This window comes from Oceanihabitans sp. 2_MG-2023, assembly GCF_030547245.1.
Classification (GTDB): domain Bacteria; phylum Bacteroidota; class Bacteroidia; order Flavobacteriales; family Flavobacteriaceae; genus Oceanihabitans.
On record NZ_JAUOQT010000005.1, the window covers coordinates 1 to 57,671 of the forward strand.

The 57,671-nt window shown below is 31.9% G+C and carries 51 protein-coding genes and 2 tRNA genes; 25 read left to right on the plus strand and 28 right to left on the minus strand.

All coding sequences use genetic code 11. The features are described from left to right. The 3 genes from Q4512_RS11580 to Q4512_RS11590 all read left to right on the plus strand — a co-directional run. Positions 1 to 1,725: T9SS type B sorting domain-containing protein (locus Q4512_RS11580; RefSeq protein ID WP_303424687.1), on the plus strand; the 1,725-nt coding region annotated here is incomplete at its 5' end. A 225-nt stretch (positions 1,726 to 1,950) separates the two neighbouring features. Next, positions 1,951 to 8,409, plus strand: coding sequence for a T9SS type B sorting domain-containing protein (locus tag Q4512_RS11585; protein WP_303424689.1), 6,459 nt, complete (start codon positions 1,951 to 1,953; stop codon positions 8,407 to 8,409). Positions 8,410 to 8,418: 9 nt separating this feature from the next. Then, positions 8,419 to 10,296 carry a T9SS type B sorting domain-containing protein gene (locus Q4512_RS11590; protein WP_303424691.1) on the plus strand — a complete coding sequence of 626 codons (1,878 nt, stop codon included), beginning with the start codon at positions 8,419 to 8,421 and terminating at the stop codon, positions 10,294 to 10,296. A 70-nt stretch (positions 10,297 to 10,366) separates the two neighbouring features. On the opposite strand, the gene Q4512_RS11595 is transcribed toward Q4512_RS11590, so the two are convergent. Both Q4512_RS11595 and Q4512_RS11600 read right to left on the minus strand, forming a co-directional pair. After that, positions 10,367 to 11,866, minus strand: a complete 1,500-nt coding sequence (locus Q4512_RS11595; protein WP_303424694.1) for an OmpP1/FadL family transporter — start codon at positions 11,864 to 11,866, stop codon at positions 10,367 to 10,369. A gap of 142 nt (positions 11,867 to 12,008) precedes the next feature. Next, the gene (locus tag Q4512_RS11600) at positions 12,009 to 12,962 is read right to left on the minus strand and encodes a hypothetical protein (protein ID WP_303424698.1); all 954 of its coding nucleotides are present in this window, start codon (positions 12,960 to 12,962) and stop codon (positions 12,009 to 12,011) included. A 101-nt stretch (positions 12,963 to 13,063) separates the two neighbouring features. Here Q4512_RS11600 and proS point away from each other — a divergent pair, with 101 nt between their 5' ends. The 3 genes from proS (at position 13,064) to rpsT (ending at position 15,048) form a co-directional block, all read left to right on the plus strand. After that, a complete protein-coding gene (gene proS / locus Q4512_RS11605) occupies positions 13,064 to 14,542 on the plus strand; it encodes a proline--tRNA ligase (protein WP_303424701.1) in 1,479 nt (492 codons plus the stop codon). A gap of 151 nt (positions 14,543 to 14,693) precedes the next feature. Then, positions 14,694 to 14,765: transfer RNA gene (locus Q4512_RS11610), tRNA-Glu, on the plus strand. A gap of 31 nt (positions 14,766 to 14,796) precedes the next feature. Next, entirely contained in the window at positions 14,797 to 15,048 is a 252-nt protein-coding gene (gene rpsT, locus Q4512_RS11615; protein WP_303424704.1) for a 30S ribosomal protein S20, read from the plus strand. A 262-nt stretch (positions 15,049 to 15,310) separates the two neighbouring features. On the opposite strand, the gene rho is transcribed toward rpsT, so the two are convergent. Then, complete coding sequence (rho, locus tag Q4512_RS11620; protein ID WP_303424707.1) at positions 15,311 to 16,978, minus strand: transcription termination factor Rho; 1,668 nt, start codon at positions 16,976 to 16,978, stop codon at positions 15,311 to 15,313. Positions 16,979 to 17,176: 198 nt separating this feature from the next. On the opposite strand from rho, the gene Q4512_RS11625 reads away from it, so the two are divergent. After that, positions 17,177 to 17,587: a DUF4293 domain-containing protein gene (locus tag Q4512_RS11625; RefSeq protein WP_303424708.1), complete on the plus strand. Its 411-nt coding sequence runs from the start codon at positions 17,177 to 17,179 to the stop codon at positions 17,585 to 17,587. A 56-nt stretch (positions 17,588 to 17,643) separates the two neighbouring features. Here Q4512_RS11625 and Q4512_RS11630 read toward each other — a convergent pair whose 3' ends face one another. Continuing rightward, positions 17,644 to 18,135, minus strand: coding sequence for a metallophosphoesterase (locus Q4512_RS11630; RefSeq protein ID WP_303424710.1), 492 nt, complete (start codon positions 18,133 to 18,135; stop codon positions 17,644 to 17,646). A gap of 108 nt (positions 18,136 to 18,243) precedes the next feature. Here Q4512_RS11630 and truA point away from each other — a divergent pair, with 108 nt between their 5' ends. Then, on the plus strand, positions 18,244 to 18,993 hold the full coding sequence (gene truA / locus Q4512_RS11635; protein WP_303424712.1) for a tRNA pseudouridine(38-40) synthase TruA: 750 nt from the start codon (positions 18,244 to 18,246) through the stop codon (positions 18,991 to 18,993). Further along, positions 18,983 to 20,752 (plus strand): ABC transporter ATP-binding protein, encoded by a 1,770-nt coding sequence (locus tag Q4512_RS11640; RefSeq protein WP_303424714.1) that lies wholly within the window; start codon positions 18,983 to 18,985, stop codon positions 20,750 to 20,752. Before truA ends, Q4512_RS11640 begins: the two co-directional genes overlap by 11 nt. On the opposite strand, the gene Q4512_RS11645 is transcribed toward Q4512_RS11640, so the two are convergent. Genes Q4512_RS11645 through folP form a run of 4 tightly spaced genes read right to left on the minus strand, consistent with a single transcriptional unit; the run spans position 20,749 to position 23,888 of the window. Continuing rightward, positions 20,749 to 21,543 (minus strand): DUF3667 domain-containing protein, encoded by a 795-nt coding sequence (locus Q4512_RS11645; RefSeq protein ID WP_303424716.1) that lies wholly within the window; start codon positions 21,541 to 21,543, stop codon positions 20,749 to 20,751. The genes Q4512_RS11640 and Q4512_RS11645 overlap by 4 nt on opposite strands. Before the next feature lie 4 nt (positions 21,544 to 21,547). Next, positions 21,548 to 22,333: a diadenylate cyclase gene (locus Q4512_RS11650; RefSeq protein ID WP_303424718.1), complete on the minus strand. Its 786-nt coding sequence runs from the start codon at positions 22,331 to 22,333 to the stop codon at positions 21,548 to 21,550. Between the two features lie 35 nt (positions 22,334 to 22,368). Beyond that, positions 22,369 to 23,064 carry a hypothetical protein gene (locus Q4512_RS11655; RefSeq protein ID WP_303424720.1) on the minus strand — a complete coding sequence of 232 codons (696 nt, stop codon included), beginning with the start codon at positions 23,062 to 23,064 and terminating at the stop codon, positions 22,369 to 22,371. Next, entirely contained in the window at positions 23,064 to 23,888 is an 825-nt protein-coding gene (folP, locus tag Q4512_RS11660) for a dihydropteroate synthase (protein ID WP_303424722.1), read from the minus strand. The genes Q4512_RS11655 and folP overlap by 1 nt, the downstream gene beginning before the upstream one ends. A gap of 106 nt (positions 23,889 to 23,994) precedes the next feature. Between folP and Q4512_RS11665 the strand changes: the two genes are divergently transcribed. The 13 genes from Q4512_RS11665 to Q4512_RS11725 all read left to right on the plus strand — a co-directional run bounded on the left by Q4512_RS11665 (position 23,995) and on the right by Q4512_RS11725 (position 32,843). Further along, a complete protein-coding gene (locus tag Q4512_RS11665) occupies positions 23,995 to 24,531 on the plus strand; it encodes a DUF1599 domain-containing protein (RefSeq protein WP_303424725.1) in 537 nt (178 codons plus the stop codon). Positions 24,532 to 24,622: 91 nt separating this feature from the next. Beyond that, positions 24,623 to 25,942, plus strand: coding sequence for a BT_3928 family protein (locus tag Q4512_RS11670; RefSeq protein WP_303424728.1), 1,320 nt, complete (start codon positions 24,623 to 24,625; stop codon positions 25,940 to 25,942). Between the two features lie 79 nt (positions 25,943 to 26,021). Next, complete coding sequence (locus tag Q4512_RS11675) at positions 26,022 to 27,098, plus strand: ABC transporter permease (RefSeq protein ID WP_303424730.1); 1,077 nt, start codon at positions 26,022 to 26,024, stop codon at positions 27,096 to 27,098. A gap of 47 nt (positions 27,099 to 27,145) precedes the next feature. Further along, positions 27,146 to 27,637 carry a TlpA disulfide reductase family protein gene (locus Q4512_RS11680; RefSeq protein ID WP_303424732.1) on the plus strand — a complete coding sequence of 164 codons (492 nt, stop codon included), beginning with the start codon at positions 27,146 to 27,148 and terminating at the stop codon, positions 27,635 to 27,637. Positions 27,638 to 27,670: 33 nt separating this feature from the next. Further along, a complete protein-coding gene (tpiA, locus tag Q4512_RS11685; protein WP_303424734.1) occupies positions 27,671 to 28,420 on the plus strand; it encodes a triose-phosphate isomerase in 750 nt (249 codons plus the stop codon). Continuing rightward, the gene (locus tag Q4512_RS11690; RefSeq protein WP_303424736.1) at positions 28,421 to 29,221 is read left to right on the plus strand and encodes a class I SAM-dependent methyltransferase; all 801 of its coding nucleotides are present in this window, start codon (positions 28,421 to 28,423) and stop codon (positions 29,219 to 29,221) included. Positions 29,222 to 29,278: 57 nt separating this feature from the next. After that, on the plus strand, positions 29,279 to 30,115 hold the full coding sequence (gene prmA / locus Q4512_RS11695) for a 50S ribosomal protein L11 methyltransferase (protein WP_303424738.1): 837 nt from the start codon (positions 29,279 to 29,281) through the stop codon (positions 30,113 to 30,115). Between the two features lie 53 nt (positions 30,116 to 30,168). Further along, a complete protein-coding gene (locus Q4512_RS11700) occupies positions 30,169 to 30,444 on the plus strand; it encodes an ATP-dependent Clp protease adaptor ClpS (RefSeq protein WP_303424740.1) in 276 nt (91 codons plus the stop codon). A gap of 59 nt (positions 30,445 to 30,503) precedes the next feature. Beyond that, on the plus strand, positions 30,504 to 31,031 hold the full coding sequence (idi, locus tag Q4512_RS11705) for an isopentenyl-diphosphate Delta-isomerase (RefSeq protein WP_303424744.1): 528 nt from the start codon (positions 30,504 to 30,506) through the stop codon (positions 31,029 to 31,031). Then, entirely contained in the window at positions 31,028 to 31,438 is a 411-nt protein-coding gene (locus tag Q4512_RS11710) for a 6-carboxytetrahydropterin synthase (protein ID WP_303424746.1), read from the plus strand. The genes idi and Q4512_RS11710 overlap by 4 nt, the downstream gene beginning before the upstream one ends. 9 nt (positions 31,439 to 31,447) lie before the next feature. Then, positions 31,448 to 32,413: a type I phosphomannose isomerase catalytic subunit gene (locus Q4512_RS11715; RefSeq protein ID WP_303424749.1), complete on the plus strand. Its 966-nt coding sequence runs from the start codon at positions 31,448 to 31,450 to the stop codon at positions 32,411 to 32,413. Between the two features lie 27 nt (positions 32,414 to 32,440). Continuing rightward, positions 32,441 to 32,710, plus strand: coding sequence for a hypothetical protein (locus Q4512_RS11720; protein WP_303424751.1), 270 nt, complete (start codon positions 32,441 to 32,443; stop codon positions 32,708 to 32,710). A 59-nt stretch (positions 32,711 to 32,769) separates the two neighbouring features. Continuing rightward, positions 32,770 to 32,843, plus strand: a tRNA-Thr gene (locus tag Q4512_RS11725). Between the two features lie 219 nt (positions 32,844 to 33,062). Here the strand turns inward: Q4512_RS11725 and Q4512_RS11730 are convergent. From Q4512_RS11730 to Q4512_RS11745, 4 genes are all read right to left on the minus strand, one after another. Beyond that, entirely contained in the window at positions 33,063 to 33,758 is a 696-nt protein-coding gene (locus tag Q4512_RS11730; RefSeq protein ID WP_303424754.1) for a DUF4369 domain-containing protein, read from the minus strand. Between the two features lie 120 nt (positions 33,759 to 33,878). Next, entirely contained in the window at positions 33,879 to 35,189 is a 1,311-nt protein-coding gene (locus tag Q4512_RS11735) for a DUF819 domain-containing protein (protein ID WP_303424757.1), read from the minus strand. 208 nt (positions 35,190 to 35,397) lie between these two features. Then, positions 35,398 to 36,321: a S9 family peptidase gene (locus Q4512_RS11740; RefSeq protein WP_303424758.1), complete on the minus strand. Its 924-nt coding sequence runs from the start codon at positions 36,319 to 36,321 to the stop codon at positions 35,398 to 35,400. Positions 36,322 to 36,701: 380 nt separating this feature from the next. Then, positions 36,702 to 37,298 (minus strand): alpha-ketoglutarate-dependent dioxygenase AlkB, encoded by a 597-nt coding sequence (locus tag Q4512_RS11745; RefSeq protein WP_303424761.1) that lies wholly within the window; start codon positions 37,296 to 37,298, stop codon positions 36,702 to 36,704. Between the two features lie 38 nt (positions 37,299 to 37,336). Between Q4512_RS11745 and Q4512_RS11750 the strand changes: the two genes are divergently transcribed. Further along, positions 37,337 to 38,002 carry a M15 family metallopeptidase gene (locus Q4512_RS11750; RefSeq protein WP_303424764.1) on the plus strand — a complete coding sequence of 222 codons (666 nt, stop codon included), beginning with the start codon at positions 37,337 to 37,339 and terminating at the stop codon, positions 38,000 to 38,002. 1 nt (position 38,003) lies between these two features. Here Q4512_RS11750 and Q4512_RS11755 read toward each other — a convergent pair whose 3' ends face one another. The 3 genes from Q4512_RS11755 to Q4512_RS11765 form a co-directional block, all read right to left on the minus strand. Beyond that, positions 38,004 to 38,987, minus strand: coding sequence for a carboxypeptidase-like regulatory domain-containing protein (locus tag Q4512_RS11755; RefSeq protein WP_303424766.1), 984 nt, complete (start codon positions 38,985 to 38,987; stop codon positions 38,004 to 38,006). A gap of 83 nt (positions 38,988 to 39,070) precedes the next feature. Beyond that, positions 39,071 to 40,861 carry a DUF885 family protein gene (locus Q4512_RS11760; protein ID WP_303424769.1) on the minus strand — a complete coding sequence of 597 codons (1,791 nt, stop codon included), beginning with the start codon at positions 40,859 to 40,861 and terminating at the stop codon, positions 39,071 to 39,073. 103 nt (positions 40,862 to 40,964) lie between these two features. After that, on the minus strand, positions 40,965 to 41,312 hold the full coding sequence (locus Q4512_RS11765) for a DUF6249 domain-containing protein (protein ID WP_303424772.1): 348 nt from the start codon (positions 41,310 to 41,312) through the stop codon (positions 40,965 to 40,967). A 138-nt stretch (positions 41,313 to 41,450) separates the two neighbouring features. On the opposite strand from Q4512_RS11765, the gene Q4512_RS11770 reads away from it, so the two are divergent. Further along, the gene (locus tag Q4512_RS11770) at positions 41,451 to 42,041 is read left to right on the plus strand and encodes an RNA polymerase sigma factor (protein ID WP_303424774.1); all 591 of its coding nucleotides are present in this window, start codon (positions 41,451 to 41,453) and stop codon (positions 42,039 to 42,041) included. Then, positions 42,022 to 42,435 (plus strand): hypothetical protein, encoded by a 414-nt coding sequence (locus tag Q4512_RS11775; RefSeq protein WP_303424775.1) that lies wholly within the window; start codon positions 42,022 to 42,024, stop codon positions 42,433 to 42,435. The genes Q4512_RS11770 and Q4512_RS11775 overlap by 20 nt, the downstream gene beginning before the upstream one ends. Before the next feature lies 1 nt (position 42,436). Here Q4512_RS11775 and Q4512_RS11780 read toward each other — a convergent pair whose 3' ends face one another. The 13 genes from Q4512_RS11780 to Q4512_RS11840 form a co-directional block, all read right to left on the minus strand. Continuing rightward, entirely contained in the window at positions 42,437 to 43,750 is a 1,314-nt protein-coding gene (locus Q4512_RS11780) for a hypothetical protein (RefSeq protein WP_303424778.1), read from the minus strand. A gap of 106 nt (positions 43,751 to 43,856) precedes the next feature. Next, positions 43,857 to 45,098 (minus strand): DEAD/DEAH box helicase, encoded by a 1,242-nt coding sequence (locus Q4512_RS11785; RefSeq protein ID WP_303424781.1) that lies wholly within the window; start codon positions 45,096 to 45,098, stop codon positions 43,857 to 43,859. Positions 45,099 to 45,170: 72 nt separating this feature from the next. Then, complete coding sequence (locus tag Q4512_RS11790) at positions 45,171 to 47,429, minus strand: FUSC family membrane protein (RefSeq protein ID WP_303424782.1); 2,259 nt, start codon at positions 47,427 to 47,429, stop codon at positions 45,171 to 45,173. A gap of 73 nt (positions 47,430 to 47,502) precedes the next feature. Beyond that, positions 47,503 to 48,510 carry a transglutaminase domain-containing protein gene (locus tag Q4512_RS11795; protein ID WP_303424784.1) on the minus strand — a complete coding sequence of 336 codons (1,008 nt, stop codon included), beginning with the start codon at positions 48,508 to 48,510 and terminating at the stop codon, positions 47,503 to 47,505. Positions 48,511 to 48,527: 17 nt separating this feature from the next. Then, a complete protein-coding gene (locus Q4512_RS11800; protein WP_303424788.1) occupies positions 48,528 to 49,202 on the minus strand; it encodes a carboxypeptidase-like regulatory domain-containing protein in 675 nt (224 codons plus the stop codon). A 116-nt stretch (positions 49,203 to 49,318) separates the two neighbouring features. Further along, positions 49,319 to 49,879 carry a hypothetical protein gene (locus tag Q4512_RS11805; RefSeq protein ID WP_303424791.1) on the minus strand — a complete coding sequence of 187 codons (561 nt, stop codon included), beginning with the start codon at positions 49,877 to 49,879 and terminating at the stop codon, positions 49,319 to 49,321. A 23-nt stretch (positions 49,880 to 49,902) separates the two neighbouring features. Next, positions 49,903 to 50,484, minus strand: a complete 582-nt coding sequence (locus tag Q4512_RS11810) for a tRNA-(ms[2]io[6]A)-hydroxylase (RefSeq protein WP_303424794.1) — start codon at positions 50,482 to 50,484, stop codon at positions 49,903 to 49,905. A 1-nt stretch (position 50,485) separates the two neighbouring features. Beyond that, positions 50,486 to 52,318: a Xaa-Pro dipeptidyl-peptidase gene (locus Q4512_RS11815; protein WP_303424797.1), complete on the minus strand. Its 1,833-nt coding sequence runs from the start codon at positions 52,316 to 52,318 to the stop codon at positions 50,486 to 50,488. Positions 52,319 to 52,550: 232 nt separating this feature from the next. After that, on the minus strand, positions 52,551 to 52,919 hold the full coding sequence (locus tag Q4512_RS11820) for a hypothetical protein (protein WP_303424799.1): 369 nt from the start codon (positions 52,917 to 52,919) through the stop codon (positions 52,551 to 52,553). A gap of 31 nt (positions 52,920 to 52,950) precedes the next feature. Continuing rightward, a complete protein-coding gene (locus tag Q4512_RS11825) occupies positions 52,951 to 53,928 on the minus strand; it encodes an endonuclease/exonuclease/phosphatase family protein (protein ID WP_303424800.1) in 978 nt (325 codons plus the stop codon). A 71-nt stretch (positions 53,929 to 53,999) separates the two neighbouring features. Continuing rightward, the gene (locus Q4512_RS11830; protein WP_303424803.1) at positions 54,000 to 55,064 is read right to left on the minus strand and encodes a hypothetical protein; all 1,065 of its coding nucleotides are present in this window, start codon (positions 55,062 to 55,064) and stop codon (positions 54,000 to 54,002) included. A 60-nt stretch (positions 55,065 to 55,124) separates the two neighbouring features. After that, on the minus strand, positions 55,125 to 56,072 hold the full coding sequence (locus Q4512_RS11835; protein ID WP_303424808.1) for a tRNA-dihydrouridine synthase: 948 nt from the start codon (positions 56,070 to 56,072) through the stop codon (positions 55,125 to 55,127). A 146-nt stretch (positions 56,073 to 56,218) separates the two neighbouring features. Then, positions 56,219 to 57,376 (minus strand): hypothetical protein, encoded by a 1,158-nt coding sequence (locus Q4512_RS11840; protein WP_303424810.1) that lies wholly within the window; start codon positions 57,374 to 57,376, stop codon positions 56,219 to 56,221. Between the last annotated feature and the right edge of the window lie 295 nt (positions 57,377 to 57,671).

Here is a 57,671-nt window from a genome sequence, read left to right on the forward strand (position 1 = left end):
GATTATACCGGGGTGTTAGGTTCTCCAGTAACGCTAGATGCAACAGGGGAGGCAGTAATTAATATCCCAGGAGTTACTACGGACCAAACGATTAGTTTAACGCAGGTTACTAATCCAACAACGAGTTGTTCGGGAGTACTAACAAGCAGCGAAACAGTAACAATAAGTGCTACACCAACGGTAACATTAACCAGTAATACGACGACCTGTTCTGGAGGCACAGCAACATTCACAATACAAGGTAGCCCAGGGGATATCGTAGATTATACCGGGGTGTTAGGTTCTCCAGTAACGCTAGATGCAACAGGGGAGGCAGTAATTAATATCCCAGGAGTTACTACGGACCAAACGATTAGTTTAACGCAGGTTACTAATCCAACAACGAGTTGTTCGGGAGTACTAACAAGCAGCGAAACAGTTAACGTATTTGCAAACCCAAGTATACTATCATTAGCAAGTAATTCTGTTGTTTGTGAAGGAGATGAAGCTATTTTTACCATAACAGGGACTTTGGGAGACGAGGTTTTTTATAATATTAATGGAGGGCCTTTACAGCAAGCATTAATAGGGAATTCTGGAACTGTAAACATCAGTATAGTTGGTGTAGTAAATAATCAAACTATAGTTTTAGATAGTGTAATGAATTCTTCAACCACTTGTTCTAGTCTATTAGTTAATACAGAAACAGTAAGTGTTATACCTCTAGTAAATGCTTCTTTTGAAATGAATCCTAATTGTAATGGGGCAACACCAATTATAAATGGAACTACAGGAGGTGTTTTTGCATTCAACATTAATCCTGGAGATGGTGCTGTTATTGATAGCGTTTCAGGAGAAGTGACTAATGCAGTTTCAAATGCAACTTACTCTATAATTTATACTGTAAATGGAATGTGTAATTCCGATTTTAAAATAGAAAGTTTCACTGTTTTTCCTTATCCTAATGTTGATTTAGAAGATGAATTTATTTTATGTTTAGACGCAGAAGGAAATATTATTAATCAACCAATAATAGATACAGGTTTGTCTTTGAGTGATTATTCTTTTGAGTGGATAGAAATGAGTAACCCTTCAATTGTTTTAGGAACTAATTCGTACTATCAACCAGAGGTAGCAGGTACATATAGTGTTTTAGTAACTAACAATAATACGACTTGTTCAACCCTATTAGGTGATTTTAATACAATTGCAACAGTAACCAAAAGTATTGCTCCGAGTGGATTAAATGTTATAATCACTTCTGAAACATTCGAAGATAATAATATAATAGAGGTTAGTGTCAATGAAGAGTTAGGAATTATTTATGAGTTTAGTTTAGATGGAGGTATCTTTCAAAATAATGGAACAAACTCTTTAACATTTTATAATGTAACCTCTGGAACACATCTTATAACAGCTAGAGATGTATCTGGTTGTGATGAAGTAAGTGAGACTGTATTTATAATAGATTACCCATTATTTTTCACACCTAATAATGATGGCTATAATGATACATGGCAAATTACTGGGTTAAATAATCAGTTGGAAGCTACGGTTTATATTTATGATAGGTATGGTAAATTATTAAGGCAAATAAATGCAAATAGTACAGGTTGGGATGGAACTTTGAAAGGACAGCCATTACCTTCAAGTGATTATTGGTTTACTTTGGAATATAGAGATCCAAATAATATATTAGACTCTACCAAGAGAGTTTATAAATCCCACTTTACATTAAAACGATAATTTTTAAAAAGTAAGTCTATTTTGTTCTCTTTCAGATAAATTGAAATTTTAAATAGAAAGCACAAGGAATAATAAATAGTTTTTATTTTAATTTCAAGAGAAGTACATTTATTATTTTCATAAATTTTAACTAAATTAATGCTAATTTTTTCTTAATTTTCAAGATTGATTAATTATATCCATTATAAAATCAATACTATATACCTCATTATAAAATTTTTAGATATGTATTTTAATAATAAATTAAAACCATTTTTAGTTTTTTCACTGTTTTTTATTTGTTCTTTTACTCAGTTATGGAGTCAAATAGTAGCTATAGATGATGTTCTAGTTGGAAGTGCTGATAACACTAGTGAAACAACAGCTATATCTGGTAGGTTTTATGAAAATGATTTGTTTAATGGTTCATACATAACACAGCCAACAATAGCAGATTATATTATTACAGAAACAGTTCCAGACCCAACAGGCTCAGTAAGTTTTCATCCAACTATTCCTGGATTAATTAATATTGCTGCAAATACAGTAGCTGGTATCTATTATATAACCTATGAAATTTGTGAAGCTGCAGACACCACTAATTGTGATGATGCTGTAATAGAGGTTAGGGTAAACGAGGCTTCAGCCATCACTGCAGGAGCAGGATCTGGGCAAATTGAAATTTCTAGTGATAGCTTTAATGTAAACTCAAGTGGAGGTGTAGCCATAACAAATGGCGGTTGTGTAGATTTAAATACAGGAATGATAAATCCAATAACTCTTTCTGCTGAATATACAGATTTAGGAGACACTAGTTCTTATAGGGTAGAGGCAATTCAATTTAATCCACCTTTTAGTTTAGTTGATAATAGTTCAGCTTCTACCAATTTAACGACAGATGATAATTGGAGTAATGTAATTAATTTTAATTTTGATTTTGATTTTTATGGGCAAACGTATCAGGATTGTGTTATTTCAACTAACGGAGCTGTTAGTTTTGATTTAACAAATGCTAATGCTTTTCATTATTGGACGCCAGGTGCAGGACAAACAATTCCTAATAATACGGATGCTGCTTTAAGGGATGGTAATATTTTTGGTGCAGTTCATGATATAGACCCTAGTGTAGGACCTGCTTCCGCATTTAGTATATGGTATAAGGTAGAAGGAGTAGCTCCGTTTAGAGCATTTGTTTTTACTTTTAATAATCCTGCTCATTTTGGTTGTAATACTTTAAGAACTACGCAACAGATTGTTTTTTATGAAACAACTAATATTATAGAAACCTATATATATCAAAAGCCTAGTTGTGCTACTTGGGCAGGAGGACGGGCAGCAATTGGTGTTCAGAATAATGACGGGACTATAGGTACATCTCCTCCTGGGAGAAATACAGGAGTTTGGGATGTAGTAATGCCAGAAGCATGGCGTTTTACTCCTGATGGAGTATCTACAACTACTTTTGAATGGTTAGACGAAAGTGGAGCTGTAATTGGCACAGGTCCAGATATCAATTTATCGCCAAGTGAAACAACAACTTATATAGCAAGACTTACTTATACAAATGCTATAACTGGAGCTACTACTTCTTCTATTCGACCTATTACTATTAATGTCCCTCCAACTCCAGTAGTTACTTTAACAACTAATGCTTCTTCAGGATGTTCAGGAGGAGATGCTGTGTTTATTATAACTGGAGAAGAAGGAGATGAAGTTACTTATAATATTAATGGAGATCCTTCTCAAGTAGTAACTTTAGATGCGACAGGAGTGGAGACAATCACAATATCTGGTATCACAACAGACCAAACTGTTACTTTAGAATCTGTTACAAATGTTAATTCTGTTTGTGGAGGACCTTTTACACAAACAGAAACTGTTACAATAAGCTCGAGTCCTGTGGTAAATTTATCAAGTAACACTTCTACTTGTTCTGGAGGAAATGCTGAATTTACAATAACAGGAACAGCAGGAGATGTCGTAGATTATACAGGAGTTGTAGGTTCGCCAGCAAGCCCAGTAACATTAGATGCCACTGGTACAGCTTTGGTAACAGTAAGTGGGGTTACTACAAATCAAACAATTACATTAACGAACGTAAATAATCCTACTACAGGATGTAGTGGAACATTAACTGAAACTGAAACAGTTACAATAAGCGTAAGTCCAACAGTAAATTTAACAAGTAACACTTCTACTTGTTCTGGTGGAAATGCGGAATTTACAATAACAGGAACAGCAGGAGATGTCGTAGATTATACAGGAGTTGTAGGTTCGCCAGCAAGCCCTGTAACATTAGATGCATCTGGTACAGTTTTGATTACGGTAGCTGGAGCGACTGCTAATCAAACTATTACATTAACAAATGTAAATAATCCAACTACGGGATGTAGTGGAGCATTAACAGAAACAGAAACAGTTACAATCAACGCAAGTCCAACAGTAAACTTAACGAGTAACACTTCTACTTGTTCTGGTGGAAATGCGGAGTTTACAATAACAGGAACTGCAGGAGATGTTGTAGATTATACAGGAGTTGTAGGTTCACCGGTTAGCCCTGTAACATTAGATGCATCTGGTACAGCTTTAGTTACTGTTACAGGAGTAACTACAAATCAAACAATAACTTTAACAAGTATTAATAATCCAAGTACAGGTTGTGGTGGTACATTGTCAGAAACAGAAACAGTAACAATAAGTGCTAACCCAACGGTTAGTCTAACGAGTAATACATCTACTTGCTCTGGCGGAAATGCAGAGTTTACTATAACAGGAACAGCTGGAGATATCGTAGATTACTCAGGAGTTGTAGGTTCGCCAGCGAGTCCAGTTACATTGGATGCTTCAGGTATAGCTTTAGTAACTGTGGCTGGAGTAACTACAGATCAAACTATTACATTAAATAGCGTGAGTAATCCTACTACAGGATGTAGTGGATCATTAACAGAAACTGAAACGGTTACAATAAATGCAAATCCAACAGTTACTTTAACGAGTAATACTTCTATTTGCTCGGGGGGAGATGCAGAGTTTACTATAACAGGAACAGCAGGAGATATTGTAGATTATACAGGAGTTGTAGGTTCACCAGCAAGTCCAGTGACGTTAGATGCTTCTGGAGTTGCATTAATTACTGTATCGGGAGTAACTACAGATCAAACTATTACATTGGTTAGTGTAAACAATCCAAGTACAGGTTGTAGTGGAGCATTAACAGACACCGAGAATGTTATCGTAAATGCAAATCCAACAGTTACTTTAACGAGTAATAATTCTACTTGTTCAGGAGGAAACGCAGAGTTTACTATAACAGGTGCTGTAGGCTATGTAGTGGATTATGCAGGAGTAGCAGGTATGCCAGCGAGTCCAGTAACCATAGGAGCTTCGGGTACTGTTTTAATTTCAATAACAGGAGTAACGACAGATCAAACAATGACATTAACGAATGTAAACAATCCAAGCACAGGTTGTAACGAGGTTTTAACAGATTCGGAAACAGTAACGATAAGTGCAAATCCAACAGTTACTTTAACAAGTAACACTTCTACTTGTTCAGGAGGAGATGCTGAGTTTACAATTGCAGGAACAGCAGGGGATGTAGTAGATTATACAGGAGTTGTTGGTTCCCCAGCAAGCCCAATAACATTAGGAGCTTCTGGTGTTGCTTTGGTAACAGTAGCAGGAGTCACTACAAATCAAACAATAACATTAACTAACGTGAATAATCCAACTACTGGTTGTGGTGGGGCATTAACGGATAGTGAAACGGTAACTATAAATGCTAACCCTACTATAGTGTCTTTAACAAGTGGTAATTCAAGTGTTTGTTCAGGAGATGATGCTGAGTTTACAATAACAGGAACGGCAGGTGATGAAGTTGCTTATACTGGAGTTTCAGGTTCGCCAGCAAGTCCTGTAATACTAGATGCCTCAGGTGTAGCAACAATAACTGTTGTTGGAATAACAACAAATCAAACAATAACGTTAACTAATGTAACTAATACTACGACTACTTGCTCTAGTTCATTAACAGATTCTGAAACAGTTACTATTATTGCAGCACCTACAATTGTATCTTTAACAAGTAATACGAGTGTTTGTTCTGGAGATGATGCCGAGTTCACTATAACTGGAACAGCAGGGGATGTTGTTGATTATTCTGGAGTTGTAGGTTCACCAGCAAGTCCTGTAACACTAGATGCTTCAGGTGAAGCATTAGTAACTGTAGCTGGAATAACAACAGATCAAACAATGACATTAGTGGCTGTAACAAATACAACTACTTCTTGTTCTAGTGTGTTATCTAATAATGAAACGGTTTCCATAATAACACCTCCAACAGTTAGTTTGGTAAGTAATGGTAGTGTTTGTTATGGAGAAGATGCAGTATTTACTATAACAGGAACAGCAGGCGATATAATAGATTATAATGGTGTTGTAGGTATGCCTGCAAGTCCAGTTACTTTAGATGCTTCTGGAGAAGTTATAATTACAGTAACAGGAGCAATTACAGATCAAACAATATCATTAACAAATGTTAACAGTCCAAGTACTGGGTGTAGTGGGGTATTAACTGATAGTGAAACGGTAACAATAAATGCTAATCCAACGATACTTTCTTTAACAACCAACACGGATATATGTTCAGGTAGTGATGCCGTATTTACTATAACAGGTACAGCAGGAGATGTAGTTGATTATGTAGGTGTTGTGGGGTCGCCTGTTAGTCCTATAACATTAGATGCTTCTGGTCTAGGAAATGTAACTGTAGTAGGTGCAACAACAGATCAAACGATTATGTTAACTAATGTCGCAAATCCAACTACAACTTGTTCTAGTGCTTTATCTGATACAGCAACAATAACTGTTAATACTAATCCAACTATAATATCATTAACAAGTAATACTAGTGTTTGTTCAGGAGATGATGCAGAGTTTACTATTACTGGAACAGCAGGAGATGTTGTGAGTTATTCAGGAGTAACTGGTTCGCCAGCTAGTCCATTAACACTAGATGCATCTGGTATAGCTCTAGTTACGGTAACTGGGGTTACAGTAGATCAAACAATTTCATTGTCGGCTGTTACTAACCCAGCTACTACTTGTTCTAGTGTGTTAACAGATGTTGAAACAGTAACAATAATTGCGCCACCAACAGTTGGTTTATCAAGCAATGGTAATACTTGTTCAGGAGATGATGCTATATTTACAATAACAGGAACAGCAGGAGATATAATCGATTATACAGGAGTAGTTGGTATTCCAGCAAGTCCAGTAACATTAGATGCAGCAGGAGAAGCAATAGTAAGAGTAATTGGAGTGACTACAGATCAAACAATTTCTTTAACAAATGCTAATAGTCCAAGTACAGGTTGTAGTGGTACTTTGTCTGAAACAGCAACAGTGATTGTAAACCCAAATCCTTCAATAATATCGTTGAGTAGTAATTTTATTATTTGCTCAGGAGAAGATGCAGAGTTTACTATAACAGGTACAGCAGGCGATGTAGTTGATTATTCAGGAGTTGTTGGTTCTCCAGCAAGTCCAGTAACTTTAAATGCTTCAGGGGAAGCTCTTGTGATTGTATCAGGAGCAACAACAAATCAAACAATTACTTTAAGTAATGTAACAAATCCTTTAACGACTTGTGATACTGCATTAACAGATACAGAAACGGTAGTTGTTACTCCATTAGAAGACGCTAGGTTTAGTATGACTCCAAATTGTTCAGGAGGAACAGCTTCTGTATTGGGGACTTCAGGAGGGGTTTTTATATTTGATGTTGACCCTGCAGATGGTTCAGTAATTGATAGTGCTACAGGAGAAGTTACAAATGCTATTCCTGGAGCTTCTTATACTATTTTATATACCACGCCGGGAGCATGTCAGGATTCTCAAGTAGTAACATTTACTGTTAACCCAAGACCAATTGTAGATCTTCAAGATTCATTTATATTATGCATTGATAATGATGGTAATATTGTTAACAATCCAATTATTGATTCAGGTTTGTCTATATTAGATTATTCTTTTGAGTGGACAGAAGCTAGTAATCCAACGACTATTTTAGGTACAAATTCTTTTTATGAGCCGACTATAGCTGGAACTTATAGTGTATTTATAACAAATAGTAGTACAGGTTGTGTAACTGTTGTTGGAGATCCTGATACAATATCTGTAGTAACAAATAGTATCCCGCCAACTGGTTTAGAAGCTGTTATTGTTTCAGAAACATTTGCAAGTGATAATGTTATTCAAGTTAGTGTAGATGATATTTCTGGAGCAAATTATGAATTTAGTATTGATAATGGTTCCTTTCAAAGTAACGGAACAAATGTATATACATTTAATAATGTAACAGCAGGACTGCATACATTAACAGTAAGAGATGCCGACGGTTGTGGGGAGGATAGCACTACAATAGTAGTAGTAGATTATCCATTATTCTTTACACCAAATAATGATGGACATAATGATACCTGGCGAATTTCAGGTATTAATTCGGATGCTGTAATTTATATTTTTGATAGATATGGAAAATTAATAAAACAATTAAGTCCTACAAGTATTGGTTGGGATGGTACGTTTAATGGTCAGCCTTTGCCTTCTAGTGATTACTGGTTTTCTTTAGAATATAAAGACCCTAATGACTTAGAAGATACAAGTGTTAAAGAGTTTAGAGCGCACTTTACTTTGAAGCGATAAATAGTTCTAGTGAATAGCCAAAAAAGATGTAATAGTATAAAAAAATATCTTTTTCCATTTTTATTTGTTTTACCATTTACTTTTTGTTTTGGTCAACAAAGTGGAGGTGCTTCGACTTGTAATATTGCAGAACCAATTTGTAGTTCTTCAGAATTAACTTTTTTAAATACATCCAATGGTTCTGTAGCAGAAATTGGTCCAGATTATGGCTGTCTTTCCACACAGCCAAATCCAGCTTGGTTTTTTCTTCAAATTGGAAATTCTGGGAATATTTATTTGAATATTTACCAGACTAATGATTTACTTGGAACTCCAAATTTAGATGTAGATTTCATTATATATGGCCCTTTTTTAGATGTTTTAGATGCTTGCAACTCTGGATTGTCAAGTGCAAATATTGTGGATTGTAGTTATTCTCCAAGCGGAATTGAAAATGCGGAGATTGAAGGTGCGATATCTGGTGAGTTTTACATGCTTCTTGTTACTAATTTTTCTGGAGACCCCGGAGTTATTACCATTAATCAAAGTTCTGGAACCGGATCGACTAATTGTGCTATTCTTGAAGGCTTAGTTGCGTGTGATGGAGATCCTTTAGAGTTAAGTGCTCAAACGACTGGAGCTGAAACTTATTTTTGGTACGAAGAAGATCCTATAAATCCTGGTTCTTATTTGCTTATTCCTAGTGAAAATGATCAAGTATATTATCCTATTGAAACCAATAACTATAAGGCAGAGGTGTTTGATATAGATGGAGGGTTGCTAAATGTATTTGAATTTAGTGTTACGTTTTTAGATGTGCCTGTTATTTCCAGTATTATAGAACCGTATATTATTTGTGATAATCTAAATGAAAACGATGGTGTTGGTCAATTTGAACTAGATTCTTGGAACGAAGAAGTACTTGATGGTTTAGATGCAAATACTTTTTCTGTTTCGTATTTTTCCAATGAAATAGATGCCATTTCCTTAGAAAATCAGTTGCCAAATATTTATATAAATAGTTCGGTTAATGAAACTGTTTTTGTAAGAATCGATAATACAAATTCAGTTTTAACAGCTTGTTATGCTATTGAGACTTTAGATTTATTGGTTTTATTGAAGCCTCAGTTTACTCTAGAAGATTTTTATTTGTGTACTTTTACAAATGGAACGGAAGCAATTAATGACCCAATAATGGATACAGGTTTATCTACAATGGATTATCTTTTTGAGTGGACAGAAAACAATAATCCCAATTTGGTTTTGGGTACAGACTCTTTTTACGTTCCAACTCAAGCAGGAATTTATAGTGTATTGGTAACAAATCGTTTAACAGGTTGTGCAACAACCATAGATAACCCTAATACGGTTTCTGTGATAACCGAAAGTTCTCCTCCAGATAATCTTACAGCTACTGTAGTTTCTGATGCTTTTAGTACTACAAATAGTATTGAAGCAAACGCTATAAGTGACAATAATACTATTTATGAGTTTAGTTTAGATAATGGACCTTTTCAATCTAATGGAACAAATACATTTGTTTTTACGGATGTTGCATATGGAAATCATACGATAATTGCTAGAGACATAAATGGGTGCGGAGAAATCTCTGTTTCGGTTTTAGTTATAGATTATCCATTAATTTTCACACCAAATAACGATGGAATTAATGATACTTGGCAAATTTTTGGGTTAGATAATAAAATGGAAGCTAAAATTTATGTTTTTGATAGGTTTGGTAAATTATTAAAGCAATTAAACCCTAATACAATCGGATGGGATGGTACCTTTAAAGGAAAACCATTACCAGCAAGCGATTATTGGTTTTCTATTGAATATGTAGAACCTAATAATTTAGAAAATTCGAGAAGAAAAGAATTTATTGCGCATTTTACCTTAAAAAGGTAAAATGTAATAACAAAATAAAAAAAAACTGAACATAAAATGTTCAGTTTTTTTATAAAAATAGTTTTAAAGATTATAAGTTAAAACTAACAGACATAGTAATATTTGCGTTTTTGCTATCTAAATTTGTAGTATCTGTTAAACCAACTTGGTACAATTGATAATTAGTTTCTCTTTGCCATTGATCAAAAGTTAAATCAAGTTTTAGTTTTCCAAAATTATATCCTAAACCTAAAGAATAACCTGTTAAATCGCCGACGGTCTTTTCATCTTTGTATGGGCTTTCTTCTAATCTGTAACCTCCGCGTAAACTGAATTGTTTTATTTTATATTCGCCACCAATTTTATAGGTTGCAGCAGCGGTTAAACTTTCGTTTATAATATTATTCTGGTAAGAAAAGTACGTGTCAGAAGTTGGTCTAAATTTAGTATTGCTATACTCTTTTATAGAGTAATCAAAACTTAATAAGCCACGTGTTCCAAATACATAAGCTAAACTTCCTGTTAATTTCCCTGGAGTTTGTAATTTATATTGTTCATATATGTTAATGACTCTAGGGTTAATATTCGCATTGGTAAAGGTGGTTTCATCTTCTAAAGTAATGCCATCATAACTTAACGTTTTGATAGATTGACTGGTTTCATCTTCAATGGTATACCAAGTTGGTGTATCATAAGATAAACCAACTCTTAGGTTATCTGCAATTTTTAAAATACCACCAAGTTGTAAAGAAACTCCAGACCCAATAGTTTTTAAATTGTTTTGAAAACCAACCTCATTAATTAAAGAGCCTGTATTGTTATTTTCTTCAAATAAGTATGTGGAGCGTTCGTAGTTTATAAAATGTGTATTTAAGTTTACGCCTAAAAATAAGTTTTCTCCATATTGAGTAGAAGCGTTAATTGTAAATTTACCGTTATAACCAGTAGCAGCATATGTATATTCTTGATTGTATTCTCCATCTGCAATATTGGAGGTGTAAATAGTGTTTGCGTCTTCATTAATTTCAGGTTCTAAAATATAAGATTCATAACCTAAAAAAGCCTGTTGGTTTTGGTTTCCAAAGTTAATACCAATATCGCTATAGGCATCTGCATACGATTCTCCTTGAAAAGCAGAGATTTCATCTAACCTTAACCCGTTAGCATTTTCTAAAAAATAATTACCAATGGAGTTGTTATTATTTGTGCCATGAGCAAACCAATCATTATTATAATCTTCAATTTTATTATAGCTAATTCCTAATGTGAATTTTTTCCATTTAGAATCAAGATTTCTATTTTCAAAAACAAAAGCCGCACCAATTTGATTTAAATCTATGTTAGAGTCTGAAGCATTATCCTTTCCATTAAAATATTGCGAATCTGTTTTATTGTTTTGATTAGAAAGCGATATTGAAATGTGGCTATCGTTAAATACCGAAGATCCTGCTGGGTTAATAGTTATTGCACTCATATCTCCTCCAAGAGCTCCAAAGGCTCCACTTAAACCTCTATATCTTGCAGTTCCTTGCACATCATCTTTAGCATAACGTAATGCGTCTGTAATGTCTTGTGCGTAAGATAATGACATAGATATAAAACTTATGCACAGTAAGATTTCTTTTTTCATATGTAAATAATTTAATTAGTATAAATAAAACGAGCTAACACCTCTGTATAGAATGGTTAGTTAGCTCGTTAGTATTTTTTTTTTTTTTTTTTTGATTTGAATTTTATCTTCTTCTACTCGAAGAACTACTTCTGCTAGAACTACTTCTACTCGAGGAGCTGCTTCTGCTTGAAGAAGATCTAGATATAGAACTGTTTCTATTTGTTGAAGATCTTGGTGTTGAATACGAGTTATTTCTTGGTGTTGTTCTATTTGTGTTGGTTCTAGGGCTTCTTGTAGTAGTAGTTTTAACTCTACGTTTTGTAGTTGTAGAAGTATTTGTTCTTGGTCTAGTCGAATTTTGAGTTGTTGTTGTATTACCTCGTCTTGTCGTTGTTGTACCAACTCTAGATCTAGTTGTGTTACTTCTATTTATCGTGCTATTTCTTCTATTAATAGCATTGTATCTGCTTAAAGTGTTTCCGCGTCTTGAGTTGTGATATGCAACGCTATTTCTACCGTAGTAATGGTGATTACCGTAGTTATTCCAATATGGAGAGTTGTAATATCCTCCATAGCCATAAAATCCACCATAATAAGGAGATCCCCAAAAAGGATCATAAAATCCTGAATATCCCCAGCCCCAGCCAGTATTCCAGTAAGGAGAATATCCGTATCCATATGGTCTATACCAATTATTATAACCGAAGGCACCAAAATTAGAATAGACGTTAATAGTTACATCATTTGTGTCTTGTCCCCAACCTGCGTATGATTCTTGTTCTGTATTATCTTGTTCAACATAGTTACCTTCGTAGGAATCAATATCTGTAAAAACAGCATTTTCATCCGTTATATAATCATATTCAGTAGATTTTTCTTTAAAATAGTTTTGATAGTAAACGCTATTGTCATTTTGCGCTACATCATTTTGTTCTACAGTTTTTTCACTTGAACCATAAATGCCATCATTATCTTCGCTAACATATTGTGAAGAGCCACAAGAACTCACTACAAAAGCAATAGCTAATACTGCTAAAAATGGTATTTGGGTTTTGGTATAATTTTTAAATTGCATATCTATTAAGATTTTATTGTTGAACAATACAAAAATAGTTAGTTTTGCTGAACTATTTCATTATTTAACATAGTCACAATATTTGTGCCAAAACCCTGTATATGAGCAAAAAACTAACAAGTAGAGCAGAAGATTATTCAAAATGGTATAACGAACTGGTTGTAAAGGCTGACTTGGCCGAGAATTCAGCAGTTCGTGGATGCATGGTAATTAAGCCATATGGATATGCTATTTGGGAAAAAATGCAAGCAGAATTAGATAAAATGTTTAAGGAAACAGGGCATCAAAATGCATATTTCCCACTTTTTGTCCCTAAAAGCTTGTTTGAAGCAGAAGAAAAAAATGCAGAAGGCTTTGCTAAAGAGTGTGCTGTTGTAACGCATTATAGATTACAAAACGATCCTGATAATCCAGGTAAACTTCGTGTAGATCCAGAAGCAAAACTAGAAGAAGAACTAGTAGTAAGACCAACTAGTGAGGCTATTATTTGGAGCACTTTTAAAGGTTGGATTCAATCGTATAGAGATTTACCATTATTAATTAATCAATGGGCTAATGTTGTACGTTGGGAAATGCGTACCCGTTTATTTCTTCGTACTGCAGAATTTTTATGGCAAGAAGGGCATACCGCACATGCCACAAAAGGGGAAGCATTAAAAGAAGCTGAGTTAATGAATAATGTGTACGCAACTTTTGCTGAAAATTTCATGGCTATTCCAGTTGTAAAAGGAGTAAAAACGGAAAGTGAACGTTTTGCAGGTGCAGATGAAACTTACTGTATAGAAGCTTTAATGCAAGATGGAAAAGCTTTACAAGCTGGTACTTCTCACTTTTTAGGGCAGAATTTCGCTAAAGCGTTCGATGTAAAATTCACCTCTAAAGAAGGTACTAAAGATTACGTATGGGCCACTTCATGGGGAGTTTCTACTCGATTAATGGGGGCATTAATAATGACACATAGTGACGATGAAGGATTAGTATTGCCTCCAAGCTTAGCTCCAAACCAAGTAGTTATAGTTCCTATATATAAGACAGACGAACAGTTTGAAGAAGTTAGTAAAATAGCTAATCTTATAAAAAGTGATTTGAATGCTAAAGGAGTTTCTGTAAAGTATGATAATAGAGATACGCATAGACCAGGCGCTAAATTTGCACAGCATGAATTACAAGGTGTACCATTACGTATTGCTATTGGACCAAAAGATTTAGAAAATGGTACTGTAGAGATTGCTAGACGAGATACCAAAACGAAAGAAGTAATTGCATTAGATAATTTAACATCTACTGTGGAGAATTTATTAGAAGAAATCCAGAATAGTTTATATAAAAAAGCATTAGATTATAGAGATTCTCATATTACTGAAGTAGAAAATTTTGATGATTTTAAAAATATTTTAAAAAATAAAGGAGGGTTTATTTCTGCACATTGGGATGGCACAATAGAAACGGAAGATAAGATAAAAGAAATTACAAAAGCTACAATACGTTGTATACCAGTAGATACAAAAGAAGAAGAAGGGAAATGTGTGTTTACAGGAAACCCTTCTAAACGTAGAGTATTGTTTGCAAAAGCATATTAATTTAATTTTTTTTTAAAAAAAATTAGTTTAGCTATTGCAACACTTAAAAATAGTTGTATTTTTGCACCCGCAATGGAAACGTTGTAAGTTTTTTGAAAAGTATTGCAAGTTTAAAAATAATGTTTATATTTGCATTCTCAAAAGCAAAAATGGCCCGTTCGTCTATCGGCTAGGACGCCAGGTTTTCATCCTGGTAAGAGGGGTTCGATTCCCCTACGGGCTACAATTTTTTAATAAAAGAAAAGAACAAACAAATGGCAAATCATAAGTCAGCGTTAAAAAGAATTAGAAGTAACGAAGCTAAACGTTTAAGAAATAAGTATCAGCATAAAACTACTCGTAATGCGATTAAGAAATTACGTGAGTTAACAGATAAAAAAGAAGCAGAAACAATGTTTCCTTCAGTTGTGTCTATGTTAGATAAATTAGCTAAGAAAAACGTTATACATGCTAATAAAGCAGCTAACCTTAAATCTGGTTTAGCAAAGCACGTTGCAGCTTTATAGGTTTGTAAGTTCTACAAAAAAATATAAAAGCTTCTCCATTAGGAGGAGCTTTTTTTGTTATCTATATTTTTCATGTGTAGTTGCGTTAGCGATAGTAATGGTTAGCTTTTGGCGAGCATAAGCTTCGAGCCAAAACTAGTAATGTATAGCGCGACCCTTGTGGTAACGCCCAAGAAATAATAAAAGAGATGAATATATGGTGTATAAAAAAGCCTTGGGAAATAATATCTCAAGGCTTTTATTTATACTAATAGAAGAGGTTTTATCCGTTCATAGAGATTAAGAACTCCTCATTGTTTCTGGTTTGTTTAAATCTATCGTTTATAAATTCCATAGCTTCTACAGGATTCATATCGGCAAGATATTTACGCATTACCCACATTCTTTTAATAGTCGTTTCGTCTAATAGAATGTCATCACGACGTGTACTTGAAGAGGTAAGGTCGATAGCAGGGAAAATTCTACGGTTAGATATTTTTCTATCTAATTGTAGCTCCATATTACCTGTTCCTTTAAACTCTTCGAAGATAACTTCGTCCATTTTAGATCCTGTTTCAGTTAATGCAGTAGCAATGATGGTTAAAGATCCTCCGTTTTCAATGTTACGTGCAGCACCAAAGAAACGTTTTGGTTTGTGTAATGCATTCGCATCGACACCACCACTTAGTATTTTCCCGGATGCCGGTTGTACGGAATTATATGCTCGTGCTAAACGTGTTATGGAGTCTAATAGTATTACTACATCGTGGCCACACTCTACAAGGCGCTTTGCTTTTTCTAAAACTATATTTGCGATTTTTACGTGCTCGTGTGCTTCTTTATCAAAAGTTGAGGCAACTACTTCGCCACGAACATTACGTTGCATGTCTGTTACTTCTTCTGGTCTTTCATCAATTAGTAAAATCATTTGATATACTTCTGGATGATTTGCAGCAATTGCATTTGCAACATCTTTAAGTAACATGGTTTTACCCGTTTTTGGTTGCGATACTATCATACCACGTTGTCCTTTACCTATTGGTGCGAACAAATCCATGATTCGAGTAGAAATAGTGGCTTGTTTTTCGGCAATATTAAATTTTTCTTGTGGAAATAATGGTGTTAAATGCTCGAAAGCAACGCGATCTCTAACTACATTTGGATCTTGCCCATTTATTTTACTTACTTTAATTAGTGGAAAATATTTTTCGCCTTCTTTTGGAGGACGAACATTTCCTAAAACAGTATCACCAACTTTTAATCCGAATAAGCGAATTTGAGATTGCGATACATAAATATCATCTGGAGAGGATAAGTAGTTGTAATCTGAAGAACGTAAAAAACCATAACCGTCTTGCATGACATCTAATACACCTTCACTTTCTATAATGGCATCAAATTCGAAATCTGGTTCTCTGTAACGATTTCTTGTGTCTTTATTACCGTTGTTTCCAGCGTTTTTGTTTTGATTTTTATGTTGTGGTTTCTTATTTTCTCTAGGCTTGTCTGCTCTTTCCGTTTTATTGTTATTAGGATTAGCTTCCTTTTTATCTTTTTGAGGTTCTCTTTTTGCCTGTGGCTTAACTCTTGGTTTTGGTTGTTGTTTAGCCTGAGGTTTTGGTTGGTGCTTTGGTTTGTTTTCTACTGTGGTTTCTGTAGCAGCAACTTCTTCCTTTTTTTCTGGAGTTTTTGGCGTTGTTTTTTGAGCAGCAGGCTTTTTAGTAGCAGGTTTTTGTACTCTTTGTCTAGGTTTTTTTACTGTTGTATTTTCAACAGGTTTTGCAACAGCAGCAACAGCGGCTACAGCTTTTGGGTTTGCAGCTTGATGATCCAGTATTTGGTATACTAAATCTAATTTTTTTAAAGTACGATACTTAGATACGTTTAAAGTTTTTGCAATTTCCTGTAACTCAGGAAGTTTCATTTCTTTTAATTGTGTGATTTCAAACATTATGTTGAATTGAATATTTTGTGTTAGATAAAGAATTTGAATTATTTTGAAGAAAATAGATCTTATTCTGAAGAATTAACAAAGTATAACCGTGTATGTTACATATTGTTATTGCAATTATACAACTTTATTTTAAGTTTTTCCGCTCTTTTTATAAAAGAAACTGTTATTTTTGTTGTCGATAATTTAAAGAATTTTATGATTCAACGTATACAAAGTATTTATCTATTATTTGCAGCTGGAGTTTCTGCAGGTTTAACTTTTGTCTTTAATTTATGGACAACTGTAAATGATACTTTAGTTTTTGCTAAAGATAATATGTTGTATTTTGGATTGTTTTTAGGCTCTGCAGCTTTGTCTTTAATATCTATATTTTTGTTTAAAAATAGGAAGTCGCAATTTATGTTGGGACGACTTAACATCATATTAAACTTTATTTTACTAGGATTATTTGTGTATCAATCGCTAAACATATCTGGAGAGACTAACGTTTCTGAGAAAGGTATTGGGATTTTTCTTCCTATTATTTCTATCGTGTTATTAGTTTTAGCTAATAAGGCCATTAAGAAGGATGAAGATCTTGTAAAATCTGTGGATAGATTACGATAAACCTATCATCTTAGTAGTATTAGTGCGTGAGCCCAAGGTGAAGATCTTGGGCTTTTTTATTTTTTAAACTCTATGACTTCGAGGTCTTTTATATTATCGCCATCAATTACAAAACGCAACATAGTTCTTACTTTATGAAAACCATGCTTGCCAGCTGCTCCAGGATTCATATGTAAAAGATTTAATTTTTTGTCTTGCATTACTTTTAAAATGTGCGAGTGCCCAGAAATAAAAAGTTTAGGTGGATTTTTTTTTATTGCTTCTCGTATTCTAAGATCATATCTATTTGGATAGCCTCCAATATGCGTAATCCAAACATCTACCCCTTCACATATAAATCTATTGTTTTCTGGGAATTCCATTCTTGCTTTGTCGTTATCAATGTTTCCAAAAACAGCACGTAATGGTTTTAGTTTTTTAATAGCATCTGTAACCTTTAATTCGCCTATATCTCCTGCATGCCATACTTCATCAGCTTGTTTTACATATTTTAATATGGCATCGTCTATAAAACTATGGGTGTCTGAAAGTAGTAGGATCTTTTTCATGCTTTATTTCCGTGAAAACGAAAATCTCTTTATTAATTAACTTTTTTTTGAAATTTAAAGATAGATTAAAATTCTATCTTTGCCTTTTTACAAAAATACTACTTTAGCTTGAAATATTTTTTACAACTTTCTTATAATGGTTCTGCATATCATGGTTGGCAAAATCAACCAAATGCTATAACGGTACAAGAGGTTATAGAAAAATCGTTATCTATTTTATTAAAAGAAAACACAGCAATTGTTGGAGCAGGTCGTACAGATGCTGGAGTTCATGCTTCTCAAATGTTTGCGCATTTTACTACAGAAACACCTTTTTTAGAAAAAGATTTGGTGTATAAGCTAAATGCCTTGTTGCCAAAAGATATTGCTGTTTTTACTGTTTTTAAAGTAAAAGATGATGCCCATGCTAGGTTTCATGCCCAAAGTAGGGCCTATTTGTATCGAATTTCATTACAAAAAGATGTATTTAATTTTGATACAGCATATTATGTGCGACCTAAATTAGATATGGATAAAATGCAGGAAGCATCTCAAATTTTATTACAATACACAGATTTTCAGTGCTTTTCTAAAAGTAATACAGATGTAAACACGTATAATTGTAATATTATGTTTGCAGAATGGAAATTAGTAAATCAGGAATTACGATTTACTATAAAAGCAGATCGGTTTTTACGCAATATGGTTAGAGCAATTGTTGGTACTTTAATAAATGTTGGATTAGGTAAAATAGAAGTGGAAAGTTTGCATAGTATAATTAAATCTAAAAACAGGAGTGAAGCTGGTTATTCTGTTCCAGGGCATGCACTTTACTTAACAGAAGTCGCTTACCCAGAGTCTATAAAATATGATAAATAAAAAACAAGATAAAATATTAGATGTAGGACTTTTAAAACGTCTTTCTTATTACATAAAACCATATAGGAAAGTTTTTGTATGTGTCTTTTTTGCTGTTATTTTACTAGCGATTTTTAGTGCTGCAATCCCTTATTTAACACAGTATGTGGTTGATAATAATATAATTAAACAGCATGCGGAAGGTTTTTTGTTTTTAATAATAATCATGATTAGTTTGTTGATTGTACAAACCGTTTTTCAATTATTTTTTATTTATTATGCAGGTTGGCTCGGACAAAATGTGGTAAAAGATATTCGTGTAAAACTATTTAATCATATGCTTCAGTTTAAAATGAAATACTATGATAATTCTTCGGTAGGTGTTTTAATTACTCGTGCGGTTACAGATATGGAGCGTATAGCAGATATCTTTGGCGAAGGTTTATTCATGATTTTTAGAGATGTGTTAACGATGGTAGTAGTTTCGTCTGTTATGATTTTTATGAATTGGAAACTAAGTCTTATTGTGTTTGCAATGTTACCTTTAGTATTATATGCTACTAGAGTTTTTCAAAAATATATGAAGCGTGCTTTAGAAGAGGTACGAACAGAAATTTCAAATCTAAATTCCTTTGTGCAAGAACGCGTTACAGGAATGAAAATTTTACAACTTTTTACAAGAGAAGAAACAGAGTATAAAAATTTTAAAGCAATAAATGAAAGACATAAAAAAGGATGGTTAAAAACGGTTTGGTATAACTCTATTTTCTTTCCTATCGCAGATCTTTCATCATCTATAACTATTGGACTTGTTGTTTGGTATGGTGGTTTAAATGCAGTTGTGGATAGTACGGTTTCACAAGGAGATTTATTTGCTTTTATTATGTTTATTCCTATGCTTTTTAGACCATTACGTCAAATTGCAGATAAATTTAACACACTGCAAATGGGAATGGTTGCTGCAAATAGAGTGTTTAAAGTTTTAGATACTACATCGCAAATTGATGATACAGGAACACAAGTAGCTGCTAACTTTAAAGGTGATATAGCATTTAAAGATGTGCATTTTAGTTATTTGGAAGATGAAGAAGTGCTAAAAGGAATTTCTTTTACAGTAAATGCAGGAGAAACAGTTGCTATTGTTGGAGCAACTGGTGCTGGAAAATCTACTATTATTAATTTATTAAATCGTTTTTACGAAATAAATAAAGGAACAATAGCTATAGATAGTTTTAATATTAAAACGCTTACATTAGCTTCATTACGATCTAAAATTGCTGTGGTATTACAGGATGTGTTTTTGTTTGCAGATACTGTTTTAAATAATATAACTTTAAATAATCCAGAAATAACTGAAGCGCAAGTACAACGTGCAGCAAAGGAGATAGGTATTCATGAATTTATTATGAGTTTGCCTGGTGGTTATAGCTATAATGTAAAAGAAAGAGGAGCTATGCTGTCTTCTGGGCAACGTCAGTTAATTTCATTTTTAAGAGCCTATGTAACTAATCCTAGTATTTTGGTTTTAGATGAAGCTACTTCTTCTGTAGATTCGTATTCCGAACAATTAATACAAAATGCAACCGATAAAATAACCAAGGGAAGAACCTCTATTGTAATTGCACACAGGCTCGCAACTATAAAAAAAGCTGACAAAATTATTGTTATGGATGCTGGGCAAATTGTAGAAGAAGGAACCCATCAAGAACTTCTTAAAAAGAAAGAAGGTTACTATAAGAATTTATACGAAGTACAGTTTATGCAAGCGGAAGAGGTTTAGCTTAATGAAACTGCTTTTTGAGCAGCTTTCATTTCTTCAAATCCTCCAGAGAAGATCATAAATACAATAACAATAATAATTATAAGTACGAATAAAACAATTAAGATTATTAAAAAAAGTAGGGTTCTTGCAATAATTTCTTTTACTCTTAGTTTAAATATTTTTTTTAAACAATATGCTGAATATAGTATTTGAAAGGGTAAAATAAATCCATAGGTAAGAATAAAAATAGATAAGCCAAACGTAGCGGATAATACGGTAACAACACTTCCTATTATAGATGTTTGAGCAAGAACATACATGAATATTACGATGTGTTCGGTGTAGTTAAATTTCTTCAGATTGTAAAAAACCAATTTAGATATTATTGCATATAAGGGAATGTATAGCATCATAACAAAAGATTGATACTCAATAATAAAATCCATGTTCTGCTTTTGAATATCTTCTACGCCATTGGTTGCTAAAGAAGAGAAATCAAAATAGTTAGGAAAAAATTTATTGAGAATAAACATTTGCAGACCAAGCAAGGTTAGTGCTAGCGCAAAATAGCTAATGACATTTACATATTTTTTTCTAACCCCATTAATATATCCACCAATTACATCTTCGGGTTTTGTAAATAATGAGATAAAAGTTCTTAAAAGTTTATTGTCATAATTAAAAAAAGTTTCACTAAAGTGCTCGAAAAGATTTCGAATAGTTAATCTGTTTCTAATAACTTTTGCTCCACAACTATTACAATAGTCATCGGTTTCTTTTAAAGCAGTATAACAGTTTTTGCATGTCATTTTATTAAGCTAAATCTTTCTTAATCATTTCGGTAAGTTCTTCGGTGTCTTTAAACATTACAAATTGTCCGTTTTTAAAATAAGATATTTGTCCTGTTTCCTCACTTACAGCTAAAGCCAAAGCGTCTGTTTTTTCAGTAATACCAACCGCTGCTCTATGGCGTAAACCAAAACGCTGTGGTAAGGTTTTTTCGTTATTTACAGGTAATATTACTCGTGTTGCTTTTACTACATTATTTTCAATAATAATAGCGCCATCATGTAGTGGGCTATTTTTAAAAAAGATACTTTCTATAATCGGTTGTGTCACTTCAATATTCATAACATCTCCAGTAGCTTTTAAAAAATCTAGACTATTGTTGTGTTCTAAAACTATTAACGCTCCTGTTTTAGAGGCACCCATTTTTGTACATGCAGCTATAATAACGTCTACATCTGTTCCATCACTAGTTTCGGTTTGTAAAAATTTAAGTTGTTTAAAGAATTTTTTTCGGCTTCCAAAATTGGTAGATCCTATCATTAATAAAAATTTTCTAATCTCTTGCTGAAATACAACAATAAGTGCAAACATACCTACACTAATAAAACCTCCAAGAATATTACTTAAAAGTTGCATTTGTAGTGCTTGAGTAATTTTCCAGATAATATAAATAATTACAATACCAATAAAGATATTAATAGCAACAGTACCCTTTACTAATTTATATACGTAGTAGAGTAGAAGAGCTACTAAGATGACATCAATAATGTCTACAATAGTAAATTTTAAAAGGTCATCAAATATTTCCAAAGGTTAGGTGTTTTTGTAAATTTAGTAAAATAAGATTAATAAATAAATTCATTGTTAGAAACCGTTGGTCCTTCTGTTCTAAAAACTCGAAATAAGGATTTCATGTTAATGTATTCTTGAAAACTTAGATTTCTATTAAAATGTAAATTCACAGTAAATTCACTAGCATCTAGATCTATACCATTAGATCTTTTTATTGTTTCTATATCTGAAAGAATACCTTTAATTATCGTGTTTTTTGTGTTTACGGTTTCTGGTAAAAAAGAATTAATTAAAATCTCCTCCATACTATTTACCTTAACATTTAAAACAAAAATAGTATTGTATACCTTAAATTCCTTTTCATCTGCATAGGTATGGTAATTACTAGTAGTAAAATCTAAAAAACCTAGATTTTTAATGCTTGTATCATTACATGTAAAGTAATTTTTTACACCTTCTTTTTTATGATTTGAATTCTTTTTTTTTTCCTGTAAAAATATGATTTTTGGAATTGCTTGATCTAGCGTTAATCTTTTATCGACATTAATTAACCAATTGGTAGTGCTAATTAAATTTTTTCTATTCAGTTCTACACTATCAGTTTTCGTTTCGTCATAAAAAATATAGGCAGGAGAAACATCAAGTACTTCTTGAATATCTGAATTGTTTATTTCTGCTAGCTGCATTGTTTTTTCATTACCACAAGAAGTAATAAATAGGAATAGGAGTGCGTAAAAAAAATGTTTCATTATTGGTTAAGCTGTGCTGTTAATTTAATTGTTTCGGTAGCTTCTTTTACATCATGTACACGTAATATATTAGCTCCTTTTTGTAAAGCAATAGTGTTTAAAACGGTGGTTCCGTTTAATGCTTCTTGCGCTGTGTTTTCTAATGTTTTATAGATCATAGATTTTCTTGAAACACCTGCAAGTATTGGTAAATCTAATATTTTAAAAAGTTCTAGATGCTTTAATACTTCAAAATTTTGAGAAACATTTTTAGCAAACCCAAAACCAGGATCTACAATAACATCTTTAATCCCTAATTTTTTAGTTTCCGCAATTCTTTCCGAAAAATAAAAAATAATTTCTTTCCATAGATTTTTATAACTGGTATGCTCTTGCATGTTTTGTGGTGTTCCTTTCATATGCATCATTATGTATGGTACATTTAAATGCGAAATGGTTTGCAGCATGTTTTTGTCTAATTTTCCCGCTGAAATATCATTAATTAAAGACGCTCCAGCTTCAATAGATTGTTTGGCAACTTCCGATCTAAAAGTATCTATTGAAATTATTATTTCAGGAAATTCTTTAATTAGCAATTCTATAATTGGAAGCAATCGTTTTAATTCTTCAGCTTCACTAATATGTGCTGCTTTTGGTCTTGAACTATATGCACCAATATCTATAAAAGTAGCTTCGTTATTTAACATAGAATTTACTTGCGATAGTATTTCGCTTTCCTTTTTATATTTTCCGCCATCATAAAAAGAATCTGGTGTAAGATTTAAAATACCCATAACCTTTGGTATGGATAAATCGATAAGTTTGCCTTTGCAATTAATTGTCATTGGTACTTAGTAAATGGTTGTTTGTTAAAGTATACAAAACTTTAAACGCTAAACTTTGAACTTTAAAATTATTTATGCGAAATTTACGCAAAATAGATTTTATTAGATGCAAGATACTTCAAAACAATATGACGCTGTAATAAATATGTGCAGAAGCTTATTTATTAATAAAATGTCTGATTACGGAAGTGCATGGCGAATACTACGTTTACCATCACTTACAGACCAAATTTTTATAAAAGCACAACGCATTAGAAGCTTACAACAAAACGATGTTAGAAAAGTTGATGAAGGAGAAACTAGTGAGTTTATTGGAATTATTAATTATAGCATTATGGCACTAATTCAGCTAGAAAAAGGAGTGGTAGAACAACCAGATATGTCTACAGAAGAAGCAACTATTCTGTATGATGAAAAAGTAGCCATTACCAAAAAGTTGATGGAAGATAAAAACCATGATTATGGCGAAGCTTGGCGAGATATGCGTGTTAGTAGTTTAACCGATTTAATTTTACAAAAATTACTTCGTGTAAAGCAAATTGAAGACAATGCAGGAAAAACTATTGTTAGTGAAGGTATAGATGCGAATTATCAAGACATGATTAATTATGCCATTTTTGCTATGATTCATTTGAAGGAATAGTAACTTTCATTCCTGCGAAGGCAGGAATCGATTAAAATAAATTAGTTTCAATCAAAAAGTTTCCTGCTTTAGCAGGAATGACAAAAATTTTATGAAATACATCACACATCTTTGTAGAATCCTAGTAGGAGGGTTATTCATTTTTTCAGGACTAATAAAGCTAAACGACCCATTAGGGTTTTCTTATAAACTACAAGAATATTTTAGTGCAGACGTTTTAAATCTTCCGTTTTTTGAACCCTATGCATTAGCAATATCTGTCTTTGTTGTAGTGCTAGAAGTTGTTTTAGGAGTCTTTTTACTTATTGGTTATAAACCTAAGTTTACTGTTTGGAGTCTTTTTGCAATGATTGTGTTTTTTACATTCTTAACTTTTTATGCTTGGTATTTCGATAAAGTAAAAGACTGTGGCTGCTTTGGTGATTTTCTTCCAATGAAACCAATAGAAAGCTTTATTAAAGACCTTATTCTTCTATTTTTAATCGTTATTTTATTAATTGGATTAAGACACATAAAATCAATATTTGGTAAATTTCCAACAACATTATTAGCTCTTTTGGGCTTTTTAGGAAGTCTTTGGTTTGGTTATCATGTGTTAATGCATTTACCAACTTGGGATTTTAGAGCATATAAAGTTGGTGCAAATATTCAAGAAGGAATGACAGTGCCAGAGGATGCGCCTAAAGCAGTACAAGAATACACTTGGACATTTAATGTAAACGGAAAAGAACAAGAGTTTGTTACCAATGGTAGTTACCCAACTGTAGATGGCGAATATGTTGGAGTAGAAACAAAAATTATAGATGAAGGTTACGATCCTCCTATTAAAGATTTTTCTATTGAATCTGCAGATGAAGATTTAACCGAACAATTTTTAAATGAAGAAAATTTAATTATTATAATTTCTTATAATTTAGATACAGCGGAAACGGAAGGCTTACTAGCTTTAAAATCTGCAACAGATAAAGCTATTAAAAATGGTTACACGGTTATAGGTTTAACCGCTTCTGGAGAAGGAGAAAAACAAAATATAAACGCAAAATATTCATTAGATTTTAAATGGTATTTATGTGACGAAAAAGCACTAAAAACTGTAGTTCGTTCTAATCCAGGGGTTGTAAAACTTAAAAAAGGTACAGTAACACAAAAACTACATTGGAATGATATTGAAGATTTAGAGTTGCCAACTGTAGAAAGAAAACCAGAAGCTAAAAAAGAAGTATCTTCTTCTGTTTTATATTTAATTGATGGTGAAATAAAAACCAAAGCAGAAGCAGATGCTATACAGCCAGATGCAATTGAAGCTGTTAATGTGGTAAAAGAAAGATCAGAAGGAGATGCATTAGACTCAATTAATCTTGCAAATAAAACGTCTTATGAGTCAATTGTTGAGATTGTATTAAAAAAATAAGCAAATGTCATTTCGAGAATTTTTGGAGCATGAGCAAAATGTATCAAAAAATAAACAAAACAAATAACAACTCTACTTATTGATAAGCTACTTACTAAATAAAATACTTTATGCATTACTCACCTTATTTGGTGTAGTGACAGTTATATTTTTTTTATTTAATATCCTTCCAGGCGATCCTGCTCAAATGATGCTTGGTCAAAATGAAGATAGTGAACAATTAGCTTTAGTTAAACAAAAATATGGTTTCGACAAAGCGATAAGTACTCAGTATTTATACTATATAAATGACTTGTCGCCAATTTCATTTCATTCTAAAAACGAAGCAGATTATACCTTTTTAAGCGAAAATAAGTATACAGCAACCAGTTTGTTCTCTATTAGTAACACCACAACAGTCTTAAAGTTTCCTTATTTAAGAGAGTCTTTTACTAAACAAGGTAAAAAAGTAAGTAAAGTATTAGCAGAGACTTTACCAAATACATTTGTGTTAGCTGTTTCTGCAATTGTAATAGCAATGTTTCTTGGTGTGTTTCTAGGGATAATTTCGGCATTAAAGAAAGACACTTTTTTAGATAAAACCATCCAAATTTTTAGCACCATTGGTATGTCGGTCCCTTCATTTTTTTCAGCCATATTATTTGCATGGCTATTTGGTTATGTATTGCATAAATACACCAATTTAGAAATGACAGGGAGCTTATATGAATTAGATGATTATGGTGAAAATTTGAATCTAAAACTTAAAAACCTAATTCTTCCAGCCATCGTTTTGGGTATTCGTCCATTGGCTGTAATTATTCAGTTAATGCGAAATTCTTTATTAGAAGTATTTAATCAAGATTACATTCGTACAGCACGAGCAAAAGGGTTAAGTGAGTTTCAAATTATTAAAAATCATGCTATTAAAAACGCATTAAATCCTGTAGTAACAGCCATTTCAGGTTGGTTTGCATCTATGCTTGCTGGAGCAGTATTTGTAGAATATATCTTTGGGTGGAATGGTTTAGGAAAAGAAATAGTAAATGCATTAAATACTTTAGACTTGCCAGTAATAATGGGATCTGTATTAATTATAGCTACACTTTTTGTAATGATTAATATTTTTGTCGACATAATCTACACTTGGTTAGATCCTAAAGTGACTTTAAAATAAAAAAAATACTAGATCGAAAGCACTTAAGATCTCTATTTAATATAAACATGAAAAAACACCTATTAATATTACTTGTCAGTATTACATTTCTTAGCTGTAAAGCACAAGAAACACCTACTCAATTTACCGAAGAAGCATTAAATGACACCTTTATTTCTTATGAAAACGAAAATATTACCTTCAAAAATATTTTAAAAAAACATAAAGGAAAAACCATTGTAGTTGATGTTTGGGCATCTTGGTGTGGCGATTGTATTAAAGGAATGCCAAAAGTAAAAGCTTTACAAGATTCTAATCCAGAAGTAGTCTTTTTATTTTTATCGGCAGATAAATCCTTAAAAAGCTGGAAAAAAGGGATCGATAAATACCAAGTTAAAGGAGAGCATTATTATATGCCAAAAGGAATGAAGAGTGTTTTTAGTAAGTCTATTAATTTAGACTGGATACCACGTTATCTAATAATTGATGCCGATGGAAGCATAAAACTATTTAAAGCTATAAAAGCTGACAATACTAACTTGTTAAAAGCATTAAATTAGTTACTTTTGTTATACATTTAAATTACACACAGCATGAGAAAAAATATAGTAGCAGGGAACTGGAAGATGAATAATGATCTTTCACAAACAGAAGCATTAATCACAAAACTTAAAAAGCAAAAGCAAACTTCTAATGCAGAAGTAATGGTTGCACCAACATTTACAAACCTTTGGCTTTCATTTGAAGCATTAAGACAAACAGATATTGAAGTGATTGCTCAAGATATGCACTTTGCCGAAAGTGGTGCATACACAGGAGAAGTGAGTGCTGCTATGTTAAAAAGTGTAGGTGTGCAAACTGTAATTTTAGGACATTCCGAACGTCGTGCCTATTTTAATGAAACAGATGACTTACTAGCAAAAAAAGTAGATGCCGCATTAGCGAATAGCATGCGAGTAATTTTTTGTTTTGGGGAAGAATTAACCGATAGAAAAGCAGATAACCAAGAAAACATTGTTGCCTCTCAAATTAAAAATGCTTTATTTCACTTAGAAGCCGAAGCATTTAATAACATTGTTTTAGCCTACGAACCTGTTTGGGCAATAGGTACAGGTGAAACAGCAAGCCCAGAGCAAGCGCAAGAAATGCACGCATTTATTCGTGAAACTTTAAGCGCTAAATATGGTGAAGCAACTGCAAATTCCGTTTCTATTCTTTATGGAGGAAGTGTAAAACCAGCTAATGCCAAAGAAATTTTTTCTAAACCAGATGTAGATGGTGGTTTAATTGGAGGAGCTGCGCTAAAAGCTGCCGATTTTTACGCGATTGTAAATGCGTTTTAAATGGAAAAAGCATCCCTAAAAAGACTTTTAAGAAATATAGGTGTTATTAGAGTATCGGATAATTTTCGATATCAAATAATGAAAATCCGTAATAAAAAGGAAAATAATTCATTTCTCAAAGACAACCCTTCCATAAAATTACCTCCAGATTATTTGTTGTATGAATCTCACCTTTTAAACTATAGAGAGTATATAAAAAATGGAATAGCCGATGCTCAAAAATTAAAAAACATATTTGAAAAACATATAGATTTAAAAGGGAAAAAAATTTTAGATTGGGGGTGTGGACCTGCTCGTATTTTAAGGCATTTTCCTGACTTATTACCAGAGGCACAATTTTATGGAACCGATTATAATGAAAAGAGTATTGCCTGGAATAAACGAAATATTGAAAATGTACAATTTCAAAAAAATCTAATTAATCCACCAACAGGTTTTAAAGAAAATACTTTTGATGCTATTTATGGTTTATCCATTTTTACACACTTATCTGAAGAAAATCATACAAAATGGATTGATGAATTATATAGAATTTCAAATAAAAATGCCGTTTTAATAATTACTACGCATGGTGAAGCATTTAAAGAAAAGCTAATACAAAAGGATCAATTAAAGTTTGAAGCGAATCAACTTGTAATTCAAGCCAATACTTTAGAAGGACACCGTACTTTTGCAGCCTATCACCCTCCAATTTTAATGCGTAAAATGTTTAAAAGTAAATTTGAAATTTTAGAGCATATTCTAGGTGAAAAAGAAGATTGGGGTATTTCTCAAGATACATGGGTAATTAAAAAACTTTAGTTTTATTAAATTATAGTTAGTTATTCCGCTTAAATTTGCAACTTAATACAGCATCAAATGTCAAATACAATATATCTAGGCTATTACTTTAAAGTAGCACCATTACAACCAGGAACCGAAATTTTAATTGCAGAATTAGGTTATGCAGGTTTTGAAAGTTTTGTAGAAACTCTAGATGGCGTTACTGCATACATTCAAAAAGAAGAATGGTATCCAGACATTTTACAAGATATTCAAATATTAAACTCTGAAGAGTTTACCATTAGTTACACTTTTGATGAAATAAAGCAAACCAACTGGAATGCAGAATGGGAAAAGAATTTTAACCCAATAGTTGTAGATAACCTTTGTTCTGTTCGTGCACCTTTTCACGAAAAACCAAACACAGAATTCGATATTGTAATAGAGCCTAAAATGAGCTTTGGTACAGGACATCATGAAACTACACACATGATGTTACAACACATTCTTCAAAATAATTTTGAAGGAAAAACAGTTCTAGACATGGGATGTGGTACAGGTGTATTAGCAATTCTTGCCGAAAAAAAAGGAGCACTCCAACTAGATGCAATAGATATCGATAATTGGTGTTATTTAAATAGTGTAGAAAATGTAGCACGTAATAATTGTAACAAAATATCCGTTTTCGAAGGAGATGCAAGCCTGTTAAAAGGAAAAACCTACGATATTATAATCGCCAACATAAATAGAAACATTCTTTTAAACGATATGGAAACCTACGTGTCTTGTTTAAATAAAAACGGGATCCTTTTTTTAAGTGGATTTTATAATAACGACATTCCAATTATAGAAGAAGAATGCAACAAGTATATGTTAAAATTAGACGAAAAATTAGAAAAAAATAAGTGGGTTTCGCTAAAATTCATAAATTAGTAAAGTAAATAATACTTTTTCCTTTTGGGAAATGTATGAAAGACAAAAGGGAAATGAGTACAAAAGAAAAAATACAAGAGCAGTTTCAAGTTGAAACCAAAGCACAGAATCTTAATGAAATAGTGCTGTATAATGATGATGTTAATACTTTCGATCACGTAATAGATACCCTTATTTATGCATGCGATCATACTCCAGAGCAAGCAGAACAATGTTCTATTCTTGTTCATTATAAAGGACAATGCACTGTTAAAACAGGGGTTTACGATGAATTAGAACCTCGTTGTACTATGCTGTTAGATGCTGGTTTAAGCGCAGAGATTGTTTAAATATTTCATAAATAAATTTCAAATTAGAACATTCAAATTAATACTCGTATTTTTGCAATATGATAGAGGAACAAGTAATTCTTGTAAACGAAAATAACGAGCAGATTGGTTTAATGCCAAAACTAGAAGCGCACGAAAAAGCAGTTTTGCATCGTGCTTTTTCTGTTTTTGTATTTAACGATGACAATGCACTTATGTTACAACAACGCGCTTTGGGTAAATACCATTCGCCAGGACTTTGGACCAATACTTGCTGCAGTCACCAACGCGAAGGAGAAACCAATATTGAAGCAGGAAAAAGAAGATTGCAAGAAGAAATGGGTTTTGTTACCGAACTCGAAGAATCTATTTCATTTATTTACAAGGCTCCTTTCGATAATGGTTTAACAGAACATGAATACGATCATGTGTTAATAGGTAAATACAACCAAAAGCCATTTATAAACAAAGAAGAAGTTGCAGACTGGAAATGGATGCCTTTAGAATCTGTAAAACAAGACATAAAAAATAGACCAGAGTTATATACTGCCTGGTTTAAAATAATATTCGATAAATTCTACCAACACATAAATATTACAAAAAAATGAAAGTAACTGTTAGTAGAAAAGCACATTTTAATGCAGCACACCGATTGTATAGAAAAGATTGGAGCGACCAGAAAAATACCGAAATATTTGATAAATGTAGCAACCCAAACTTTCATGGTCATAATTATGAGTTAATAGCAAGTGTGACAGGAGAGATAGATCCGGAAACTGGATATGTAATAGATATTAAAGTTTTAAAAGATATTATTAAAACCGAAATAGAAGATGCTTTCGATCATAAAAACCTAAATGTAGAAGTGCCAGAATTTAAAGACTTAAACCCAACTGCAGAAAATATTGTAGTTGTAATCTATAATAAAATAAAAAAGCAATTAGCAGCACACTTAACATTAGAGGTAACACTTTATGAAACACCTAGAAATTTTGTTAGTTACTCCGGAATTTAAATGTTGAATATGCTAACATACCCAATAAAGTTTAAACCCATTTTAAAAGAAAAAATTTGGGGAGGACAAAAACTTAAAAACCTTTTAAATAAAGTGACCAACTTATCTAATATAGGAGAAAGTTGGGAAATTAGCGATTTAGAAGAAGTGACTTCTGTAGTTGCTAATGGTGTTTTAAAAGGAAAAACAATAAAAGAGCTTTTAGAAGTTTACAAAGGAGACCTATTAGGAAACAAAAACTATATAAAATTTGGAGCTAAATTTCCTTTGTTAATCAAGTTTATTGATGCAAAAGAAAATTTATCTGTACAATTACATCCAAATGATACACTAGCAGCTGCACGACATAACTCCTTTGGTAAATCAGAGATGTGGTATGTTTTACAAGCTGATGAAGATGCGAATTTAATTGTAGGCTTTAATCAAGAGACGACTCCAGAAAAATATATAAAGCACCTAGAAGATGAAACGATTCTAGATATTTTAAATTTTGAAAAAATTAAAGAAGGGGATTCCTATTTTGTAGAAGTTGGTAGAATACATGCCATTGGAGCAGGAGTAATGCTTGCCGAAATACAACAAACAAGTGATATTACCTATCGGGTTTACGATTGGGATAGAGAAGATGCAGAAGGTAACCAAAGAGAGTTACATAATGATTTAGCAATAGATGCAATTAATTTTCAATTGAAAGACAATTTTAGGGTGAACTATTCTAAAATTGAAAATCAAGAGAATGAAATGGTGGATTGCCCTTATTTTACAACCAATTACTTAGAAATAACAGCGACAATTAAAAAGGAAAATAAAGTAGACTCTTTTATTATTTATATGTGTGTAAGTGGTGAAGTAGAAATAGAAACAGCACATGCAAGCGAAATAATTAAAAAAGGAGAAACCCTATTACTTCCAGCGGCAATTAAAACATATCAAATTTCTTCTAAAAAAGGGAAACTATTAGAAGTTTATGTTTAATTTTGCAGCAAATTAAATAAAAATATTATGGCAAATAAAAGAATCCTAAAAAAAGACATAAACTATGTATTAGGAGACATTATTGAAGCAGTTTACGTTTGGGAATATGCAAACCCAGAAAAAGATGCAAAAGGAAGCGAGAAAATTATTGATGAAGCTATTGCAACATTTGATGAATTAATTGCAAAAGTTAACGATAGAAACGTTGAAAACAAAAAGGCTCATTTTAAGGCAATTAACCAAGAGTTAGAATCTAAGGGGCTTGCTTTAATTGAAAAAATTAATAAACTAGGATAAATTTCTAGAAAAAACATTTGCAAATATCGTTTACAAGATTATATTTGCATTCGTTTTTTGCCGATGTAGCTCAGCTGGCTAGAGCAGCTGATTTGTAATCAGCAGGTCGTGGGTTCGAGTCCCTCCATCGGCTCTTAAAAGCCTCTCATTTTTTTGAGAGGTTTTTTTATACATTATACTCTACACATAAAAGTTTCTCTTGAATGTAGTTGCTGGAGCAGCTCTAATAACTCTTAAAAAAAATCTTTTTATTAGAGCGTTTTTTTTAAACCTTACTTACAAGAGTATACTAGTTAGTACTAAAAAAAAATCCCAAACATTTCTGTTTGGGATTTTTTTGTTTTTAGAGTGTTTAATCGTTCTCCTTTTTTCTTTCTATAAGAAAAGCATCAAGTTCTTTTCCATATTTAGAAGCTTTAACTTTAGGTGTTAAAACCTTGTTTATGGTATCTAACCATTTTGTTTGTGCGTCAGCAATTTCAGTTAAAGCTAAATAAGGAGCAATTTCATTGTCTTTATTCGTTATAGCAAAGTTTACAGTATACAAATATTTACTTTTTAATAAACTATTATATGCTTTTGTGTTTGCTAAAATTTTTGCCGTATCATTGGCAACTTTTGCTTCAAACTCTTCTTTTATTAAATCTAAGTTTTTATTATTAAAACGAGACATTACTAACAGGTATTCTTCTAAAGCTTTTTGCTGTTTAGATCCTTTAATTTTTGCATCTATACCAAAATTTTTAACGGTAGTATTTATTTCTGTAATTCCTTTATCTGCAAAAAAGGAAATGGTTTCATCTTCGCTAGTGTTTTTATCTAACTGTAAGAAATACATTTCAGGAGTTTCTAATTCGCTGTTAAAAATAATTGGAGATTCTCCTTGAATGACTAAAGAATCTACAGTTATAATAGTAGTGTCTTGTGCTTTTTTAAGATATACGGTTCCTTTTTTTAAACCTTTTATATTCAATTTTACAGTTAAATCTTTCTCTTTACCGCAAGAACAAAGAATTGCTAATGCTAGTACAAATATTGTTTTTTTCATTTATGCTGAATTATTTCAGAGTTATTTCCGTGAAAACGAAAATATATTTAGTGTTATTTTTAAGAATCGCAAATATGCTATAAATAATTATTAATACCTATTTAACGATAAAATATAGTTCTATCCTGCAGCTGCCATTCGCATTAAAATAGTACAGCCAATTGCAGCAATTGTTCCTACTGCGTATCCAAATACAGCTAGAAGGACACCTACAGTTGCAAGAGATGGGTGAAATGCTGATGCTACTATTGGTGCAGAAGCTGCTCCACCAACATTTGCTTGACTACCAACAGCTAAAAAGAAATAAGGTGCTTTAATAAGTTTTGCAACTACAATTAAGAGTATGGCGTGAATGGTCATCCAGACTATACCAATTGCTATTAGGCCTAAGTTGTCAAAAATCATAGTTAAATCCATTTTCATACCAATAGAAGCTACTAAGACATAAATAAATATGCTACCTATTTTACTAGCTCCAGCTCCTTCATAATCTTTTGCTTTGGTATAGGATAAAAGTATTGCAATAAGGGTTGCAATACTAATCATCCAGAAAAAAGAGGAACCTAAAAAGGTAAGCATGTTTCTGGTTCTTTGTGATTCTATTCCTGAAATTAAATTATCGAAAAATGGTGCTAAAAATGCAGAGCATAAATGCGCAAAACTAACAGCTCCAAATGCTATAGCTAGAATTAACATGTAATCGGTTAAACTTGGGTTTCTTTTTACACTTTCGGAATAAGAAGAAACTTTTTCTTTAAGTGCTTCAATAGAGGAAGTATCTGCTTTTAACCATTTATTAATTCGGTCACGTTTACCAATGCCAATAAGTATAATTGCCATCCATATATTAGCAACTACAATATCTACAAATACCATTCCTCCATAGAGTTTTTGGTTGTATTCATAAATTTCTAGCATTGCAGTTTGATTTGCTCCACCACCAATCCAGCTTCCTGCTAGAGTAGATAAGCCTCTCCATACGGCATCTGGGCCAATACCACCAACCGTTTCTGGTGACACCATGGATATTAATAATATTGCAATTGGTCCTCCAATTATAATACCTATAGTTCCTGTAAAAAACATAATGAGTGCTTTCCAACCTAAGTTAAAAACAGCTTTTAAGTCTATGCTTAATGTCATTAATACTAATGCTGCCGGAAGTAAGTAACGACTAGATACATGATATATACTGGACTTATGACTTACTATTTCTCCTGCTTTATCAACGGTTTCCCATTCTGGAGAAATAAGACCTATAGAAGTTAATACAGCAGGAAGCATATATGCCATGAATAGCCCAGGAACGATTTTATAAAATTTAGACCAAAACCCTGTTTTAATATTCTCTGTATAGAATACAAAGCCTAGTGCAAGCATTAAAAAGCCAAAGACTATTGCATCGTTAGTAATAAGTGGTGTGTTTTCCATGTTTGTTAGTTTATAAACGCAAAATACCAAATAAAAAGGGAATTTTGAAAGTTTGGCACGAGATTTGAAATATACTTTACAGTTACTACAAGAAGCTTTTTAAAGTGTGGTTACTTTTAATAAAAGTGTAGTAACTAATTTTTGGTTGGTTAGTTAGGAAAAGCATTCTTTGGAATGCTTTTCTTTTTTATTGCAATTTGGTGAAGTGTTATTTTATAAAACTAACAATACTTTCAATAACCTCAGGATTTATTTTTCTAAAAGATTCGTTATACGATTTCGAGTTCTCTAAAGCATCCCCTGCTATAGTAAATAGAATGTGATTCATGTTTTCTATAATCTTAATTTCGGCTTTTAGATTTGCTTCTTTTAGAAGGGTTGCTTCAGCAGTTGTTACTTGTAAATCTTTTGTGCCATTAATGATAAGAATAGGTATGTTTAATTCTTTAATTTTTTCGGTAGGATTATATTGTATCCAATTACTCATAAAAGGCTGTAAACTAATATCGAAAACCGAAGCTAATGCAGGAGGATAGTCTGTTGTTGTTTTATTTTCTTTTAAAATGGCAAATACCCTTTTAGAATCTTCGGTATAGGTTGCCATATTTTTTTCTATTTGTTCTTGTATAACAGCATCAATAGATTGCCCTGCTCCAGCTAAAGAAATATAACCATCTACTTTATCTTTTGCTGCAAGCATACCTATTAGACTGCCTTGACTATGACCAATAATATATATTTTTGAAAAAGTTTTCTTTTCTTTAAAATAATCTATTACAGAAATTGCGTCTGTAACATAATCATCGAACATTATATTCTTATCGACTTTACCTTTTCGTATTTGTTTTACTATTCTTTTATCATATCTAAAAGTTGCGATTCCTTGATTGGATATACCTTCGGCAAGTTTTTTTAAGGAGTTATTCTTTAAGAAATTCTGATTTCCATCTCTATTTGTTGGTCCAGAACCTGCAATAATAATAGCTAATACATGTTTATTTGAATTGTTAGGCGTTAGAAGTGTGCCATCAATTAATTCATTAACTGCAATTTCTTCAGCATTAAAAAGATTGTTTTGAGCAACAGTTACAAGACTTAGTAATAGAGTAAGAATCAAAAAGTTTATTTTCATAACCTATAATTTAAATGATTTTTAGCAAAAAGAAAACGCTATATATTATTTATAACGTAAAATTAGATGAAATTAATCTACAAGATGATAAAAAATTATATTATTTCATGTTTTATAAATATGCATTTCATCGATATTTTAGTTAATTTCGACATTAAATGTTAAAAAAAAGTGTATTTCATCGAAAATATATACTTTTAAACGTTGATATTTCAAATAAGTTTTATATTTGAAGTGTACTAAAGACACACTTTTAGTTCAATGGATTAATTAATTAATATTTGCATTATGTTGTTGATACTAGAGACCCTAAATCATACCATAATATAATATGCAAATTACAAGAACAGAGGTTGAGGGACCTCTGTTTTTTTTATGCTTTAATTTGAAATAATTCTAAATGTTAGATTAATTCTTTTGCCTATTTCTTTCTTTGTTTTTGGTACTTGATGTAACCAGTTTTCTTGTGTTGCTCCTTTCATTAATAATAAGCTGCCAGATTTTAAAATCAGTTTCTTTTTTAAAGATTTATTTGTTTTATGTTTTAAATAAAACATGCGTTCTTCTCCAAAACTCACCGAAGCTATTATTGGGTTTTTACCTAATTCTTTTTCATTATCTGCGTGCCAACCATTACTGTCTTTACCATCTCGATATAAATTGGCTAAACAAGTTGTAAAATTAGTTTTGCAAACCTTATCTATATGTTGTTTAATTTCTAAAAGTTCTTTTGTGAAAACCTTGGGTTTCATGGTAATATTAGAGTAGGAGTACGGTTTGTTATTATTAGCATATAATGCTGTAAGTCGAGGTTGTAAATATGTTTTGCCAAAAAGAGTGATGTTATCTTGTTGCCATTCGATAGTTTGTAATAAGATATTAAAAAAGCGATTTGCTTCTTTTAATGAAAAGCATTCAGGATAATAGATAACTTCACCATCTTCTATTTGTAAATTTACAGGATCATTAAATAACATGTTTTTTTTTAACTAAATTAGCATTTAAAGATTCTAAAATGAAAATTAAAGTTGCCTTTTTATTTTTACTATTTCAATTATCTGTGTTTGCACAATTACCAGAAGGTTTTGTTTATGTAGATGAGGTAATTCCAGATATACAATTAGAACTTCGTTATTGTTTAAATAATAATTTTGTTGGAAAACCAGTCGAGGGTTATCACGCTGATGTTTGTATTCTTACTAAACAGGCAGCTTTTGCTTTAAAAAAAGTACAAGAAGATTTAAGAAAAGATAGTCTTTCTTTAAAAGTATTTGATGCATATAGGCCACAAGAGGCAGTGAATCATTTTTCAAAATGGGCTAAAAATATTAAGGATACTTTAAAGAAGCAACAGTATTATCCCAATGTAGATAAACGTAATTTGTTTAGAGATGGTTATATCGCTTCCAAATCAAGGCATAGTAGCGGAAGCACTATAGATTTAACTATTATCGATTTAAAAACAGGAAAAGAGTTAGATATGGGAACTCCGTTTGATTTCTTTGGAAAAGCTTCTTGGTATTTGCATGAAGACCTTACTATTGAACAAAAATACAATAGAAAACTATTACATGATTTAATGAGTACACATGGTTTTAGACATTACCCAAAAGAGTGGTGGCATTTTACGTTACGAGGTGAGCCTTATAGAAATCAGTATTTTAATTTTCCTGTAGAATAATTTATTCTTCTTTGAATACCTGTAAACCTAAACCAATAGCATAATTATTTAACCCCGCTTTTAGTAAGTTGGAATCTTGAATGTTTTTTTTATCAAATAAAATCCATTGATTGTTATTTAAAAAGATGCGTTTTACGTAAGTTTTTGGCGTTTTTACTTGGTCTGTAAAAGGTAAAAGTGGTCTAAATGTTGTAGATATTTTTACAATACCACGAGCTGTTTTTACTTCTCTGTATTTTTTGTTTGGTAATAATTTTCCTGCTTTATCGGTATAGCCTAATACTTGTAAAGAAACATACATACCTTCTTTTGGAATAAAAATATTATTGCTAGTAACATCTACTTTAAAAGTACTTTCGCTAGCTTCGGTTACTCTAAAAATTATTTTGTCGTAGGTTAAAACATCACCAGGAATTCCGTTGTTGTTTTCATAAAACTGCACGCGAAATAAAGTTGAAAAAGGAAGCTTGTTGGATGTTTTTGTTTTTCGTTTACTCCAGTCTTTTGCCTCTACTTTTATTGGTAAAAGTAAAGTGTTTACTTTTTTTGGTTTCGCAGGATTATCATTTTCAAAATACACAGCAATTTCACTCTCTATAGTAGGCAGCCAACATTTATAATAATCATCATGAACGGTTGGTTTTAAGGTTTCTACTTTCGATTTTCCTTTTGGTGCATAACGTAAAAGCACTTCGTCTAATGCATCTTGAAAAGCATCAAGCGCAATAGTATCTGTAAGATTTGCTGTTGCTATTTTGGTGTTTTTATAACCTAAAGCAGAAATAAAAAGCGTGTCAATATCTGCATAAAGTTTTTTTGTAAAAGTGAATGTACCTTCATCGTCGGCAAAAATTCCATTTCCGTTGCCAAAAGAAACCGTAGCATAAGATACTGGGTTTTTATTTTCTTTATCTAGAATAGTTGTTTGACTATAAGTAATAAAACCACTTAGTAAAAGAGTTAAAAGTATTAAGTTTTTTGTCATATTGTTTGTTTCACTTCTCGTTACAATTTGTTTATACTTCACAAATCTTTGTGTTTCGACGCAAGGAGAAAAGTATCGAGAACTTATTTATTTGTAGCAATCCAATTATCAATTTTAGTTTCTAATAAAGCCAATGGTACACAACCAGTTTCTAATACTTGGTTATGAAACTGTTTTATATCAAACTTTGCGCCTAATTCTTTTTCGCTTTTAGCACGTAGTTCTCTTATTTTTAGTTGTCCAATTTTATACGATAAAGCTTGCCCTGGGTTTGCCATATAACGTTCAATTTCTGAAGTAATGCTTGCTTCACTTTCGGCTTCATTATCTAGAGAGTATTGAATAGCTTGCTCACGAGTCCAACCTTTTACATGTATTCCTGTGTCTACTACCAAACGAATTGCTCTGTGCATTTCCATACCTAACATTCCAAAATATTGGTATGGGTCAGTATATAAACCTAACTCTTTACCAAGTGACTCGCTGTATAAAGCCCAACCTTCACCATACGCACTATACCAAAGTGTTTTTCTAAATTCTGGTAAATCTTGGTCTTCTTGTTGCAGTGATATTTGATAATGGTGTCCCGGAATTGCTTCGTGTAAAAATAACGCTTCGTCACTAAATGTATTGTATTTGGTAACGTCTGGAATTGGTGTATAAAAAATTCCTGGTCGTGTACCATCTAAAGAACCTGGATTATACTCTGCACTTCCAGATGCTTCTCTAAATGCTTCAGTACGTCTTACTTCAAATGCTGTTTTTGGTTTTACATCAAACAATTCTTCCAATTTTGGTTTCATGGTTTCATGAATGACATTAAAGTTATCTAATACTTGTTGTGGATCTGTAAACGGCATCAATTCTTTATTATTTCTAACAAAATCAAAGAAAGATATAATGTCTCCTTCATAACCAACTTGGGTTTTTACTTTTTCCATTTCCGATAAAATTCTAGCGACTTCCTTTAGACCAAGTTCATGAATTTCATCTGCAGTCATATTGGTGGTTGTGTATGTTTTTATTTGATGGTTGTAGTATTCTTTTCCTTTAGGTATTGCCGAAATTCCGCTAGATTCTCTTCCTGCTTCTAAATACGAAGTACTCACAAAAGCATGCATTTTTTGGTACGCAGGAATTACTTTATCTTTTACCATGGTAGTGTATGCTGCTATTATTTTTTTCTTGTCTTCTTCTGAAAAACCTTCTGGAAGATTTTTAATTGGTTGATAAAATAAGTGGCTTTCCACATCTTCTTCCGCCATTGCAGCCATTTGCGGAATGATTTTTATTATTAACGATTTAGGTAAAACAAAACCCGTTTTCATTCCTTCTTTCATATTACTTTCCGCGGAAGCGAGCCACTCTAAATAACCATCTACACGTTTTAGCCAATGGTTATAATCTTGAACCGTTTCAAAAGGTTGTGCGCTAGAACCACTAGCCAATTGCCCAAAACTTAAATTTAAAGACCACATTTGATCGATTGGCATGAGGTCTTTTTTGAATTTTAAATTGGCAAGGTTAATATCTATATCCCAATTTAGCGTGGCTTTGCTTAGTTTCTCACTAGCATTTAAATCTTGGTCTTTGTAGGTGTTTAGAATATTCTTGTAGTTGTTATAATATGCTAAAACTTTTTCTTTGTATGCAGGATTAAGCATGTTTGGCATTTTATCATTGTATCTATTATCTCCTGCATAAGTTGCAGCCAAAGGATTTAGCTTTAAACCATCTTGATAATAGGTGTCCAACATATTTTTAAAGTCTGTATTTACAGTGGTAACGGTTTTTGTAGTTTTTGTTGTTTCCGAATCCTTTTTACATGCTGTCATGGTAACACACAAGCAAAGGATTGCTAAAATATTTTTCATAATTATAGAAGTTATGTTTTCTGAAAGCTAAAGATACATTTTTAAATAAAAAAAACCGCTAGTGATTGGCTAGCAGTTTTTTAAGATGTTTTGTTTGTGTTTGTTATTCTTTATCTAAATTTTTAGTCAGATTAAATCCTATAAATAAGCCAACACCAGCCATAAAGAAAATAGTTGCAGGATAAATAGCATCTTCATCCAATGAGGAGTAAGTGTCTAATAAAGAAGCAATAAAAGTACCTAAGCCAATTCCCATTAATAATAAGGCTAAATTTAAAATGAGCACCTTCCATATTGGAGCAGTTTGTCCCTTGCCTTTTGTAAAAATGCTGGCGTCTGCACCTTTTTCAATAAGTGCTAAGCGTTCTTTATTTCTTGTAGAGAAGTATAAGTAAAATACTCCAAAAATTGCACCAAAGATTACTGGTAAAATAATTAATTCTGATCCCATAATTGTTTGTTTAAATTGATTAATTTTATGTGTTCTTATGCTTAAGACGACAACTTTTAAATGATGGTTACAACTTTTTCAAAATATTTTTCTTTTATAGATGTAACCACGTCTTCTGTTTTGTCGTCCAAGGTGCAAATGACTACTAACCAAGACCAGATAATTATCCAGAGAATCCTAGAAGGAGAAACCAAAGCATTTGCTGTGTTGGTAGATCGTTATAAAGACTTGGTATTTACTTTAGCTATGCAAATGGTTAAGAACAGGGAAGAAGCAGAAGAAGTTTCGCAAGACACTTTTATTAAAGTGTTTAAAAAATTGCAACATTTTAAAGGCGATTCCAAATTTTCGACATGGATTTATAGAATTACCTATAATACCTGTTTAGATAGAATAAAAAGCAATAAGTGGAAGCAAAATACGGTTGCGATAAATGAATTTACAGAACAAGAAGTTAAAACTTTAGACAATGCTTTAAGTAGTTTAGAAGCCACAGAAAGAAAACAAGCGATTCATGATTGTTTACAAATGTTGCCAGCAAATGATTGTGCGTTACTCACCTTATATTATTTTGAAGAATTATCTTTGGAAGAGATTGCCAAAGTTATTGGTGTTAAGGCAAATAATGTGAAAGTGAAACTATTTAGAAGTAGAAAAAAATTGACTACTATTTTGCAGAATAAATTAGAACCAGAAATTATTGAAGGTTATGAAAGAGCAAGAAAATAAAAACATAGAGGAATTAGCAGATAAGATGATGCATGAGATGTCTACAGTATCTCCTTCATTAGATTTTACCAATACAATAATGGAGCAAGTGGAAGCTTTGCAAAAGGAGAAAATTACTGTATATAAACCATTAATACCTAAACATATGTGGTTTCTTTTTGGGTTCTTGTTACTCGTAGTAACAAGCTATTTGTTTTTCAATACCAGTTCAACCGAAACTAGTTTGCTTAGTGCTTTAGATTTTAGAAAACTTACAAATAATGCATTTACACAGTCTCTTTTTAAATTTAGTTTGCCTAAAACCGTTTTGTATGCCATTTTATCTTTAGGATTAATGATTTGTATTCAAGTTCCTTTATTAAAGCATTATTTCGATAAGCGATTAAGTGTGTAAACTATTCGTGATAATACCAAAAAGGAATACTAATAATATTACCAATAGAATCGGTTTTTGGTTTCATGATTCGTTTAAGATGCAGTGTGTGTCTACCGTTTTGCAGACTATCTATATCTATGATCGTTTCAAAACCAATTTGTTTCTTTTTGTTTTCTGAAATAATATAATCTAGATTATACTTTGTACTATCTATACTTACTTTATATATGCTTTTAAAAGTTTTTAAATATAAAGTAACTAAACTATCTCTATTTGTTTTTGAATTTTTAGAGGTAAAAGTAATATTACTGCTAAGTCCTCTTGTGTCTTTTAAAGGAGCTAAAGTTGGGTTGAATTCAAAAATGCGATCTTCAATGCTTTCCACATAGGGTATAAATAAAGGAAGGTGAGATTTTGTAATAATTTTACTAGTAATTGCTGCTGTGTTTATAAATTCTTTTTCTGGTAATACATCATAATAATTATTATTACTTGCATATTGACTAGTTGAAAGTCTTGTTGTTTTTATATAGTTTGATGTTTTATAATAAGTAGCTGTAGATAGAAATATTAAAAAATATAGTGGAAATAATAATAAGCTAATGCGTCTACCAAACTTATTATCTAAAAAGTTATAGACTAATGGTCTATATAAAAACGAAAGCGTTAAAAGGCTAAAAATCTTATAAAAAGGAAAATAGATATTTGCTAGTGCTTTTTTCTTTTTTAAAAAACCTTGCGATACAAAATCAATTAAAGTTAGTAGCATGCCTATAGCAAAAAAGAAGCCTAGAATATTACCAATAATATTTAATACGCTGGCAAGCGGGCCTTCGTATAAATTGAAATAGTTTTTTGTAATAGAAAAAATGAAAATCACCGAAATTATTCCTAAAACATAAAAAACCATAAGAAAGGAAACAGCAAACATGATGCTGCAATAATCTTCTAATTTAGAGATATACTTATCAAAAGAACCAACTTTTCGCTTAAGGTAAGCTGTAAATTTTACGGAGTAGTTTAGTTTTTCATATTCAATATCTCCAGAAACATAACGTAAACCCAAAGCACCAATCCATAAACCTCGTAATAAAACATGTATGATTAAGTTGAATAATAAAATAAAAATAATTGGTGTTGCACTAGCTAATAAAGCAATTTTGTAAATATTAACATCTTGAACATTTTGTGCATATTCATCAAAAATATATGCTTGTAGACTAAACAACCCAAAAATAGCAAAACCTGAAATAAGTAATTCTAATTGCCAACTTTCTTGTTGCAATCTGTCGAGTAATTTTTTAAACCCTTCTGATTTATAATCGTTTCTCATTAATTACTATATTTAATAAGCAAGATAATTAATTTATTAAAACAATCTGAGCATTTTCTATACAAGCTAAAATGATCTATTTTAACAATTAACAATTAACAATTAACTAATACCAACGCTTCTTTTTCTTTTTTGAAGCTTCACTTTTACGTCCTTTTTTATGCTTGCTTCCTGTTTTTTTAGAGGTGTGCCTCACTGGTTTTGCATTTGGATCTAAAGGATATGGATGGTCTTCTTCTACAGGAATTTGTACATTAATTAATTGCTGAATGCTTTTTATATACGCTTTCTCATCTGCAGAACACAAGGAAAAGGAAGCTCCAAAGTTTCCTGCCCTTCCTGTTCTTCCAATTCGGTGCACATAGGTTTCCGGCACATTTGGTAAATCGAAATTTACCACAGCATCTAGTTCGTTAATATCAATTCCGCGTGCAGCGACATCTGTAGCTATTAAAATATTAACATACCCGTTTTTAAACTTTTTAAGTGCATCCTGACGTAAGTTTTGTGCTTTGTCTCCATGAATCGTTTCAACTTTAAAATCGTTTTTTAAAAGCGTCTTCTCTAACTTATCTACACCAAATTTGGTGCGTCTAAAAATAAGAATGTTTCCTTTTATAGTGTTACGAAGTAAGTGTAAACATAGTTCGATTTTATCTTTTTTAGGTACGTAATACAAAACCTGACTAACATTTTTTGCAGCAGATGAGGTAGGTGTAACTTCAATGCGTTCTGGCGATTTTAAAATAGTATTAGCAAGTTGTTCTACTTTAAAAGGTATGGTTGCCGAGAATAATAAAATTTGCTTTTCTTCTGGACAAAGGCGTTCTATTTTTTTTACATCGTCAATAAATCCCATGTCTAGCATTAAATCTGCTTCGTCTAAAACCAAGGTTTCCACATAATCTAGATTAACACAATCTTGTTTGTGTAAATCTAACAAGCGCCCTGGGGTAGCAATTAAAATATCGACTCCTTTTTTTAATATGTCTTTTTGAGGTTCTATACTTGTACCTCCATAAATAACCGTAGTCGTTAAGCTTGTGTTTTTAGCATAGGTTTTAAAATTTTCTTGTATTTGAGCGGCCAATTCTCTAGTTGGACTTACAATAACTGCACGAATCTTTTTGCCTTTTTTAGATCCTTCTTGCTTATCGTATAACAGTTGCAAAATAGGTAAAGCAAAAGCTGCTGTTTTACCTGTTCCTGTTTGTGCAGAACAAATAACATCTTTTTTGTCCAGTACAAAAGGAATGGTTTTTTCTTGTACTAAGGTTGGATTGTCGTAACCAGTTTCGGCAATAGCACGTAACAAAGGTTTATTTAGTTGTAAGTCTTTAAATGACATGTGGTTTATTTTGTGCAAAGATAACTTAAAAGTTATAGCAGACTAAATATAAAAGAATCCCTTTTTATAAACTTAATTAAAAGCCGATTTATATTTTGCTGCTACATTAGTTAAATTAATAGATAAGGATTTTAACCAAAGCAATTGGTTGCTAATTAAATGTGCTTCTTGTAGATTTAAAAGGGCTTTGTCATCAATTTGTGTTTGTCCAGCTTCGATAGCAATATCTCTTTTTTGGGATAAATTTTGATAACGTTCTTGTAGCTTTTTATGGGCTAATACTATTTCTTTCTCTTCGGAAAAAGGAATCGTTTTACTACTTTCGAGTTTAGAGCTAGAATGATTTAAGGCTTTAGAAATACTTTCGATAATGGTATCAAATTCTTCGGAAGCAGAAGTAGTATTGTGATTTAAAATATAGCTTCCAATGGAAGCTATTGCCGAGAGAATCGTATGGTTTAACGTTACGATATCATAAATTAAAGCAGCTTCTTTTTGTTTTGATTTTGGGTCCTGAGTGACTCTTTGAAAAGCGGCATTTAAATTACTCATAGCAAGAAAAGCCTTTTTTCTAGATATTTTATATGCTAAGTTATTTTCTTCTTTATTATGGTATAACTTTTTAGTGGCTTCTAAGTAGTTCTTATTCGAGGAAATTACATCTATAATTACAGTGTCTAGGTTTTTGTATTCCCAACTAGGGAAAAGTAAATAGTTAGCCAAAACTGCTAAACTCGCACCAATGACAGTATCTATAACTCGATATTGAATTACAGCAAATGCGTTAGGCTCTATTAACGAATACACAAAAACGATATGAATAGTTATAAATGCAGCACCTACTTTATAACTCTGTTGTATTAAGGAAAAAGCAAAAGTTAAAGAAGTTACCGCTAGCACCATATAAATAGTAGTGTTTTTTGTAAGTAAAACAATACTAGTTGCTATTAATGCTCCAATAATAGTTCCTATAATTCGATTTTTCGAACGTTCTTTAGTTAAACCATAATTTGGACGCATAATTACAATAATAGTTAACACGATCCAATAGGCGTTTTTTAAATCTAAAATACTTCCTAAAAGAAAACCTAAAAGGATAGTTATAGAAAGTCTTAAAGCATGTCTAAGCATTGGCGATTTTAAACTAAAATGCTGTAGTAAGATATTAAATCTATAATCTTGTGAAGTTAAAAATTGCTTAGAATCTTGTGCTTTTAAAGATGCTTTTGTATTGTCTTTTACTTTCTTTAAAACACGTCTAACGGCTTTCACTTCTTGTAATAATTGCTTTTGGTAATCTTGAAGATTTCTAAGTGTAATTGCACCTTCACGTGCTTTTGGTAGGCTTACTATTTGCACGTATTCTTGTATTGCTTTTTCTGTTTTTGTAAAGGTTTTATTTAAAATTTCTAATTCTGGAAGTTCTCCTTTTTTAATTAATAGTTCCGATAAAATGATGAGGTGTTTTCCCAGCTCTTTATTCATTTTTTTAAAGGATTTTAAATACACTTTATGTAAGCCAAATAGGGTGTCTATTTTCGAATAATCTAAGGAATTTGCTAAAGCCAATTCAAAAATATCTACACAAGAAATAAATATTAATAATCTTCGCTCGTTAGAAAAAGATCTACCAGAACGCTTTCTACCTTCTAAAAGTAACTCTCTTAATGTTTCGTGTTTTTCACTTATTTGTGTTTGTAGTATTAGTGCTTTTTTTGAAAATTTTTCACGCTTATTTTGCTTGGTAAGTAGCTTGGCTCTAATTTTTAAAAATTCACCAGTAAGAGATAAGGTGTCAGAGAGTAGTTGGTCGTCATCTTTTTTAGGAAACAACCAATTAGAAAGTAAGGATACAACTAAATACCAAACTCCACCAATAGCTAATAAACTAATATGAATTAGTATCGATTTTAAATCTGTTTTTTCTACAGCTAAAGCTAATACAATAGCTAATAAACCAGAAAATGAAATTAAAGAAGCGCGAAAACCATACACCGAAATTAAACTGATAAAAAAACTTAAAACTGTAATGGCAAAAAGAAGTAAAATAAAAAACGGTTTGCTTATAAATATTATAAACGTAACCATTAGTGTTAATAATATACTTATTAGAATACCATTAATTTTACGTTTTAAACTACCAGGAACATCACTTGGAGCATTTAAAAAAGAACCTAGCGCAATAGCAGGAGCTAATGCAAATAAATCTATAAAATTAAAAATTATTAGTGGTAAAACAATAGCGATTGTAAGTACAATGCCTCTATAAAAGCTGGAGCCTTTAAGGAAAAGTTCTGTGTTTATTAAATAGTTTTTAAACTTTTTTTGCATGGTAGAGCAAAGGTAGTTTAATTGTTTTTTAAGCTAGATTAATCTTGTGTTAATTATAATTAGATTCCATTTTTTAGTTTTTTGTAATCTCAAAAATATAAGTTGCAACGATATCCTCTTCCAATTTTAAATGCACATCATAATTGCCCTTTTGCTTAAATTGATATCGAAAAGAAAGGATACCATTTTCGTTTTTAAGAGCATAAATTTTAAATGGTTTTTCAAGTAATCCAGAGTATTGAATCAATTTTACTTTATCAGTGCTTATCTTTTTTAAAGTTTTAAAGCGGAATTCAATTTCTTGGTATACTTCAGAATTGATTTTCATTTCCTCTGGAAGTAAAGGAATTATTTTATGAGTAAAAGTATCGCCATAAACTAGGGGTGAAGCCTTAAATTTGGAAGCGATTAATGTACTATCTAACAACCATTTTTTTTGCGAAGGATAATGGTTTTTAGCAAATAATATTGGATTTGTTAAAAAATAACCATCATTATAATCTTGTACAAAACGCGAATAATTAATCATATATCCACTAGACCAAGTTGCATCACATAAATACCATTTGTTGTTTAGTTTTACTGCATTCCAGGAATGGTTTATTAATTCTAAATCCAAAACATTTGCTTCTGTAGATCTGCCGTAACCATTAATAATCTTACATTCTATATTAGCAATAAAACATAATTCTTTAATTAAATAAGCATATCCAGTACACATGGTTTTTTGCTTTTTTAGCAGTTTTTTAAAAGCGATTTTTTTATAGGAATTATTCCATTTTAGATATGCTAAACTGTCGTTTTTTAGTTTTTTTCTTTTCTTAGTTACCTTGTTGTCTTGGTTGGCATCTCCTTTAATATTAGTGCAGACCCAAGTATAGATAGCTCTAAATTTCTCGACATCTGTTTTTAAATTATGTGTAAGATTATAGGCGAGTACAGGAAGGTTTTCTAAACCTGCTCCTTCCTGTAGTTTTGCGGTATTATTAGCAATAGTAAAGTCTATGTTTTTAAAGTCTGAAACCTGTGCTATGGTAGTAATTGAAATAAGAAAAGCGATATAAATACATCTGTTTTTCATATAAAATAAAGTGTTTATTATTTTTTTGAAGCATACACTTTTTTAACAGCAACTTTTCCTGTTAAGATGCAAACATCCATTGACATGTCTACTTGTAAACTTATATTGGAGGTCGAGTTTTCGTCGCTAATTACTACCTTTTTTGTTTGATAGCCAACATAGCTAAATAATAAAACATCTCCTTTTTTTAATTTTTTAGGAAACTCAAAATAGCCATCAAAATCTGTGGATGTTCCAATAGTTGAGTTTTGTAAGATAACAGTAGCAGTAGGTAAAGGCAAACCATTTTCATCCAAAATGGTTCCTTTTACTTCCATTTCTTTTAGTTGGTCTTTGGTATTTATTTCTGAAGAATTTTTGTTAGTTTCTATTTTTTTACTGTCTTGAGCTTGTGCTGGAGCAAGACTAAAAATGGATAAGCATGCTATACCAAAGGCACTAATAAAACTGCGAATTTTACTTTTTTCTGGTTTGTAGTTATAGGTTGTTAATTGCTTGCTATTAAATCTACCACAAGTGTTTTCTGTCTCTCTAGTTTTAAAATAAGACATGATTTCTGGAGCACTCATTTTTGTAAAATCGATGACTTCTTTTTCACAAGAATTACAAAACCCTCCTTTTTTAGTTGGAGAAAATTGGTTGAAATCTTGAGAACAAGGTTTGTTGATGTTTACTTGGATTTGATTTTTCATGATATATAGTGTTAATGTTAGTATGCAACAAACCTATATATCTAATAGATATTTTAAAACCGCTAATTCGTAAAGACTGCTTTTCGGTGCGTGAAGTAGTTGTTTTTGTAAGTGAACTAATTACACAATTTAGGTTTTATACCTAGTTGATTTGCTAATTTTCTTCTTCTTACTGTTATTTTCTTGGGATTGGTTTTTAAAAACTGAATAGGTAATTGTGTTTCTAAAGTAATAGCTTCAAAAGTTGCTTGGTGTTCGAAAAAACATTCGCCTTCAAAGACTTGATTGTTATATGAAAATTGAAATTCAATAGCATATAGAAATTCTGCTATTTTTTTCGATTTACCACCATCAAAAGAACTCGTCGTATGCGAGTAATCGTCTATTCTTTTGTTTGTAATTGTTGCAGTTGTGTAGCTTCCGTATTTTTTTGTTAGTGCTTGTTCGTAATAATAAATAATACTAGACGGAAGTGTAAAAAGCATGAATGTAGAACTTAATACAATAAAAGCAATTCCAAAAAGGATAAACCCATAGCCCTCTTTTTCTATATTATTTCCTAAAAAAATAAAAAAACAGCCAAATAAAATGAAAACCAGCCAAATACCAAGTAGTCCTATATGTTGTTTTAGTGCAAATAGAGTAAAATTTTTTCTGTCGGAAAAAGAGGTTTTCAAAAGTTTAATTTTTTAGGGTAAATCTACCCATGAATCGTTTCGCTTTTTCCATAACTTTTAATGAGTTCTCCTTCAAATTCTAAAAATTTTTCCCAACGTTTTTCTACATCTACACCTTTACCATATTGTCTTGCAAAGCCAATAAAAGTAGTGTAATGTCCTGCTTCACTAATCATTAATTCATGATAAAACTTGGCTAGTTTTTTGTCTTTTATGGTTGTCGATAATAATTTGAATCTTTCACAACTTCTAGCTTCAATCATTGCCGAAAATAAAAGTCTATCTACCAATTGTTGGTGTTTATTTCCTCCTTTAATAATAAATTTAAAAAGTTCGTTTACATAGCTGTCTTTGCGTTCAGGACCTAAAGTATAACCACGTTCCTTAATAATATTATGCACCATTTGAAAGTGCTCTAGTTCCTCTTGTGCAATAATTAAAAGTTCGGTAACTAAATCTACATGTTCGGAGTTTAATGATACTAGTTTTATAGCATTAGTAGCGGCTTTTTGTTCACACCAAGCATGGTCTGTTAAAATCTCTTCTAAGTTAGATTCTGCAATATTTACCCAACGAGGATCGGTTTCTAGTTTAAGTCCTAACATATTAATTTATTGCGTTTTCTAATGCTTTCAATCCATCAACGATTGGTAAAGAAATGCTAGTTTTATCTAAGTCTACAGTAACTTCAGTTCCTGGTTCTGGGTGTAAAGTAAATTCTTTATCACTAGAAAAAATAACCAAACCTATTTGTTGTCCTGCAGGAATTATTTGATCGTCTGGTTGTAAAGTAAACTTTAAATTGTAAAATTCTCCTGGAATTAAAGGAGCACTTTCGCTTAATGATTTAGAGTTTTGCGGATCTGCCCAACCACGGGTAATAATATTATCAGTAATGATTTTAGAGTCTTCTTTCCATGGTAGAGATACCAACCAAACCGATAAGTTTGCAGCTGGTTTACTACTAGAAACACTTATGTTAATCGTACTTTCTCCAGAAATATGCACCTCTTGTTTTAACTCTGGTGTAACAAATAATAGTCTGTTTTTAGACTCTACAGCTGTAGCATGAGCTTTTCCAGAACTTTTAAAATCGTCGATTAAAGTTTCTTGTCCTTGGTTTTTGTTTTGTTCTAAGGAAAGCGTGCCAACTTGATTTCCATTTTTGTTTAGGTATAGGTTTACCGGCTTCGCATTAGGATTAGGATAGGCTGAATATGCAGTAGGGTTTTCGCGTTTGTCATTTTCTCTAACAATCCATGCTTCTGCATCTTTTTCTACACCATTATCGATACCATGAAGGTAGTGTGTAAACCAACGGTTCATCATGGTCATTGGTGGAGGACCACCATGTCCATTTTGGTGGTAATAAATTTGAGAAGGAATGCCTTGTTTTTTCGCTTGCTTAAAAATGCGGTAACTATGCTCTGGCATCACATTCCAATCGTTAAAACCATGCGACATTAATAAAGCCGCATTCATGTATTTCATTTTATTTAAATAATCACGACCAGCCCAAAAATCGTTATAATCTCCGGTAAGTCTGTCCATGCCATTTTTCATTTCGGTATCTCTAACGGTTTTATTGTTGTACGGACGTTTACTCTCGTCTCCACTATGAATAAAATCGTATAGTACATCAATATCTTCACCTAAGTAGCCTCCAGGAGAGCGTACTAATCCGTTCGATCTATAGTAATGATAGTAGGAAGTATTTGGAGCAATAGGAATAATCGCTTCTAAGCCTTCAACACCTGTAGTTGCAGCAGCAAGGGGAATGGTTCCATTATAAGAAGTTCCTGTCATACCAACTTTTCCGGTAGTCCAAGTAGCTTTTACTTCTTCATCTCCATCTTGAGTAGTGTATCCTTTTACACGACCGTTTAACCAATCGATAACTGCTTTTGGAGCAAGAGATTCATTTTCACCACCAACGGTTGGAGCTCCTTGTGATAAACCAGTTCCTGGTGAAGACGAATGTACGACGATATAACCACGAGGTACCCATTTTCTAATATGCGAGTTAGAAATTATTGGTCGTTCCCCTCTGCGAGTAACTTCAGGGTGTACACGTTCTTCATTTGCGGGTTCGCCAAGTTCGTGTTCTACATTCCACATGACTCCAGGAAGGTCTCCTGCTACACCAGCAAAATACGGGCTACTTACATATACTACAGGTAATTTCAAACCTTCGGTATCTGTTTGTTTTGGTCTAGTAACGGCAACATGCATTCGATCTAATTTGTCGTCTCCGTCGGTGTTAAAAGTAGTTTCTACCCATAGATCATGTCTTATCCAATCTTTATTATCGCTAAAACCTTCTACTATTTGTGCTTCTCCATCTTTAAAAACAGGAACCGTTTTGTCTTGTGCAAAACCTGCTGTAACTACTAAAAATAGGAAGGCAAATACTCCTAATGTATTGTACTTTTTTACCATGATAACTTCTTGTTATAAATTGTTGGTACAAGTTAGTTATTTTTTGGAAATAGGGAAGTGCTAAAATGTTAAGGGTATGGTAAATATTTTTAGCAGAAATTAGTTGTGTATTTCAGTAAACATCGAGTGCATAGAAAATGTCTTCGTATTTTTCGTCATTAAGGTTGTTCTAAAAACACATAAATAGCTATTTGTATGCTTTCCGCGAAATCGATATGGTTTTTATACTATTTTAACGGGCTACATTTAGATTTGTTGTAATAATAAGATGCCAAATGGTCGCTGCCCAAAGCCAAAGTATGGCGATGTAAATAATACGAAGTAAGAGTATGGTTTTTATTTTTTTATGTAAAAAATGCCATGCTATTCCTGCAAAAACAAAGCCTAAAGACCAAGCAGTTCCTGCTACTATAACTGCTGGCCAAACCCAGTCTCCAGTCCAGTCGTTAATATTTGGATAGTTATTAAATAAAAAGAAAACGCAATAGTAGAGTGCAAAGCCTAAAAGTCCCATACTTAGTAGACCTAAAATTGCAGCTAGTAAAAAGGCAATAATTGAGAATTTTGAAGTGTAGCTAAGTGGTTTCCAAAGTTTAATCATAATGCAGTTATATTTCCGAAAAAGCGATATTTTATTTAAGTTTAAAATGCATTTCTACGGGTAGGTGATCGGAAGCAGAGCCAAATTTATTTAATACTTTTCCGTCGATATAAGCAATATACTTTTTGGTGTAAAAAATATAATCGATGCGTACTTCTGGTTTTTCGGAGTTATAAGTACAAGCGATATTGTTTTTAGAAAAAGCAGCATTGCCAATGGTTTTAGATTTTAAAAGGGTTTTTATAACAGCATTTTCATCTTTTGCATCACTATTAAAATCACCTAATAAAATAGTAGGGTTGGTAGCTGCATAGGTGTTAAAAATAGCCATTACTTCTTGTAATTGACTAGCACGTGTTTGTGTATTAAAAGCTTCAAGATGAACATTTATTAAAACGACTTCTTGGTTTTCTATGGTTACTTTTACCACTTGTGCTAAACGTTCTAAATAAAAAGCATCTCTATAAAACGGACTGCTTGTAACGCGTTTTAACACCTTTCTTTCTTGACTATTTATTGGATATTTACTTAAAACGGATTGCCCAGAAATCACTTTACCAAAATGAATGGTTGGTGGCCAATATGGAAATGGCACATAGGTTTTATCCCAGTTTACTGTTTCGGCTTCAAAATTGTAACCTAGTTTAGCTATGGTATCATGCTGGTTGATGTGATATGACCTGGAAGCATCAAAATCAATTTCCTGAAAAGCGATAATGTCAGGATTAATATTTTTAAATTCGGTTAATACATGTTGTAAATTAGTATCGAATAGTGTTTTTGGTTTTTCTACAGCAAGATTATTGGTCATACCACTTAAGTAGCCAATATTATAGGTAACAATGCTATAAATGGAATCGGTATCTGTTATTTGTTTTAGTTGATTTACTTCTAGTTTTTGGTAATTATTCTCTGTTAGATTAGAAGCAGAAGCCCAAAAGAAAAAGATTCCGGAAACTAGGAAAAGTATACCAAAACTTACTAGAATTTTTTTTAGTGTTTTTTTCATTTAAAAATTATTCTATAATAATTACTAAATTGTCTATTTGCTATTGTTTTTCTATTCTTTTGGTAATCGTTTTACGATCTAATAATATAGGGGTTCACGTTTTGGTAATTTCTTTTAATAAAGTCTAGAGCAGCTTTTAGTAATTCTCCCATGTTTTTTGCGCGTTTAAATCGTACATCACCTGTTAAAACGAACAAGCCATTTTTTAATTCTTTAACTTTTTCAGGTGTAGAGATGGTATCTTTTTTCATGCATTGCAATAAGTGCTTTAATCGTTTTTGTTCACTTTTTGCACGTTTTGCTAATAAGGAGCGTTCTTCTTTTTTATATTGTTCTATAGATTCTTTTGCTAAAACTTTTAAGCTCATGTTTACAAACGGATTGTTTTCTTTTAAAAACTGAGGTCTGTAAACTTTCGCATTTCCTTCATAGCTTTGTTGGTCAAAATCTACTGCTCGAATTCGGTATTGTTTTCTGTCAAAATCATAACTAATAACAATAACATAGTTGTAGGAGCGCATATCTCCTAATAGTCTTACGAAACAACGTTCGTTAAACTTAACAAACTCTTTAGCCAACTCTCTTTTATCTTGCTCTGAAATCGTATGTAAATGCTCTGTTATGTATATGTCTCCTGGTATTCCAGAAATATGTTCTTCAATTAAAGTGTCTTTGTGAACTAAATAGTTAATATGATTTGGGGATAGAATATCTTCTAGTTCTAAACCATAAATACGGGATGCATCTGCCTTTTTTATGTAAAGAAAAAGGTAGTTGTCGTTTAGTATATTTCGTACTTTAATACGAAAAGGTTTGCTGTTACCAAAAGTGCAAAAATCGATACTATCAATATTTAAATAAGGTAAAATATTATCACTTCCATCTGAATGTAAGATGGAATACATTTGCTTTAAACTGTTGTGTATTTCTTCCCGTTCGTGTTCGGCGTAGAAACAGCTAACCCAAAGGGTATCATTATCGTTTTTATCAAAAATTTCAATAGCTCCTTGAAAACGTAGTAAGTCATCATAATAAATAGGTATTTTTATATTCCTTCCTTGTATCGTAAGATAATTGGATAGCATTTCGTTAATTGGAAATGCTGGTTTTTTTTTAGAAATTAACTTTTTGTCCATTGCTATTGTTTAATGGCTATAAGGTAATTTGATTTTTTTTTAATACCAAGTGTAAAATTATTATTTCTCTTTATTTAAAATTTCTTTTACTGCTTGTTTGTATTTTATTGGATTTCCAGCTTTTTTTATGGCTTTGTATGTTTTTTGCGGATTAGAAAAGGACTGCGAGAAGAATTCCCAGAAGCCTAACATTTTCATTTTTATTGGTGTTGGACCAGAAAGGTATGCATCGTATTGCTGATAAATGGTATCGTGAAATTCGGAGAAAATTTCCCATCTATTTTTGGGATACTCTGTAGTATTATTTTTTATCATACTTGGTAAAAACGGATCTGCAATTAACCCACGACCAATCATAAAATGATCAATACTTGGAAAGCGTTCATCCATTTTTTTAAAAGCTGCAACACTAGTAATATCACCATTGTAATATAGTTTATGTTTGGTACTTGATATACAACGTTGAAATGCATCTAAATCTACAGGGCCTTTGTATAATTGTTTGCCAATTCTAGCATGAATGGCAATACTTTTTAATGGGTATTTATCTAGAATAGGGAAGGTGTCTAAAATTTCTTCGGCGTGATCATAACCCATTCTCATTTTCATGGATACCGTAATATCGGATTCGTTGTGCGCTCTTTTTAAAATCTCGTCAATTTTAGTAGGATTGCAAATTAAGCCAGAACCCATTCCCGATTTGGTAACCATTGGATACGGACAACCTAAATTCCAGTTTAATTCTTTATAGCCTAAACTTTGTACGTATTTTACAACAAATAAAAACTCGTCGGCATCATTGGTCATTACTTGCGGTATTACCTCTAAAGTCGTGTTGTTTTCCGGTTGTAAATCTAATTGATACGATTGCTTGATTTTTAGTTTGCCGTTAAGTCTAATATAAGGCGCGTAAAAAGTATCGATGCCTCCAAAATAATGGTGAAATGCATTACGAAATCTAAAGTCTGTAAAGCCTTGCAAAGGGGAAGATAAAAGTGTGATTGCCATCTAAAAGATTAGTTAGACAAATATAGTTTAAAAATAAAAGCCACTTTGAATAAACAAGGTGGTTTTTATTTTGCACTTGTGATTTTAGGAGTTTTGTTTCTGTATACTGGTTATATAATATAATTGGTGAGCTATTAAGCGCTCTCTTAGCGTTTACATTCTTGTGGTATAGGTGAGTTAGAGTTTGTATATTCCCATCTTCCTTTTTCCACTCCTTTACTATTTGTTAATGTATAACGATCTACTGGCATCCAATGTCTTATAAAAATATCGCCTTCGTCTTTATCTAGTTGTCGGTATTCTTGGATGATTCTTTCCTTTATGCTTTTTTCTTCTGAGTTGGTTTTTTGATCAATTGTTTTCGTTTGGTCTTGGTATTGATATGCAAGTTTTAAAGCGGCTCCAACTTCATCTTTTGCTGTAGCAGATAGACCGCTATCTTTCACACCGACTTCTCCTGTTCGTTTACCATAAACATCAATAGATGCATTAAAGGTATGACCAATAGTCTTTTCTATACTTTTGTAATCTGAACTTTTAAAAGCAGAGGTATATTCTTTATCAAATGTACTTTTTTTATTTTTTGACAAGGTGATAAATTGAAGTTGTTTTGCACTCCATAGTCTTTCATGTTTAAGATAGTAATACGGACTCATAGATAATTGGTCGCTCTTATTTCTATAATCATCATCTGTTATTAATGCCGCTGGAATCGCTTCAATAGAGACCACTTTAGTGCCCCATTCTTCTCCGTTGGTTTCCTCATAATTTTGTGGTGGAGCTAATTCGCTTGTTGAATACTTCACGGGAGCTTTAAGCCTATTTGTGTCTGGTGCTATAATATCTACAGGTATAAACTTTAATTTTGTTTGATCTGTAGAATTCGTAGAAGGAAAAACATATCTATGTGAGGCAAAGTCAAAATTTAAATTTACACCAACTCCTTGTAAATAATTCCATTCTTGCGTTTTATCCTTTTCGATTGCTGGTGGAGGAGCAATTTTAAATATAAATCTCTGGAAGTCAGAGTTTTTATGTTTATCCATGCGAGCACGATCACTTTCTAATTGTACTTGAAACTCAGGCCAGCCAACAACAACAAAGCGGTATTTACCTTCACTAGTTGGATCTGGGTAAATTAGAAATTTATAATAATCATTGTAAGTCGTTGTATTAGGTGGTGTCCATCGCATTAAATGACCACTGGTTCCGGAACCAGATTCTTGAGCAACAAAATCAGGCCCAAAAGTAGTTTTTATTACAAAGTAACAGGTTTTTGATGTTAAAGTTTTGATGATTTCCATGGTGGTTTTGTTTTTATTGGATTAGTAATTATTTCGTTTGATTTTATTAAATCTTTAAAAGAGATTTTTTTGAATACTTTATTTATTAACCTAAAAATGGTTATGCAAACAACAAGTAAAAATAAATGTTGGAATTAATGCGAGCTAACAATTAACGGTTTGTATAATACAAATATATTGCCTTTTGCCAACCTTTTTAAGAGTATAAACACCTGATTATCAAGAATTGATAAGTATGTGGTTTTGATGGTGAATTACTTTGGATTGCTTTTTTTTAAAGGTTATATCGATTCTT

Bases quoted from the DNA above. Each gene is read 5' to 3' on its own strand.
- Q4512_RS11585 (WP_303424689.1), top strand. From the start codon at position 1,951: ATGTATTTTAATAATAAATTAAAACCATTTTTAGTTTTTTCACTGTTT.
- Q4512_RS11595 (WP_303424694.1), bottom strand. From the start codon at position 11,866: ATGTCATTATCTTACGCACAAGACATTACAGACGCATTACGTTATGCT.
- Q4512_RS11600 (WP_303424698.1), bottom strand. From the start codon at position 12,962: ATGCAATTTAAAAATTATACCAAAACCCAAATACCATTTTTAGCAGTA.
- proS (WP_303424701.1), top strand. From the start codon at position 13,064: ATGAGCAAAAAACTAACAAGTAGAGCAGAAGATTATTCAAAATGGTAT.
- rpsT (WP_303424704.1), top strand. From the start codon at position 14,797: ATGGCAAATCATAAGTCAGCGTTAAAAAGAATTAGAAGTAACGAAGCT.
- rho (WP_303424707.1), bottom strand. From the start codon at position 16,978: ATGTTTGAAATCACACAATTAAAAGAAATGAAACTTCCTGAGTTACAG.
- Q4512_RS11625 (WP_303424708.1), top strand. From the start codon at position 17,177: ATGATTCAACGTATACAAAGTATTTATCTATTATTTGCAGCTGGAGTT.
- Q4512_RS11630 (WP_303424710.1), bottom strand. From the start codon at position 18,135: ATGAAAAAGATCCTACTACTTTCAGACACCCATAGTTTTATAGACGAT.
- Q4512_RS11640 (WP_303424714.1), top strand. From the start codon at position 18,983: ATGATAAATAAAAAACAAGATAAAATATTAGATGTAGGACTTTTAAAA.
- Q4512_RS11645 (WP_303424716.1), bottom strand. From the start codon at position 21,543: ATGACATGCAAAAACTGTTATACTGCTTTAAAAGAAACCGATGACTAT.
- Q4512_RS11655 (WP_303424720.1), bottom strand. From the start codon at position 23,064: ATGAAACATTTTTTTTACGCACTCCTATTCCTATTTATTACTTCTTGT.
- folP (WP_303424722.1), bottom strand. From the start codon at position 23,888: ATGACAATTAATTGCAAAGGCAAACTTATCGATTTATCCATACCAAAG.
- Q4512_RS11665 (WP_303424725.1), top strand. From the start codon at position 23,995: ATGCAAGATACTTCAAAACAATATGACGCTGTAATAAATATGTGCAGA.
- Q4512_RS11670 (WP_303424728.1), top strand. From the start codon at position 24,623: ATGAAATACATCACACATCTTTGTAGAATCCTAGTAGGAGGGTTATTC.
- Q4512_RS11680 (WP_303424732.1), top strand. From the start codon at position 27,146: ATGAAAAAACACCTATTAATATTACTTGTCAGTATTACATTTCTTAGC.
- tpiA (WP_303424734.1), top strand. From the start codon at position 27,671: ATGAGAAAAAATATAGTAGCAGGGAACTGGAAGATGAATAATGATCTT.
- Q4512_RS11690 (WP_303424736.1), top strand. From the start codon at position 28,421: ATGGAAAAAGCATCCCTAAAAAGACTTTTAAGAAATATAGGTGTTATT.
- prmA (WP_303424738.1), top strand. From the start codon at position 29,279: ATGTCAAATACAATATATCTAGGCTATTACTTTAAAGTAGCACCATTA.
- Q4512_RS11700 (WP_303424740.1), top strand. From the start codon at position 30,169: ATGAGTACAAAAGAAAAAATACAAGAGCAGTTTCAAGTTGAAACCAAA.
- idi (WP_303424744.1), top strand. From the start codon at position 30,504: ATGATAGAGGAACAAGTAATTCTTGTAAACGAAAATAACGAGCAGATT.
- Q4512_RS11710 (WP_303424746.1), top strand. From the start codon at position 31,028: ATGAAAGTAACTGTTAGTAGAAAAGCACATTTTAATGCAGCACACCGA.
- Q4512_RS11715 (WP_303424749.1), top strand. From the start codon at position 31,448: ATGCTAACATACCCAATAAAGTTTAAACCCATTTTAAAAGAAAAAATT.
- Q4512_RS11720 (WP_303424751.1), top strand. From the start codon at position 32,441: ATGGCAAATAAAAGAATCCTAAAAAAAGACATAAACTATGTATTAGGA.
- Q4512_RS11730 (WP_303424754.1), bottom strand. From the start codon at position 33,758: ATGAAAAAAACAATATTTGTACTAGCATTAGCAATTCTTTGTTCTTGC.
- Q4512_RS11735 (WP_303424757.1), bottom strand. From the start codon at position 35,189: ATGGAAAACACACCACTTATTACTAACGATGCAATAGTCTTTGGCTTT.
- Q4512_RS11740 (WP_303424758.1), bottom strand. From the start codon at position 36,321: ATGAAAATAAACTTTTTGATTCTTACTCTATTACTAAGTCTTGTAACT.
- Q4512_RS11745 (WP_303424761.1), bottom strand. From the start codon at position 37,298: ATGTTATTTAATGATCCTGTAAATTTACAAATAGAAGATGGTGAAGTT.
- Q4512_RS11750 (WP_303424764.1), top strand. From the start codon at position 37,337: ATGAAAATTAAAGTTGCCTTTTTATTTTTACTATTTCAATTATCTGTG.
- Q4512_RS11755 (WP_303424766.1), bottom strand. From the start codon at position 38,987: ATGACAAAAAACTTAATACTTTTAACTCTTTTACTAAGTGGTTTTATT.
- Q4512_RS11760 (WP_303424769.1), bottom strand. From the start codon at position 40,861: ATGAAAAATATTTTAGCAATCCTTTGCTTGTGTGTTACCATGACAGCA.
- Q4512_RS11765 (WP_303424772.1), bottom strand. From the start codon at position 41,312: ATGGGATCAGAATTAATTATTTTACCAGTAATCTTTGGTGCAATTTTT.
- Q4512_RS11770 (WP_303424774.1), top strand. From the start codon at position 41,451: ATGACTACTAACCAAGACCAGATAATTATCCAGAGAATCCTAGAAGGA.
- Q4512_RS11775 (WP_303424775.1), top strand. From the start codon at position 42,022: ATGAAAGAGCAAGAAAATAAAAACATAGAGGAATTAGCAGATAAGATG.
- Q4512_RS11780 (WP_303424778.1), bottom strand. From the start codon at position 43,750: ATGAGAAACGATTATAAATCAGAAGGGTTTAAAAAATTACTCGACAGA.
- Q4512_RS11785 (WP_303424781.1), bottom strand. From the start codon at position 45,098: ATGTCATTTAAAGACTTACAACTAAATAAACCTTTGTTACGTGCTATT.
- Q4512_RS11790 (WP_303424782.1), bottom strand. From the start codon at position 47,429: ATGCAAAAAAAGTTTAAAAACTATTTAATAAACACAGAACTTTTCCTT.
- Q4512_RS11795 (WP_303424784.1), bottom strand. From the start codon at position 48,510: ATGAAAAACAGATGTATTTATATCGCTTTTCTTATTTCAATTACTACC.
- Q4512_RS11800 (WP_303424788.1), bottom strand. From the start codon at position 49,202: ATGAAAAATCAAATCCAAGTAAACATCAACAAACCTTGTTCTCAAGAT.
- Q4512_RS11810 (WP_303424794.1), bottom strand. From the start codon at position 50,484: ATGTTAGGACTTAAACTAGAAACCGATCCTCGTTGGGTAAATATTGCA.
- Q4512_RS11815 (WP_303424797.1), bottom strand. From the start codon at position 52,318: ATGGTAAAAAAGTACAATACATTAGGAGTATTTGCCTTCCTATTTTTA.
- Q4512_RS11820 (WP_303424799.1), bottom strand. From the start codon at position 52,919: ATGATTAAACTTTGGAAACCACTTAGCTACACTTCAAAATTCTCAATT.
- Q4512_RS11825 (WP_303424800.1), bottom strand. From the start codon at position 53,928: ATGAAAAAAACACTAAAAAAAATTCTAGTAAGTTTTGGTATACTTTTC.
- Q4512_RS11830 (WP_303424803.1), bottom strand. From the start codon at position 55,064: ATGGACAAAAAGTTAATTTCTAAAAAAAAACCAGCATTTCCAATTAAC.
- Q4512_RS11835 (WP_303424808.1), bottom strand. From the start codon at position 56,072: ATGGCAATCACACTTTTATCTTCCCCTTTGCAAGGCTTTACAGACTTT.
- Q4512_RS11840 (WP_303424810.1), bottom strand. From the start codon at position 57,376: ATGGAAATCATCAAAACTTTAACATCAAAAACCTGTTACTTTGTAATA.